The 57,671-nt window shown below is 64.0% G+C and carries 49 protein-coding genes and 1 pseudogene (2 of these 50 only partly in view); 26 read left to right on the top strand and 24 right to left on the bottom strand.

What is annotated here, in order from left to right; genetic code table 11:
* Positions 1-1,992, bottom strand: partial view of a TonB-dependent receptor plug domain-containing protein gene (locus tag CR103_RS08760; protein ID WP_180279334.1) — the 5' portion only. 213 nt of this gene lie to the left of the window's left edge; 1,992 of the gene's 2,205 nt are visible here — the first part of the coding sequence; its start codon is at positions 1,990-1,992; the stop codon falls past the left edge of the window.
* Positions 1,993-2,146: 154 nt separating this feature from the next.
* A complete protein-coding gene (locus tag CR103_RS08755; protein ID WP_229442954.1) occupies positions 2,147-2,284 on the bottom strand; it encodes a LytTR family DNA-binding domain-containing protein in 138 nt (45 codons plus the stop codon).
* A gap of 267 nt (positions 2,285-2,551) precedes the next feature.
* On the opposite strand from CR103_RS08755, the gene CR103_RS08750 reads away from it, so the two are divergent.
* Complete coding sequence (locus CR103_RS08750; RefSeq protein ID WP_307719692.1) at positions 2,552-2,731, top strand: hypothetical protein; 180 nt, start codon at positions 2,552-2,554, stop codon at positions 2,729-2,731.
* A 17-nt stretch (positions 2,732-2,748) separates the two neighbouring features.
* Here the strand turns inward: CR103_RS08750 and CR103_RS08745 are convergent, their stop codons facing one another.
* From CR103_RS08745 to CR103_RS08720, 6 genes are all read right to left on the bottom strand, one after another.
* A complete protein-coding gene (locus CR103_RS08745; RefSeq protein ID WP_099915597.1) occupies positions 2,749-3,465 on the bottom strand; it encodes an ABC transporter ATP-binding protein in 717 nt (238 codons plus the stop codon).
* Positions 3,462-4,202 (bottom strand): ABC transporter ATP-binding protein, encoded by a 741-nt coding sequence (locus CR103_RS08740; protein ID WP_099915596.1) that lies wholly within the window; start codon positions 4,200-4,202, stop codon positions 3,462-3,464. The genes CR103_RS08745 and CR103_RS08740 overlap by 4 nt, the downstream gene beginning before the upstream one ends.
* Positions 4,199-5,512, bottom strand: coding sequence for a branched-chain amino acid ABC transporter permease (locus CR103_RS08735; RefSeq protein ID WP_099915595.1), 1,314 nt, complete (start codon positions 5,510-5,512; stop codon positions 4,199-4,201). The genes CR103_RS08740 and CR103_RS08735 overlap by 4 nt, the downstream gene beginning before the upstream one ends.
* Positions 5,509-6,453, bottom strand: coding sequence for a branched-chain amino acid ABC transporter permease (locus CR103_RS08730; protein WP_099915594.1), 945 nt, complete (start codon positions 6,451-6,453; stop codon positions 5,509-5,511). Before CR103_RS08730 ends, CR103_RS08735 begins: the two co-directional genes overlap by 4 nt.
* Positions 6,454-6,614: 161 nt before the next feature.
* On the bottom strand, positions 6,615-7,859 hold the full coding sequence (locus CR103_RS08725) for a branched-chain amino acid ABC transporter substrate-binding protein (protein WP_180279333.1): 1,245 nt from the start codon (positions 7,857-7,859) through the stop codon (positions 6,615-6,617).
* A 55-nt stretch (positions 7,860-7,914) separates the two neighbouring features.
* Entirely contained in the window at positions 7,915-9,567 is a 1,653-nt protein-coding gene (locus tag CR103_RS08720; protein WP_099915593.1) for a 3-(methylthio)propionyl-CoA ligase, read from the bottom strand.
* Positions 9,568-9,750: 183 nt separating this feature from the next.
* On the opposite strand from CR103_RS08720, the gene CR103_RS08715 reads away from it, so the two are divergent.
* The 6 genes from CR103_RS08715 to CR103_RS08690 all read left to right on the top strand — a co-directional run bounded on the left by CR103_RS08715 (position 9,751) and on the right by CR103_RS08690 (position 14,377).
* On the top strand, positions 9,751-11,244 hold the full coding sequence (locus CR103_RS08715) for a protein adenylyltransferase SelO (protein ID WP_099915592.1): 1,494 nt from the start codon (positions 9,751-9,753) through the stop codon (positions 11,242-11,244).
* Positions 11,245-11,256: 12 nt separating this feature from the next.
* The gene (msrB, locus tag CR103_RS08710) at positions 11,257-11,652 is read left to right on the top strand and encodes a peptide-methionine (R)-S-oxide reductase MsrB (protein WP_099915591.1); all 396 of its coding nucleotides are present in this window, start codon (positions 11,257-11,259) and stop codon (positions 11,650-11,652) included.
* A 19-nt stretch (positions 11,653-11,671) separates the two neighbouring features.
* Positions 11,672-12,304, top strand: a complete 633-nt coding sequence (locus CR103_RS08705; RefSeq protein ID WP_099915590.1) for a septation protein A — start codon at positions 11,672-11,674, stop codon at positions 12,302-12,304.
* The gene (locus tag CR103_RS08700) at positions 12,301-12,585 is read left to right on the top strand and encodes a BolA family protein (RefSeq protein WP_099915589.1); all 285 of its coding nucleotides are present in this window, start codon (positions 12,301-12,303) and stop codon (positions 12,583-12,585) included. The genes CR103_RS08705 and CR103_RS08700 overlap by 4 nt, the downstream gene beginning before the upstream one ends.
* Positions 12,586-12,712: 127 nt before the next feature.
* A complete protein-coding gene (locus CR103_RS08695; RefSeq protein WP_099915588.1) occupies positions 12,713-13,492 on the top strand; it encodes a peptidylprolyl isomerase in 780 nt (259 codons plus the stop codon).
* A 108-nt stretch (positions 13,493-13,600) separates the two neighbouring features.
* Positions 13,601-14,377 carry a peptidylprolyl isomerase gene (locus CR103_RS08690; RefSeq protein ID WP_099915587.1) on the top strand — a complete coding sequence of 259 codons (777 nt, stop codon included), beginning with the start codon at positions 13,601-13,603 and terminating at the stop codon, positions 14,375-14,377.
* On the opposite strand, the gene CR103_RS22015 is transcribed toward CR103_RS08690, so the two are convergent.
* Positions 14,357-14,620, bottom strand: coding sequence for a hypothetical protein (locus CR103_RS22015; protein WP_143752556.1), 264 nt, complete (start codon positions 14,618-14,620; stop codon positions 14,357-14,359). The two genes, CR103_RS08690 and CR103_RS22015, sit on opposite strands and share 21 nt — an antisense overlap.
* 173 nt (positions 14,621-14,793) lie before the next feature.
* Here CR103_RS22015 and katG point away from each other — a divergent pair, with 173 nt between their 5' ends.
* Positions 14,794-17,061 carry a catalase/peroxidase HPI gene (gene katG / locus CR103_RS08685; RefSeq protein WP_099915586.1) on the top strand — a complete coding sequence of 756 codons (2,268 nt, stop codon included), beginning with the start codon at positions 14,794-14,796 and terminating at the stop codon, positions 17,059-17,061.
* A gap of 107 nt (positions 17,062-17,168) precedes the next feature.
* Here the strand turns inward: katG and purL are convergent, their stop codons facing one another.
* Positions 17,169-21,230, bottom strand: coding sequence for a phosphoribosylformylglycinamidine synthase (purL, locus tag CR103_RS08680; RefSeq protein WP_099915585.1), 4,062 nt, complete (start codon positions 21,228-21,230; stop codon positions 17,169-17,171).
* 283 nt (positions 21,231-21,513) lie between these two features.
* Here purL and CR103_RS08675 point away from each other — a divergent pair, with 283 nt between their 5' ends.
* Positions 21,514-23,133, top strand: a complete 1,620-nt coding sequence (locus CR103_RS08675) for a response regulator (protein ID WP_099915632.1) — start codon at positions 21,514-21,516, stop codon at positions 23,131-23,133.
* A gap of 3 nt (positions 23,134-23,136) precedes the next feature.
* Here the strand turns inward: CR103_RS08675 and CR103_RS08670 are convergent, their stop codons facing one another.
* Positions 23,137-26,730 (bottom strand): hydantoinase B/oxoprolinase family protein, encoded by a 3,594-nt coding sequence (locus CR103_RS08670; protein WP_099915584.1) that lies wholly within the window; start codon positions 26,728-26,730, stop codon positions 23,137-23,139.
* Between the two features lie 113 nt (positions 26,731-26,843).
* Between CR103_RS08670 and CR103_RS08665 the strand changes: the two genes are divergently transcribed.
* The 3 genes from CR103_RS08665 to CR103_RS23835 all read left to right on the top strand — a co-directional run bounded on the left by CR103_RS08665 (position 26,844) and on the right by CR103_RS23835 (position 29,201).
* Complete coding sequence (locus CR103_RS08665; RefSeq protein ID WP_099915583.1) at positions 26,844-28,346, top strand: NAD(P)H-hydrate dehydratase; 1,503 nt, start codon at positions 26,844-26,846, stop codon at positions 28,344-28,346.
* Between the two features lie 122 nt (positions 28,347-28,468).
* Positions 28,469-28,957, top strand: a complete 489-nt coding sequence (locus tag CR103_RS08660) for a DUF1579 domain-containing protein (RefSeq protein WP_099915582.1) — start codon at positions 28,469-28,471, stop codon at positions 28,955-28,957.
* Positions 28,958-29,075: 118 nt separating this feature from the next.
* Entirely contained in the window at positions 29,076-29,201 is a 126-nt protein-coding gene (locus CR103_RS23835) for a hypothetical protein (protein WP_267873984.1), read from the top strand.
* 9 nt (positions 29,202-29,210) lie between these two features.
* Here the strand turns inward: CR103_RS23835 and CR103_RS08655 are convergent, their stop codons facing one another.
* Entirely contained in the window at positions 29,211-29,960 is a 750-nt protein-coding gene (locus CR103_RS08655) for an ABC transporter ATP-binding protein (RefSeq protein ID WP_229442944.1), read from the bottom strand.
* On the opposite strand from CR103_RS08655, the gene CR103_RS08650 reads away from it, so the two are divergent.
* The 5 genes from CR103_RS08650 to CR103_RS08630 all read left to right on the top strand — a co-directional run bounded on the left by CR103_RS08650 (position 29,959) and on the right by CR103_RS08630 (position 36,502).
* Positions 29,959-30,597 (top strand): arylesterase, encoded by a 639-nt coding sequence (locus CR103_RS08650; protein WP_099915581.1) that lies wholly within the window; start codon positions 29,959-29,961, stop codon positions 30,595-30,597. The genes CR103_RS08655 and CR103_RS08650 overlap by 2 nt on opposite strands.
* Positions 30,594-31,649 (top strand): tRNA 2-selenouridine(34) synthase MnmH, encoded by a 1,056-nt coding sequence (gene mnmH / locus CR103_RS08645; protein ID WP_099915580.1) that lies wholly within the window; start codon positions 30,594-30,596, stop codon positions 31,647-31,649. Before CR103_RS08650 ends, mnmH begins: the two co-directional genes overlap by 4 nt.
* Before the next feature lie 226 nt (positions 31,650-31,875).
* Positions 31,876-33,840, top strand: a complete 1,965-nt coding sequence (locus tag CR103_RS08640; RefSeq protein ID WP_229442943.1) for a serine protein kinase — start codon at positions 31,876-31,878, stop codon at positions 33,838-33,840.
* Between the two features lie 38 nt (positions 33,841-33,878).
* Positions 33,879-35,075 (top strand): DUF444 family protein, encoded by a 1,197-nt coding sequence (locus CR103_RS08635; protein WP_229442941.1) that lies wholly within the window; start codon positions 33,879-33,881, stop codon positions 35,073-35,075.
* A complete protein-coding gene (locus CR103_RS08630; protein ID WP_099915577.1) occupies positions 35,072-36,502 on the top strand; it encodes a SpoVR family protein in 1,431 nt (476 codons plus the stop codon). Before CR103_RS08635 ends, CR103_RS08630 begins: the two co-directional genes overlap by 4 nt.
* Before the next feature lie 41 nt (positions 36,503-36,543).
* Here the strand turns inward: CR103_RS08630 and CR103_RS08625 are convergent, their stop codons facing one another.
* Together CR103_RS08625 and CR103_RS08620 are read right to left on the bottom strand one after the other, a co-directional pair.
* The gene (locus CR103_RS08625; RefSeq protein WP_099915576.1) at positions 36,544-38,253 is read right to left on the bottom strand and encodes an FAD-binding oxidoreductase; all 1,710 of its coding nucleotides are present in this window, start codon (positions 38,251-38,253) and stop codon (positions 36,544-36,546) included.
* A gap of 11 nt (positions 38,254-38,264) precedes the next feature.
* Positions 38,265-39,044, bottom strand: a complete 780-nt coding sequence (locus CR103_RS08620; RefSeq protein ID WP_099915575.1) for an N-acyl amino acid synthase FeeM domain-containing protein — start codon at positions 39,042-39,044, stop codon at positions 38,265-38,267.
* Positions 39,045-39,484: 440 nt separating this feature from the next.
* On the opposite strand from CR103_RS08620, the gene CR103_RS08615 reads away from it, so the two are divergent.
* Positions 39,485-39,928 carry a hypothetical protein gene (locus tag CR103_RS08615; RefSeq protein ID WP_143752555.1) on the top strand — a complete coding sequence of 148 codons (444 nt, stop codon included), beginning with the start codon at positions 39,485-39,487 and terminating at the stop codon, positions 39,926-39,928.
* On the opposite strand, the gene CR103_RS08610 is transcribed toward CR103_RS08615, so the two are convergent.
* Entirely contained in the window at positions 39,894-40,994 is a 1,101-nt protein-coding gene (locus CR103_RS08610) for a glycosyltransferase family 4 protein (RefSeq protein ID WP_099915573.1), read from the bottom strand. The two genes, CR103_RS08615 and CR103_RS08610, sit on opposite strands and share 35 nt — an antisense overlap.
* 543 nt (positions 40,995-41,537) lie before the next feature.
* Between CR103_RS08610 and CR103_RS08600 the strand changes: the two genes are divergently transcribed.
* From CR103_RS08600 to CR103_RS08575, 6 genes are all read left to right on the top strand, one after another.
* Positions 41,538-41,735 (top strand): hypothetical protein, encoded by a 198-nt coding sequence (locus tag CR103_RS08600; RefSeq protein WP_099915571.1) that lies wholly within the window; start codon positions 41,538-41,540, stop codon positions 41,733-41,735.
* Positions 41,732-42,583, top strand: a complete 852-nt coding sequence (locus tag CR103_RS08595; protein WP_099915570.1) for a hydrolase 2, exosortase A system-associated — start codon at positions 41,732-41,734, stop codon at positions 42,581-42,583. Before CR103_RS08600 ends, CR103_RS08595 begins: the two co-directional genes overlap by 4 nt.
* The gene (locus CR103_RS08590; RefSeq protein ID WP_099915569.1) at positions 42,580-43,290 is read left to right on the top strand and encodes a hydrolase 1, exosortase A system-associated; all 711 of its coding nucleotides are present in this window, start codon (positions 42,580-42,582) and stop codon (positions 43,288-43,290) included. Before CR103_RS08595 ends, CR103_RS08590 begins: the two co-directional genes overlap by 4 nt.
* A 127-nt stretch (positions 43,291-43,417) precedes the next feature.
* Positions 43,418-45,037 (top strand): L-aspartate oxidase, encoded by a 1,620-nt coding sequence (gene nadB, locus CR103_RS08585; RefSeq protein ID WP_099915568.1) that lies wholly within the window; start codon positions 43,418-43,420, stop codon positions 45,035-45,037.
* Between the two features lie 59 nt (positions 45,038-45,096).
* Positions 45,097-46,008, top strand: coding sequence for a DMT family transporter (locus CR103_RS08580; protein WP_099915567.1), 912 nt, complete (start codon positions 45,097-45,099; stop codon positions 46,006-46,008).
* A 333-nt stretch (positions 46,009-46,341) separates the two neighbouring features.
* Entirely contained in the window at positions 46,342-47,202 is an 861-nt protein-coding gene (locus CR103_RS08575) for an NAD-dependent protein deacetylase (protein ID WP_180279337.1), read from the top strand.
* Positions 47,203-47,319: 117 nt separating this feature from the next.
* On the opposite strand, the gene nadC is transcribed toward CR103_RS08575, so the two are convergent.
* The 9 genes and pseudogenes from nadC to queE form a co-directional block, all read right to left on the bottom strand.
* Entirely contained in the window at positions 47,320-48,189 is an 870-nt protein-coding gene (nadC, locus tag CR103_RS08570; protein WP_099915630.1) for a carboxylating nicotinate-nucleotide diphosphorylase, read from the bottom strand.
* A 14-nt stretch (positions 48,190-48,203) separates the two neighbouring features.
* Entirely contained in the window at positions 48,204-49,337 is a 1,134-nt protein-coding gene (gene nadA, locus CR103_RS08565) for a quinolinate synthase NadA (protein WP_099915565.1), read from the bottom strand.
* Between the two features lie 23 nt (positions 49,338-49,360).
* Positions 49,361-50,959, bottom strand: a complete 1,599-nt coding sequence (locus CR103_RS08560; RefSeq protein ID WP_099915564.1) for an ABC-F family ATPase — start codon at positions 50,957-50,959, stop codon at positions 49,361-49,363.
* A 103-nt stretch (positions 50,960-51,062) separates the two neighbouring features.
* Positions 51,063-52,345, bottom strand: a pseudogene (locus tag CR103_RS08555) (NAD(P)/FAD-dependent oxidoreductase).
* Positions 52,338-53,264, bottom strand: coding sequence for an LD-carboxypeptidase (locus tag CR103_RS08550; protein ID WP_180279331.1), 927 nt, complete (start codon positions 53,262-53,264; stop codon positions 52,338-52,340). The pseudogene CR103_RS08555 and the gene CR103_RS08550 overlap by 8 nt, the downstream one beginning before the upstream one ends.
* The gene (locus tag CR103_RS08545) at positions 53,264-54,190 is read right to left on the bottom strand and encodes an alpha/beta fold hydrolase (RefSeq protein WP_099915562.1); all 927 of its coding nucleotides are present in this window, start codon (positions 54,188-54,190) and stop codon (positions 53,264-53,266) included. The genes CR103_RS08550 and CR103_RS08545 overlap by 1 nt, the downstream gene beginning before the upstream one ends.
* A 144-nt stretch (positions 54,191-54,334) precedes the next feature.
* A complete protein-coding gene (tadA, locus tag CR103_RS08540; RefSeq protein WP_099915561.1) occupies positions 54,335-54,838 on the bottom strand; it encodes a tRNA adenosine(34) deaminase TadA in 504 nt (167 codons plus the stop codon).
* On the bottom strand, positions 54,831-55,277 hold the full coding sequence (gene queD, locus CR103_RS08535; protein ID WP_099915560.1) for a 6-carboxytetrahydropterin synthase QueD: 447 nt from the start codon (positions 55,275-55,277) through the stop codon (positions 54,831-54,833). Before queD ends, tadA begins: the two co-directional genes overlap by 8 nt.
* Positions 55,278-55,284: 7 nt before the next feature.
* Positions 55,285-55,920: a 7-carboxy-7-deazaguanine synthase gene (gene queE / locus CR103_RS08530; RefSeq protein ID WP_099915559.1), complete on the bottom strand. Its 636-nt coding sequence runs from the start codon at positions 55,918-55,920 to the stop codon at positions 55,285-55,287.
* A gap of 165 nt (positions 55,921-56,085) precedes the next feature.
* Between queE and CR103_RS08525 the strand changes: the two genes are divergently transcribed.
* Positions 56,086-57,042 (top strand): sensor histidine kinase, encoded by a 957-nt coding sequence (locus CR103_RS08525; RefSeq protein ID WP_099915558.1) that lies wholly within the window; start codon positions 56,086-56,088, stop codon positions 57,040-57,042.
* Positions 57,043-57,154: 112 nt separating this feature from the next.
* Positions 57,155-57,671: the 5' portion of a sensor domain-containing diguanylate cyclase gene (locus CR103_RS08520; protein ID WP_229442940.1), read on the top strand. 476 nt of this gene lie beyond the right edge of the window; 517 of the gene's 993 nt are visible here — the first part of the coding sequence; it begins with the start codon at positions 57,155-57,157; the stop codon falls past the right edge of the window.

Raw genomic sequence — 57,671 nt, 5'->3', positions numbered from 1 at the left:
CTGGTCGGCCGACACGCGCACTTCCCCGCCGTTCTTGAAGACGAAGCTGCCGCCGGTGGTGAATGCAGCGAGCTTGTAGTCGGCGCTCAGCGTGGCCGACAGCGGGGTCTGGTTCTGCAGGCGATTGTTCGGTCCAGGGATCGAGTCGACGCTCGACCAGTTGCGCGACAGGCTAGCACGCAGATCGAGCGCGGTGGTGGTGTCGATCACGGCCTTCAGCGGGAACTTGGTCTCGAGCTCGAGCCCGCGCGCGCGCGCGCGGCCAGTGTTCATGGGCAGCGAGACCCAGCGGCTGCCGTCGAACACGGTCTGGTTGCGCGTGCTGTTGTCGATGTTGCGGGCCGACGCGCTCACCGATACCAGCGCGCCCTCGCTCCAGTAATGCTCCCAGCCTGCGTCGACGCCAAGCGCCAGTTCCGGCTTCAGGTTCGGGTTGCCGATCGCATCGGGATCGGTCTGGTTGTTGTTGGCCGAGTTGAAGCGGTGCGGGATCAGGCTTTGCACGACGGGCGCGCGGTAGGTGCGGGTGAGCGCGAAGCGCAGCTGGTCGCCCTTCGTATTGGGGAGCTTGTACAGGGTCTGGAACAACGGACTGAACACGGTCGAGCGGTTTTGCGCGGCCGCGAACGTATTGCCTTCGACCCGGGTCTGGATGCCTTCCCAGCGCGCGCCCAGGTACACCGACCACTGCGGCGTGACGTTCCATTCGTCCTGGCTGTACACCGCCATGCGCGCGACATTGGCGGTGTAGAACTCGTCGCCGCCCGGTGGCGACACATCGGGCTGATAGGAGTCGCGGACACGGCGCGCGTCATGCGAGACCAGGTAGCCGCCGTCCCAACCGAAGGCGAGCGCGTGGCCTTCCCAGCTGGCGTTGGTGATCTTGCCCACCGTGTTCACACCGCGCACGTTATTGTCCGACTGGACCAGCTCATGCAGCGCGCCCACGCCCGGGCTGCCGGCGCCGGCGCGGTACATCGCGTTGGAGGCGGCGCCGGCGGTCGCGCTCAGTTTGGCGTCGAGCTTGGCGCCGGAGGCATACTTGCGCGTCCAGTTGACTTCCTGGCGCAGGAGCCAACTATCATTGCTCATGGTCTGGTCGAGGTTCGGATAGGCCGGCGGCGGGCCCAGCCCCGTATAGACCAGCGTGTGGACGTGGTTCTGGAAGTGGTTGTCGTTGACGAAGGTCTGGAAGATCAGCGTGTCGCCGTTCTCGAGGTTCCAGATCAGGCGCGGGCTCAGGCTGAGCCGCGTGACGTGCCCGTCCTGGGGCAGGTTGCCCAAGCGCAGGCCGTTTTGGATGCCGGCCGGATCGACGTGTTCCTCGACGTTGTACACCTTGCGCGAGAAGTGCTCGCGCATGACATTGGCCGCGACCGACCAAGCCAGGCGGCCCGCCTTGTCGCCGAGTTGCAGGTTGACGTTCGGCCCTTTGGTGTCGTGGGAGTGCGAATAGCCGACCTTCACTTCACGCTGCCCGGCCTTGACCGTCTTCTTCAGCACGATGTTGATGCTGCCGGCAATCGACTGGGTCGAGAACTCGGCGCTGGCGGCGCGCAGTACCTCGATGCGTTCGATCAGGTCCGGGGCCAGCGAATCGAGGGTGAAGCTGGGCGGGACTTTTTCACCGTTGAGCAAGATCTGCGTGTAGCCGGCGCCCAGGCCGCGCATGCGCACCTCGCTGCCGCGCCCGCCGTTGCCACTCACCGTCACGCCAGGCACGCGCTTGAGCACATCGAGCACATTGGAATCGCCATACTTAACGATCTCGTCGCGGTTGACCACGATCTTGCTGGCGGTGTCGTCGCGGCGCGGATCGTAGGCGTCGATCGCGCCGTGCACCTCGACCTGCTGCATTTTGTTGTCTTTCGCGTCCTTGCCGTCCTTGGCCGCGCCATCGCTCTTGGTGATCGCGGATTGCTGGGCATGCGCTGGTGCGGCGGCCAGCGTCATGGACAAGGTGGCCGCGACGGCTGCGGCAAGTACGTTCATATGCATGGATGAATTAGAAAACAGGTGTTTCAAAGCAGCCCCTGGCAAACCTGCGTGGAAATTATCTAAATATAAACATTGCTACAATGTTAGCATTAAAAATTGCTTCTGAGAAGAAGTTATTGCGTGCGCGCTTGCCCGGCCCATTCCTGCATCATTCGGGGTTCTTGTTGAGGTGTTGTAGTGCCTCCGCCAGAGCGGGCATATAGGAGCGGCTGGCGCGCAGCACACTGCCGTCGCGCAGGCGCAGCATGGCGTCCCGGTTTGTGAGCGAGCACAGCTCGGCGATCATGTCCAGCCGCACTCTTCTTCTTGTATGGTTTTCAACTGGGACAGTTTGTCTCAATGTATGGAAATTGTTTTAAAGTAGTATGCTTCGGAAGTCGCAGCAACACCATCCTTGCATGGCAGTCGCTGACGTTTTCTCCTCTCTCATCTGCATTCGGCAAGTCACTCCGCTGGATGCCATTGTCATTTCATAGCCTGGAAATACTCAAAAATTATGGACTGGGTCCCTATAGTCTTAGCTACGTTCAAGGTTCTCGTGTTAGGCACGGGCATGTTCTTCGCCATCAAGTGGCATTACGATCAAGGCAAGAAGGTGGAGGAGAAGGAGAAGCGCGCGGTGCTACGCGCGGTCGGCAAGGTGGCCGCCGTCTTCGTGCTATCGCTCTTGGGCCTGTTGCTCTTCACCTTCTTCCTTAGCAGGAAGCTCGGTTTGGACTTGACCTTCCCATGATGGCAAAGTGAGCAAGCCTATACCTCCAGCCACTCCTTGCGCACGCCCGCATCGGCGCGCAGCGCCGCCGGCGTGCCTTCGAACACGATGGCGCCATGGCCCATCACATACACGCGCGCCGAGATGTCGAGGGCGATTGCCAGTTTCTGCTCGACCAGCAGCACCGACACCCCCTTTTCCTTCAGCGCCAGCAGGTATTGCGCTACCAGCGCGACGATTTTCGGCGCCAGCCCTTCGGTCGGCTCGTCGATCATGATCAGGTCAGGGTCGCCCATCAGACTGCGGCACAGGGTCAGCATCTGCTGCTCGCCGCCCGACAGCACGCCGGCCGGCGCCGATCGCCTTTCCTCGAGTCGCGGAAACATGCCATACATGTCGGCCAGCGTCCACCGCCCGCCCCCGCCCGCGCGCTTTTGGCCGAGCACCAGGTTCTGCTCGACCGTCAGGGTCGGGAAGATATCGCGGTTCTCCGGCACGTAGGCGACGCCCTTGTGGGCGATCTGGAACGCCTTCAGTCCCAGCAGCTGGCCGCCCTTGAAGCACACCGAGCCGGTGGCGCTGACCTGGCCCATCACCGCTTTTACCAGCGTCGAGCGGCCGACGCCGTTGCGCCCCAGCAGGCTGACGATTTCGCCCTGGCCGACCCGCAGGTCGACCCCGTGCAGGATGTGGCTCTTGCCATACCAGGCGTTCAGTTGCTTTATTTCCAACAACGGTTCCAGCAGCGCGCTCATGGCTCCCCCAGGTAGGCGGCCTGCACCGCGCTGTTGGCGCGGATGTTGGCCGGCGTATCGCAGGCGATCACCTCGCCATAGACGAGTACCGCGATCCGGTCGGCCAGGCCGAACACGACGCTCATGTCGTGCTCGACCATGATGAGGGTCTTGCCGACCGTGACTTTGCGGATCAGTTCGACGGCGGCGTCCGATTCCGAGCGGCTCATGCCGGCAGTCGGTTCGTCGAGCAGGATCACGCTGGCGCCGCCGGCAATCGTGATACCGATTTCCAGCGCGCGCTGCTCGGCGTACGTCAATACCCCGGCCGGCACGTCGCGCTGGCGCTGCAGGCCGATTTCCTCGAGCACCTGCAAAGCGCGCTCGTGGGCGTCGCGCAAGCCGCCCAGGCGCTGCCAGAACGAATACTTGTAGCCGAGCGAGTACAGCACCGCGCAGCGCAGGTTTTCGATCACGCTCAGTTTCTCGAACAGGTTACTGATCTGAAAACTGCGCGCCAGCCCGAGCCGGTTGATCTCGAACGGCCGCAGGCCGGCCACGCTGCGCCCGTTCAGGCAGATGTCGCCGCCAGTCGCGGGAAAGCGGCCCGACACCAGGTTGAACAGGGTTGACTTGCCGGCCCCGTTCGGCCCGATGATGGCGCAGCGCTCGCCCTTTGCCACTGCCAGGCTGGCGCCACGGATGATCTCGGACTTGCCGAAGCTCTTGCGCACGTCCTTAAGTTCGAGCGCGTTCATGCGGTGCCTCTTTTCAAATGTGCAACGATTTCGGCATTGACTTCGTCCCATTCGGCCATGTAGACGGGTTGGGTTCGACGGTAGCTCGCATACGCGGCCAGCATCACCACCGTCGCCGCCAGCCACGGCGTCACCGTGTGGGTGTCGAACTGCATGCCGAACACGCGCGTGACGCTGCCGTTGGCCGATTCCAGCGTCAGGTGGTAGAGCAGCTCGGTGCCGAACACCAGGCCGAGCACGCCGAACACGGCCGGAATCGCGACCGCCAGCAGCGGCTTCCACAGGCGGGAAAACTTGCCGAACTTGGCCACCCGCAGCAACAGCATCAGCAAGCTCGACAGCCCGCCCGGCGCAAAGCGCACCACCGCGATGAAGAACAGGCCCAGGTACAGCTGCCAGGCGGCAGTGTATTCCGACAGCATCACCGTGAAAAAGACGCCCACCACCGCGCCCACCAACGGACCGAAGAAGAAGCCGATGCCGCCGATGAAGACGAACAGCAGGATGGCGCCGGAGCGGATCGCGCTGACGTTCTCGGCGCTGACGATCTCGAAATTGATCGCCCCCAGCGCGCCGGAAACGCCGGCAAAGAAGGCCGACAGGATCAAGGTCAGGTAACGCACCCACTGTGTGTCGTAGCCGATGAACTCGACGCGCTCCGGGTTGTCGCGCACGGCGTTGAGGATGCGCCCCAGTGGCGTTTGGGTAAATGCGAACATGGCGACGGTGCTGGCAAACAACCAGGCCGCAATCAGGTAGTACACCTCGATCTGCGGCCCGAACGTGATGCCCAGAAAAGGCTGGCCGATCACCCGGTTGGTCGTCACGCCGCCCTCGCCGCCGAAAAAGCCCGGGAACATCAACGAGGCGGCAAACACCAGTTCGACCAGGCCCAGCGTGATCATGGCGAAGGTGGTGCCGGATTTTTTCGTGGTGACGTAACCGAACAGCACGCCGAAGAACATGCCGGCAACGCCACCCACCAGCGGGATCAGGCTGGTCGGCACGTGGATGCCGGTGCCAACCTGGTTCATCGTGTGGATGGCGAAAAATGCGCCCAGCCCGGAATACACGGCGTGGCCAAACGACAGCATGCCGCCCTGCCCCAGCAGCATGTTGTAGGACAGGCCGAGGATCGTCACGGTGCCGACCACGCACAGGATCGACAGCGCCGCGCCCTTGGAAAAAACCAGCGGCGCGGCAAGCAGCACCAGGGCGAAGCAGGTCCAGACCAGATAGCGCGACAGATTCAGGGGGGCGTAAGTCAGCGTGCGGTGGCGCCTTGGATTGGCTATGTGAGTCGGTTTCATTCGCGCGTTCCCATCAAGCCCTTGGGGCGGAAAATCAGGATTAGCACCAGCAGCAAGAAGGGCAGGATCGCCGCACTCTGCGCGATCGTCACCGTCAACAGGCTGTAGCCCGGGGTAGCGGCGGTAATGCCGGCGCCGGCCCAGTTCAGCAAGCTCATGATCGAGTAATCGAGGGCTACCGCGAACGTCTGCAGCACGCCGATCAGGATCGAGGCGACAAAGGCGCCAGCCAGCGAGCCCATGCCGCCGACGACGACCACCACAAAAATGATGGTGCCGACGGTGGCGGCCATGCCCGGCTCGGTGACAAAAGCATTGCCGCCGATGACGCCGGCCAGGCCCGCCAGCGCGCAACCGCCGCCGAACACCCACATGAAGATGCGCGGCACGTTATGGCCGAGCGCCTCGGCCGCCTCGGGATGCGTCAGCGCAGCCTGGATCACCAGGCCAATGCGGGTACGCTGAAGCACCAGCCAGATTGCCGCCAGCATCGACAGCGCGACCAGCATCATGAAGCCGCGGTACATCGGAAAACTGGTGGCGAACAGCGTAAACAGCGGCCGGTCCAGTTCTTTCGGGATCGGATACGCCACCGCCGCGCGGCCCCAGACCAGCTGCACCAGTTCGACCATCAGGTAAGACAGGCCGAAGGTGAACAGCAATTCGGGGATGTGGCCGAATCTATGCAGCGGCCGCAAGCCGTAGCGCTCGACCAGCGCGCCGGCCAGGCCGACCACCAGGGGCGCGAGCACCAGCGCCGGCCAGAAGCCGAGCTTGGCACTGATGGTATAGGCGATGTAGGCGCCCAGCATGTAAAACGAAGCGTGCGCAAAATTGAGCACGCCCATCATGCTGAAAATGAGCGTCAGCCCGGACGAGAGCATGAACAGCAGCAATCCGTAACTGACGCCGTTCAGCAGTGTGAATAGCGTGAATTCCATGTGTGATCAGCTCATGCCCGTCATGCCCGCGAAGACGGCAATCTCATTGCGCCGATGAGCGACGAAAATTCGATCTCCGCAGTCGCGAGGATGACGGTCTTTAGGTAGTGGAAAGAATCGGGGCTGAAATGCCCCGCGCAAACTCGCCCGGCGTGGCCGGCCTAGACCCCCGGCCGTTTCATCTGGCACGACGTCGGCTGCCCGGCCATATACGCGTCGATCTTTTTCTCCATCTTCCAGCCGTAGCCGGTGTTTTCCTGGTCGTATTTGACGTCCTTGCCATTGACCTTGCTCCAGGTGCCGATGTACAGCGCCTGCTGCAACTGGTGGTCGACCTTCTGCATCGTCACTTCGCCGTTCAGGCTGGTGAACTTGGCGCCTTCCATCGCGAACGCGACCTTGACCGGATCGGTCGACTTGCTCGCCTTGATCGCCTGCGCCAGCATGCCGATGCTGCTGTGGGTCTGGGCGGTGTAGTAGTCGTCGTTGTATTTCTTCTTGTAGCCTTCGACGATTTCCTTGCCCTTGAAGGCGTCGGTATTGATCAGCCAGTTGCCGACTACCTTGACGCGATCGACACCGGACGCGCCCATCGCCGTCGGCACCCCGGTCGTCACCGCATAGTACGTGTAGAAATTGGCCTTCAGGTCGGCGTCCTTGGCGGCGCGGATCAACAGCGCCAGGTCGGCGCCCCAGTTGCCGGTGATGACAGTGTCGGCCCCCGACGCCTTGATCTTGGCGATGTAGGGCGAGAAATCCTTCACTTGCGCGATCGGGTGCAGGTCGTCGCCGGCGATCTTGATATCGGGCCGCTTGCGTTTCAGGTACTCCTTCGCGGCCCGGCTCACCGCCTGGCCGAAGGCATAATTCTGGCCGATGATGTAGACGCTCTTGATGTCCTGGTTGGGCGCCATGTAGCTCGTCAGCGCTTCCATTTTCATGTCGGAATTGGCGTCGAAGCGGAAATGCCAGAAGCTGCACTTGCTGTTCGTCATGTCCGGATCGATGGCGGCGTAGTTCAGAAACACTACCTCCTTGCCCGGATTGCGCTCGTTGTGCTTGTTGACCGCGTCGAGCAGGGCTAGGCCGACGCCCGAGCCGTTGCCCTGCGTAATGTAGCGGTAACCTTGGTCGATGACGGCCTTTAACTGGGTCAGCGACTCCTGAGGACTAGCCTTGTTATCGAAACCGACCACCTCGATCTTGTGCTCGCCCGCCCACTTCTGCTGCGTCGCCAGGTCGGCAATGGTCTGGAAACTGCGCAACTGGTTTTGCCCCACCGGTGCAAACGGACCCGACAGCGGGTCGATGAAAGCGATCTTTACCGTCTCGGCCCGGGCCGCAAATGGCGCGGCGAACAAAGCAAGCGATACTGCAGCGGCCAGTGGGCGAATGTGCATCTTCATGTGTCTCCATCCTTCGTTGTAGTTTTGGTGGGTACGGCGGGTACGGCTGAAAAGCTTATGCGGTCGGCAGCTTGTACTCCTTGAACTGCTCGCGCAGCTTGTTCTTCTGGATCTTGCCGGTGGCGCCGGTCGGCAAGGCCTCGATGAAGGCGACGTCGTCCGGCATCCAGAATTTGGCGATTTTGCCTTCAAAAAACTTTAGCAAGTCTTCGCGGTTCACTTCCTGGCCCGGACGCCTGACCACCAGCAGCAACGGCCGCTCATCCCACCTTGGATGAGCGATGCCGATGCAGGCCGCCTGCAGCACCGCCGGGTGCGACATCGCGATGTTTTCCAGGTCGATGGTGCCGATCCATTCGCCGCCCGACTTGATCACATCCTTGCTGCGGTCGGTGATCTGCATGGTGCCGTCCGAATCGATGGTGGCGACGTCGCCGGTCGGGAACCAGCCGTCCTGCAGCACGTCGCCGCCCTCGTTCTTGAAGTAGCGCGCGATGATCCACGGGCCCTTGACCAGCAAGTGACCGTAAGTTGCTCCGTCCCACGGCAGTTCGACGCCGGCGTCGTCGACGATCTTCATGTCGACACCGTAAATGGCGTGGCCCTGCTTTTGCAGGATCTTGCGCTGTTCGTCCTTCGGCAGCGCAAGATGCTTCGCCTGCAAGCCGCCGGTGGTGCCGAGCGGCGACATTTCAGTCATGCCCCAGCCATGGATGACCTGCACATCGAGCTTGTCGATCAGCGTATCCATCATCGCCGGCGGGCAGGCCGAGCCGCCGATGACGGTGCGGCGAAAGGTGGAAAATGTCAGGCCGTTCTGCAGCACGTAGTTGATCAGGCCGAGCCAGACCGTCGGCACGCCGGCCGAGAAGGTGACTTTTTCGGTTTCGAACAACTCGTAGAGCGACTTGCCGTCGAGCGCTGCGCCGGGAAACACCATCTTGGCGCCCGACAGCAGGACCGAATATGGCAAGCCCCACGCGTTGACGTGGAACATCGGCACCACCGGCAGCACGGTGTCGATCGAGGCCACGTTGAGCGCATTGGGCATCGCCGAACCATACGAGTGCAGCACGGTGGACCGGTGCGAGTACAGCGCGCCTTTCGGATTGCCGGTAGTGCCGGAGGTATAGCACAGCGAGGCGGCTGAGTTCTCGTCGAACAGCGGCCATTCGTAATCGTCCGAGCTGCCGGCGAGCAGCTCTTCGTAGCACAACAGGTTGGGGATTACGCTCTCTTGCGGCATGCGCTCGCGCTCGGCCAGCAGCACGAACGCCTTGACCGTCTTGCAATGCGCGGCGACCGCCTCGATCAGGGGCAGGAAGGTCAAATCGAAAAACAGCACCTGGTCTTCGGCGTGGTTGACGATGTAGGCGATCTGTTCCGGATGCAGGCGCGGATTGATCGTGTGCAGCACCGCGCCCGAGCCGGACACGGCGTAATACAGTTCCAAGTGGCGGTAGCCGTTCCACGCCAGGGTGGCGACGCGATCGCCCATCTGCACGCCCAGGCCTGCCAAGGCATTGGCGGCGCGGCGCGCGCGCGCGTGGCAATCGGCATAGGTGTAGCGGTGCGTGTCGCCCTCGACGCGGCGCGAGACGATCTCGACTTGGCCGTAATGGCGGGCGGCGAATTGAATGATGCTGGAAATGAGCAGGGGCTGGTCCATCATTTGCCCTCTTACTGGACTCATTGGGTAAGACGTCATCGGCTCTCCTGTTTTGTTTCAAGTTTGTTTCGTCAGTATTTCAAGGCAACTTAAACCTGAGTTTCGTACGACCGTTCTATTTCCGTCAATGCATTTCGATGCTGCGGCGCACCAACCGGCGACAGGCGCGCGCCCCCAACATCGCCGGTCACGGTAAAATACTGAAATTTACTACAACACACTTTGACTGGAACCATCATCAATATCGACGACCTGCGGTTGGGCAACTCCTTCGCCGCGCTGCCGCCCGTCTTCTATACCAGGCTGATGCCGACGCCCCTGCCGGCGCCGTATTTCGTTGCCGCCAGCGCCAAGGCCGCGGCCCTGGTCGGGCTCGACGCCGCGCAGCTGGCCAGCGCTGACTTCGTCGAATTCTTGAGCGGCAATCGCGTGCCGGCGCTTTCCCAGCCGCTGTCGGCGGTGTATTCCGGCCACCAGTTCGGCGCCTGGGCCGGCCAGCTTGGCGACGGCCGCGCCATCCTGATGGGCGAACTGAACGGCCCGGCTGGCCCGATGGAGCTTCAGCTCAAGGGCGCCGGCCTGACGCCCTACTCGCGCATGGGCGACGGCCGCGCGGTGCTGCGCTCGTCGATTCGCGAATTTTTGTGCTCCGAAGCGATGCACGCGCTGCGCATCCCGACCACCCGCGCGTTGAGCGTGACCGGCTCCGACCAGCGCATCATGCGCGAAACGCCCGAGTCCGCCGCCGTGGTGGCCCGCATGGCGCCCAGTTTCGTACGCTTCGGCTCATTCGAACACTGGTTTTACCGCGATAAACCGGAACAATTGCGCACGCTGGCCGACTACGTCATCTCCACCTTCTACCCCGAACTGACGGCCGAAGCGAACCCGTACAAGGCGCTGCTGGCCGAGGTGACGCGGCGCACCGCCCGCATGGTCGCGCACTGGCAGGCGGTCGGCTTCATGCATGGCGTGATGAACACCGACAATATGTCGATTCTCGGCCTGACCATCGATTACGGCCCGTTCGGTTTCATGGAAGCGTTCGACGCCGGCCATATCTGCAACCACACCGACCAGGCCGGCCGCTATTCGTACGCCAACCAGCCGCAGGTCGGTCACTGGAACTGCTACGCGCTGGGCCAGGCCTTGCTGCCGCTGATCGGCGACGTCGACGCCGCGCAGGAAGCGCTCGGCGTCTACCAGCCGGAGTTCGAGCGGACCCAGGACGGCCTGCTGCATGCCAAGCTTGGCCTGTCCACTGCGCAGGACGACGACCGCCTGCTGTTCGACGCCATGTTCAAGCTGATGCAGGCCGGCCACGTCGACTTCACCAATTTCTTCCGGGCGCTGGGCAATTTTACGATCGAGGCCGACACCGCGCGCACGCCCCATCCGGACCGCGCGCTGCGCGACATGTTCATCGAGCGCGAAGCCTTCGACGCCTGGGCGCTGCAATACCGCCAGCGGCTGCGGCGTGAAAACAGCGTTGACGCCACCCGCAAGGCAGAGATGGACCGCGCCAACCCCAAATACATCCTGCGCAATTACCTGGCCCAGGTCGCGATCGACAAGGCCGACAAGAAGGATTTTTCCGAAATCGCCAAGCTGCTCGCCATCCTCGAGCATCCGTTCGACGAACAGACCGAGCACGAAGCCTACGCCGCGCTGCCGCCCGATTGGGCCAGCGAACTTGAAGTCAGCTGTTCTTCCTGAAAGCCTCATACCATGACCGACAAAGTAAGCAAGACCGACGAGCAATGGCGCGCCATGCTCGATCCAATGGAGTTTCAGGTAGCGCGTCAGGCTGCCACCGAGCGCGCCTTTACCGGCAAATTCTGGGACCACCACGAGCATGGCATCTACACCTGCGTGTGCTGCAACACGCCGTTGTTCGCCTCCGACGCCAAGTTCGATTCCGGCTGCGGCTGGCCGAGCTATTTTACGGCGCTCGACCCGGCCAATGTGATCGAAAAGGCCGACCGCACCCATGGTATGCTGCGCACCGAGATCATTTGCGCAGTGTGCGACGCCCACCTCGGACACGTGTTCCCGGATGGCCCGCCGCCGACCGGCCTGCGTTATTGCATCAATTCGGCGTCGTTGCGCTTCGATCCACAATAGCCTTAACCTACGACAGACCATGAAATTCTTGTTCGACTTGTTTCCCGTTATCCTGTTTTTTGCCGTCTTCAAATGGGGCGAAGGCCACCAGGACGCCGCCCACGGGGTGGTGTCGCAGTATTTCAGCGGCCTTATTTCGGGCGGCGCGGTGACGGCGGCGCAGGCCCCGATCATCCTGGCAACCGTGGTCGGCATCGTTGCCACGGTGCTGCAGATCGGCTACCTGCTGGTGCGCGGCCGCAAGGTCGACGGCTTGCTGTGGATGTCGCTCGGCGTCATCGGCATCATGGGCGGCGCCACCGTTTACTTCCACGACGACAATTTCATCAAGTGGAAGCCGACCATCTTGTACTGGGTGTTCGCCCTCGTGCTGCTGGGCGGCCAGGTGTTCATGAAGAAGAACCTGATGCGCTCTGCAATGGAAAAAACCATGAAGCTGCCCGACCCGGTCTGGCCGCGCCTGAACTACGCATGGATGTGCTTCTTCTTCTTGATGGGCCTGCTGAACCTGTTCGTCGCCTTCGTCATCTTCAAGGGCAACACCAGCGCCTGGGTCAGCTTCAAGCTGTTTGGCTTCACCGGCATCTTTTTCGCCTTTATCGTCGGCCAGACCGTGATGCTGTCGAAGCACATCATCGAGGAGGAGGCATGAGCGCGCCCGCCGCATCCTCACGCGCTGCCCGCATCCGCGACCTGTTGAACGCAGCGCTGGCGCCCGGCGTGCTCGAGCTGACGGACGAGTCGGCGTTGCATGCCGGCCATGCCGGCGCCGCTTCCGGCGGTAGTCATTTCCGCGTGAAAATTGTCTCGTCCCGCTTCGAAGGCCTCAGGCTCGTCATGCGCCATCGACTCGTGTATGATTCCGTGCACGATATGATGCACACTGAAATTCATGCCCTTGCCATCACCGCTTTGGCGCCGTCGGAACTGTAAAGTCGGCTGTGACTTCAGGCGCATCTTTCAGGGATTCTTAAGAAATCTGCTTGACAATCGTACTGCACAGTAAAAGTAAAAAAACGAACCTTATCTTGTCCAAGCAACTTTTCCAGGAAGTTTAATAATGACCTTAAAGCCAGCCCGCTTGCTGTTAGCACTCCTTGCCATCACCGCCATGCCGGCATTCGCGCAAAACCTCGCCGTAGTCAATGGCAAAGCCATCCCGTCGTCGCGTGCCGATGCAGTCGTCAAGCAAGTCGTCGCCCAGGGCCAGCAGCCGGATTCGCCGCAGTTGCGCGAAGCCATCAAAAAAGACCTGATCGCCCGCGAAGTGATGATGCAGGAAGCGGTCAAGCAAGGGTACGAGAAAGACGCCACCGTCAAGTCGCAGATGGACACTGCCCGCCAGACCATCATCATCAACGCGCTGGTACGTGACTACATGGCCAAGAACCCGGTCAAGGAAGCCGACATCAAAGCCGAGTACGACATTTACAAGGCCCAGGCCGGCGACAAGGAATACCATGTCCGCCACATCCTGGCCGGCACCGAAGCCGAAGCGAAGGCCATCATCGCCAAGCTGAAGGGCGGCGCCAAGTTCGAAGAACTGGCCAAGACGTCGAAAGACACCGGCACCGCGAACACCGGAGGCGACCTCGACTGGGCAGCGCCGTCGTCGTTCCCGAAAGTATTCAGCGACGCCTTTGTCGGCCTGCAAAAAGGCGCTGTGACCGAGAACCCGGTGCAGACCCCGAACGGCTTCCACGTCGTCAAGCTCGACGACACCCGCCCGACCAAGATGCCGGCGCTCGAAGAAGTCAAGGGCCAGATCGAAGAAGCGCTGCAGCAGAAGAAGCTGCAAGCGTACCAAGATGCCATGGTCACCAAAGCCAAGGTGCAGTAAGCATTTAAGGAAGCAAGGAAGTAGGCAGGACCGGCCGGCGCCAGCTTGGCGCTGGCGCGCCCCGTCGCGAGACGTGACCTCATTTTGAGTTTTTATAGGAATCGAACAATGACTTTAAAGCCAGCCAGCCTGTTGTTAGCCCTGACCGCCCTGGTCGCCGCCCCGGTATTCGCGCAAAACGTCGCGACCGTCAACGGCAAGCCAATCCCGTCGACAAAAGTCGACCAGATCGTCAAGCAAGTGGTTGCACAAGGCAAACAAACCGATTCCCCGCAATTGCGCGAAGCAATCAAGAAGGACTTGATCGGCCGTGAAGTGCTGATCCAGGAAGCCGACAAGCAAGGCTTCGGCACCCGTCCTGAAGTCAAGACGGCGATCGACAACGCGCGCCAGGCCATCATCGTCAACGCGATGCTGGCCGATTACGTCAAGAAGAATCCGGTCAAGGATGCCGAGATCAAGGCCGAGTACGACAGGTACAAATCCCAGGTCGGCGACAAGGAATACCATGCGCGCCACATCCTGGTCGCCACGGAAGACGAAGCGAAGGCCATCATCGTCAAGTTGAAGGCGGGCGGCAAGTTCGAAGAACTGGCAAAGGGCTCGAAAGACGGTTCGGCAGCCAACGGCGGCGACCTTGATTGGGCTAGCGCGGCGTCCTACGTCCCCGAGTTCTCGCAAGCGATGGTCAAGCTGAACAAGGGCCAGGTCACCGATACCCCGGTCAAGACCCAGTTCGGCTTCCACGTGATCAAGCTGGAAGACACCCGCGCGGCAAAAATTCCGGCGTTCGACGAAGTCAAGGCCCAAGTGGCCGAGTCGCTGCAGCAAAAAAAGCTGCAAGCGTTCCGCGAGCAGCTGCTGTTAAAAGCCAAAGTCCAGTAAGCTCGGTCCTGGCGACAGGCAGGGGTTACTAAAAAACGTTATACAAAAGGCGCTTCGTTCGGAGCGCCTTTTTTTTGCGCGCTTTTTCACGGCACGAGAGCGGCTGAACACGATGTCCGGCTTACCTGTATCGTTGCCTGGTTTGTTACTGCACCGCCGCGAAGACAAAACAGGCAGCAGCAGGATAAAAGGCGCAGGCGTTGCCTCTTGCCCCCGCAGATAGAAGTTGTTGATCGAATTCATTTAGACAATCAATCTTACAAACAACCAGGAATGTCTATACTGAGTTATCCGCGCAGACGGCGGCAACGTTGTCTAGAGGACGGGCGCTGTGTATGGCGGGAGAAGCATACGCTGCCGTCCGGATGATTTGACAACTTTTTCTTTTACCATTTTTATTAAAACAGGGGTTTCACGTGAGTATCGAAAAAACTGAAGCGAAGTGCCCGTTTAATGCAGCCGCGGGGCAAGGAACATCCACGCGTGACTGGTGGCCGCAACAATTGCGCCTGGATTTGCTGCACCAGCATTCATCCAAGTCCGACCCTATGGGCCAGGAGTTCGACTACGCCCAGGCGTTTGAAAGCCTCGACCTGCCTGCGGTGAAAAAAGACCTTACCGATTTGATGACGGACTCCCAGGATTGGTGGCCGGCGGACTTCGGCCACTACGGCCCGTTGTTCGTCCGCATGGCATGGCATAGCGCCGGCACTTACCGCATTGGAGACGGGCGCGGCGGTCCTGGCCGCGGCCAGCAGCGCTTTGCTCCCTTGAACAGCTGGCCGGACAACGTCAGCCTGGACAAGGCGCGCCGCCTGTTGTGGCCGATCAAGCAGAAATACGGTGCAAAGATTTCATGGGCCGACCTGATCGTCCTCACCGGCAACGTGGCCCTGGAAAGCATGGGCTTTAAAACCTTTGGCTTTGCCGGTGGCCGCCAGGACGTGTGGGAACCGGATCATGACGTGTACTGGGGCCGCGAAACGAAATGGCTCGGCGGCGACATCCGCTACTCGCAGGGCTCGCCCGGTGTCGACGGCCATGGCGTGCTCGTAAAAGATGACGATAGTGAAGTGGTGCACACGCGCGACCTCGAGAACCCGCTTGCCGCCGTGCAGATGGGCTTGATCTACGTAAATCCTGAAGGCCCGGACGGCAAACCCGATCCGCTCGCCGCGGCAACCGACATCCGCACCACCTTCGCCCGCATGGCGATGGACGACGAAGAGACGGTCGCGCTCATCGCCGGCGGTCACAGCTTTGGCAAGTGCCATGGCGCAGCGCCGACGGAGCACGTCGCGGATGAGCCCGAATCGGCCGGCATCGAAGCCCAAGGCTTCGGCTGGAAGAACAGCTTCGGCAGCGGCAGGGGTGGCGACACGATCACCAGCGGACTAGAGGTCACCTGGACCACCACGCCGACACAGTGGAGCAACAACTACTTCGAAAATCTGTTCGGTTTTGAGTGGGAGCTGACGAAGAGCCCTGCCGGGGCGTACCAGTGGGTCGCCAGCGACGGCGCCGGCGCCGACACCATCCCGCACGCGCACGACAGCGACAAGCGCCTCGCGCCGACCATGCTGACGACCGATCTGTCGATGCGGGTGGACCCTGCCTACGAAAAAATCTCGCGCCGCTTTCTCGCCCATCCCGACCAGTTCGCCGATGTGTTCGCGCGGGCCTGGTTCAAGCTGACCCACCGCGACATGGGACCGCGCAGCCGCTATCTCGGACCCGATGTGCCGACCGAAGAGCTGATCTGGCAGGACCCGATCCCCGCGCTCGATCACGCGCTGGTCGACCTGCACGATGTCGCTTCCCTCAAGCAGAAAGTGCTGGCGTCGGGGTTGTCCGTTGCCGAGCTGGTTGCGACGGCCTGGGCGTCCGCGTCCACCTTCCGCGGCTCCGACAAACGGGGCGGCGCCAACGGTGCGCGGGTTCGCTTGTCGCCGCAGAAGGACTGGGCCGTCAATCAGCCGGAGCAGCTTTCCAGGGTGCTCCAGGTGCTGGAGGGAATCCAAAAGGACTTCAATGCTGCACAGTCGAAGTCGCAGTCAGGTGCAAGAAAACTGTCCCTGGCCGACTTGATCGTACTCGCCGGTGGTGCAGGCGTGGAGCAGGCAGCCAAGCATGGCGGTCACGAGATCGATGTTGCCTTCGTTCCAGGGCGCATGGATGCGTCGCAAGAGCAGACTGACGTGCAATCGTTCACGCCGATCGAGCCGATCGCCGACGGCTTCCGGAATTATCAGAAGACCCGTTACAGCGTTCCGGCAGAGGCCTTGCTGATCGACCGCGCGCAATTGCTGACGTTGACGGCGCCGGAAATGACCGTGCTCGTCGGTGGCCTTCGGGTGCTCGGTGCGAATGTTGGCCAGACACGGGAAGGCGTCTTCACCAGCAAGCCGGGTACATTGAGCAACGACTTCTTCGTCAACCTGCTCGACATGAACACGCAATGGCACCCGGTCCCGGCGACGCCGGACCAGTTCGAAGGGCGCGACCGCACGACCGGGGAAGCGCGCTGGACTGGCACGCGGATTGACTTGATTTTTGGGTCGAATGCGCAGTTGCGTGCTATCGCCGAAGTGTATGCCGCGCGCGATGCCGAGAAAAAGTTCATCGACGATTTCGCGGCCGCATGGACCAAGGTGATGAATCTCGACCGTTTCGATCTCGCGTAAGAGGCGCCGAACCTTAAACGACGCCGGCAACTAAAAAAAAGCGCTTCAATTGAAGCGCTTTTTTTCGGACCTCTATTTTCGGACCTCTATTTTATATGCTGCCGCCCTTACCCGACGAAGGTGCGGGCGTTGCGGAACATCCGCATCCACGGCGAATCATCGCCCCACGATGGCGGATACCACGACTGCTGCACCGTGCGGAACACGCGCTCGGCGTGCGGCATCAAGACACTGAAGCGGCCGTCCGCCGTCGTCACCGCCGTCAGGCCTTGCGGCGAGCCGTTCGGATTGAACGGATACGCTTCGGTCGGCACACCGCGGTTGTCGACGAAACGCATCGCGCGGATCACCTCGTCGATGTTGCCGGTCTGCGAGAAGTCGGCATAGCCTTCGCCGTGGGCGATCGCAATCGGCGTGATGGTGCCGGCCATGCCACCAAAGAAAATCGACGGCGAATCGAGCACCTCGACCATGCCGAAGCGCGCTTCGAACTGCTCCGACTTGTTGCGCGTGAATTTCGGCCATGCATGGGCGCCGGGAATGATGGATTTGAGATTGCTCATCATCTGGCAGCCGTTGCACACGCCCAGGCCGAAGGTGTCGGCGCGCGAGAAAAAGCGCGCGAACTGGTCGGCCAGCAGGTTGTTGAACAAGATCGTCTTGGCCCAGCCTTCGCCGGCGCCCAGCACGTCGCCGTACGAAAAGCCGCCCACCGCGATCACGCCCTGGAAGTCGTCCAGCCTGGCGCGGCCGGCAATCAGGTCGCTCATGTGGACGTCGACCGCGGCAAACCCGGCCTGGTGCATCACGTATGCCGTCTCGACGTGCGAGTTGACGCCCTGCTCGCGCAGGATCGCCACGCGCGGACGCGCACCGCCGGCGATATAGGGCGCCGCCACGTTGTCGTTCGGGTCGAACGTCAGTACCGGCGACATGCCCGGATCGAGTTCGTCGAGCAGGCGGTCGTATTCGGCGTCGGCGCAGGCCGGATTGTCGCGCAGGCGCGCGATGCGCCAGCTCGTTTCGCTCCACAGCCGGTGCAGGCTGGCGCGCTTCTCGCTGTAGATGATCTTGGCGTCGCGGGTGAACTCGATCACGCCGCGCTCGTTCGGTTTGCCGATGATGTGGCTGCACGCGCCCAACTGGTAGTGGCGCAGCACGTTCATCGCCGCCGTCTTGTCTGCCGCCCGCACCTGGATCACCGCGCCCAGTTCCTCGGCGAACAGCGCGCGCAAGGTCAGCTCGTTGCGCCGCTCCGCCACCTGGCCGGCCCAGTTCTTGGCGTCACCCCAGTCGGCGGCGTGTTCGCTCTCCATCGCCAGGATGTCGAGATTGACCGACAGGCCGCAGCGGCCGGCAAACGCCATTTCGCACAGCGTCGCATACAGCCCGCCGTCGGAGCGGTCATGGTAAGCCAGCACCATCGCTTGTTTGTTTAATTGCTGGATCGCCGCGAAAAACGCCTTCAGGTCGTCGGCGCTGTCGACGTCCGGCGTGTCGTTGCCCAGCTGCTGGGTCACCTGCGCCAGTGCCGAGGCGCCGAGGCGGTTCTTGCCGCGTCCGAGGTCGACCAAAATCAGCACGGTGTCGCCCGCGTCGGTCCGCAACTGCGGCGTAAGCGTGCGGCGCACGTCGACGACTGGCGCAAACGCCGAGACGATCAGCGACACCGGCGACATCACAGCCTTTGCAGCGTCGCCGTCGTTCCAGGTAGTGCGCATCGACAGCGAGTCCTTGCCGACCGGGATGCTGATGCCGAGTGCCGGGCACAGCTCCATGCCGACCGCCTTGACGGTGTCGAACAGCGCCGCGTCCTGGCCCGGCTGGCCGCAGGCGGCCATCCAGTTGGCCGACAGCTTGATGTCGGAAATATCGGCAATCGGCGCCGCCGCGATGTTGGTGATCGCCTCGCCCACCGCCATGCGGCCCGAGGCTTTAGCGTTGATCACCGCCAGCGGGGTGCGCTCGCCCATCGCCATCGCTTCGCCGAGGAAGCCCTCGAAGCTCATTGCGGTCACCGCGCAGTCGGCCACCGGCACCTGCCACGGGCCGACCATCTGGTCGCGCATGGTCATGCCGCCGACGCTGCGGTCGCCAATCGTGATCAGGAACGACTTGTCGGCCACCGCCGGCAACTGCAGCACCTTGTGCGCGACGCCGGCCAGCTCGAAGCCGGTCAGCTCGACCGCGGGAAAGCTGTTTTCGACGTGCTGGACGTCGCGCAGCATCTTGGGCGGCTTGCCGAGCAAAACGTCCATCGGCATGTCGACCGGGTCGTTGCCGTTCAGGGGATCGACCAGCTTGAGCTGACGCTCCTCCGTGGCGACGCCGACCGCGGCGAACGGGCAGCGCTCACGCTCGCACAGGGCGGCAAACAGCGGCAGGTCGCCGGGGGCGATCGCCAGCACGTAGCGTTCCTGCGACTCGTTGCTCCAGATTTCTTTCGGCGCCATGCCGGTTTCTTCCAGCGGCACGCGGCGTAAATCGAAGATCGCGCCGCGCTTGGCGTCGTTGGTAATTTCCGGGAAAGCGTTCGACAGGCCGCCGGCGCCGACGTCGTGGATCGAGATGACCGGGTTGTCAAGCCCCATCTGCCAGCAGGCGTTGATCACTTCCTGGGCGCGCCGTTCCATCTCGGGATTGCCGCGCTGGACCGAGTCGAAGTCGAGGTCGGCCGTATTGGCGCCGGTCGCCATCGACGAGGCGGCGCTGCCGCCCATGCCGATGCGCATGCCGGGACCGCCCAGCTGGACCAGCAGGCTGCCCACCGGGATGTCGTTCTTGTGGGTGTGGCTATCAGAGATGCTGCCAATGCCGCCGGCGATCATGATCGGCTTGTGGTAGCCGAACACCGTTTCAAGGGTGTCCGAACCGCCGGCCGCGAGGGCGCCGACGTTTTGTTCATAGGTGCGAAAAAAACCGCCCAGCACGGGGCGGCCGAATTCATTCGAGAACGCGGCGCCGCCAAGCGGGCCGTCGATCATGATTTGCAGTGGCGAGGCAATGCGCGCCGGCTTGCCGTAGGCGGTGGCCGCGACAGCGGCGCGCCCGGTGAGCGGCGCCGTCACGCTGGCGGCGTTTTCCCAGTCGTGCACGAAGCCGGGGATCGACAGGTTCGACACGGTAAAACCGGTCAGGCCGGCCTTTGGCTTGGCGCCGCGGCCGGTCGCGCCTTCGTCGCGGATTTCGCCGCCGGCGCCGGTCGAGGCGCCCTGGTACGGCGAGATCGCGGTCGGGTGGTTGTGGGTTTCGACCTTCATCAGGGTGTGCGTCAGTTCGGACGAGCCGCCATATTCGTGGCTTGGGCCGCGCGGATAGAAACGCGAGACGACGGCGCCTTGCATGATCGACGAGTTGTCGCTGTAGGCAACGATGGTGCCCTTGGGCTGCAGCTGGTGGGTGTTCTTGATCATGGCGAACAGCGACATGGCCTGGGCTTCGCCGTCGATCACCCAGTCGGCGTTGAAGATCTTGTGGCGGCAGTGCTCGCTGTTCGCCTGCGCGAACATCATCAGTTCGACGTCGGTCGGATTGCGCTGCGCGCGCGTGAACGCCTCGACCAGGTAGTCGATCTCGTCGCTCGACAAGGCCAGGCCAAGGTCGATGTTGGCAGAGGCCAGCGCCGCCCTGCCCGAGCCGAGCAGGTCGATCGATTCGAGCGCTTTGGCGTCGAGTTCGCGAAACAGCAGCGCGGCCTGGTCGGCGCTGCGCAGCACCGACTCGGTCATGCGGTCGTGCAGCAGGGCCGCCACGGCGTCCACCTCGAGCTCAGGCAGTTTCTTCGCCGCGCCGATGCTGGTCCCCAGCAATCCGGTCTTGAGCGTCAACGTAAAAGCGATGCCGCGCTCGATCCGGTGGATGTGCGCCATGCCGCAGTTGCGGGCGATGTCGGTGGCCTTTGAGGCCCACGGCGAGATCGTGCCGAAACGCGGAATGACGAAAAATTGCTCGGTCGCGCCGCTGCTCGCCTGGCCGTGGGCCGGTTCGCCGTAGGTCAGCATTGCCTCGAGACGGGCGCTGTCGTCAGGTGTCAATGGCGCGCTGGCGTCGATGAAATGGACAAAACGCGCCTGCACCGCGGCGACGTTGGGAACGGCCGCTTGAAGTTGGTCCAGGAGGCGTTGGCTACGAAATGCGGACAGGGCATTGGAACCCGGCAGAATCAACATGGTTGTGAGGGTGGTTGATGCAGCGTGGCTGCGGGTTAAATAGAGGGTGCGAATCGAGGTGGTGCTGGTGATCGGTGAAGCAATGTCGCTCGGACCGACATTATACCGCGTCGCACCATCGGCGGCCCGGCCCTGTCGTTGGCGCGCTGCCAGCGGCCGGGGCTATTGCGTAACATATTGGTAATAGCGTATCGTCCAGCTTCAAGACTTGCCCGCGCCGGCCGATATGGAAACAAACCGCTGGCGTGGCACCGCGGCAAACCCGACCCGAGAACAGAAACCGATGCAAGAAAATGCCAACCTGACAGTGCTGGTGATCGACCCGAATCCGGTCATGCGCGCCAGCCTGCACAACATGCTGACGCTCGCAAGCATCAGCAAGATCGACTTCGCCGTCAGTTCCGGTACCGCCATCAAGCAGCTGGCCAAGCGATCTTACGACATCATCCTGTGCGAATACGACCTTGGCAGCGGTCTTGACGACGGCCAGGACGGCCAGCAACTGCTGGAAGACCTGCGCCACCACAAGCTGATCGGCCTGTTGACCATCTTCATCATGATCACTTCCGAAGGCGTCTACAGCAAGGTCGTCAGCGCCGCCGAACTGACGCCCACCGATTACATCCTCAAGCCGTTCACGGTCGATGCCCTGGCCGGGCGGATTGCCCGCGCGCTCGAACGGCGCAGCGTCTTCCTCCCGGCGTTCCAGCTGATCGGCCAGGACAACGCCCGCGAAGCGATCGCCTCTTGCGTGCGAGGCGAAGCATCGCATCCGCGCTACGCGCCCGAATTCGTGCGCCTGCGCGCCGAACTGCACGCCAGCCTGAACGAGCAGGCCGAAGCCGAAGTGCTGTATGGCGCCGTGCTCGCCGCAAAGCCGGCGGGCTGGGCCAGGCTTGGCCTGGCGCGCACCCTGGCCGCGCAGCAGCGATTCGACGAAGCCGAAGCGCTGCTGGCCGCCCTGGTGGCCGACCATCCGAAACTGATGGCTGCCTACGACCTGCGCTCGCGCTGCCTGGAAATGACCGGCGCTCCGAAGCTGGCCCAGAGCGCGCTGGAGGACGCGGTGGCGATCTCGCCGCACATGGTGCGCCGGCTGCGCAAACTGGGCGAGGTCGCGCTTGAAGCCGGCGACCTGGCAGTGGCCGAGAAATCGTTCAGGCAGGTCGTCGCCAAGGCCAGGTATTCCGAGTTCCGCGATCCGGAAGACCACGTCAACCTGATCAAGGCCCTGATCCGTAAAGGCGACGCGGCGCAGGCCGGCGCAATCATTCGCGACCTGGAAAAATCCTTGCGCGGCAATCCGAATACCGAAGCATGCAAGGCCTTTTCAAAGGCAATGCTGGCTGAGGCGACCGGCAACGCCGACGCCGTGCACGAAGAATTGCATGCGGCGGTGCGCGCCGGCGCCGGCTTGTCGGGCAAGCTCAAGCTCGCGCTGGCGCGCAGCTGCCTGGCCAGTCAACTCGACACGCGAGCGTCGGAAGTGGTGCTGTCGGTAATCAACGACGCCGGCAGCGGCGTCACGGTGCAGCAGGCAACCAGCGTCTTCGTCAAGGCCGGCCGGCCCGACCTGGCCGATTCGGTCAAGCTGCAGCTCAAGGCGCAGGCCCAGCAGCGGCTCGAAGTGGCGCTCGAAAAAACCGGCGCCGGCGACTTCAAGGGCGCGGTACAAACCCTGCTCGAAGCGCGCCACTTGTCCCCTGGCAACCTGCCGGTGATGATCGCCGCCGCCGGCGCCATCTTGCGCCAGATCGACGCGATGGGCTGGGCTCCCAAGCTCGCCGAACACTGCGCCGGCATGCTCGACACCATCCGCAAACTCGATTCGGCGCACCCGGAACTGGCGCGGCTGAACAACGCTTACACGGCGGCGAAGCGCAAGTACGGCATGTCGGCTTAGCGGCTATCCGTAGCCACCGCCGCCCGGGGTTTCGATGACGAACACGTCGCCTACTGCCATTTCGACCTTGCCGATATGCGCCAGCGGCTCCACGCTGCCGTCGGCGCGCTCGACCCAATTGCGCCCGAGCGCGCCGGCGCTGCCGCCGGCCATGCCGAACGGCGGATAAATCCGGTTGTTCGACAGGATCGCCGCCGTCATCGGTTCGAGAAAGCGCACCTTGCGAACGGCGCCATTGCCGCCGTGCCAGCGCCCCGCCCCGCCCGACCCATGCCGGATCGCGTACGATTCCAGGCGCACCGGAAAACGCAACTCGAGGATCTCCGGATCGGTCAGCCGTGAATTGGTCATGTTGGTCTGCACCACGTCGGTACCAATAAACCCTTCCCCCGCGCCCGACCCGCCCGATATCGTCTCGTAATACTGGTAGCGCGCGTTACCGAACGTAAAATTGTTCATGGTTCCCTGGGCCGCCGCCATCACCCCCAGCGCGCCATACAAGGCATTGGTGATGCAGGTCGAGGTCTCGACATTGCCCGACACGACCGACGCCGGATAGCGCGGCCTGAGCATCGAGCCCTCGGGGATGATCACCCGCAAAGGTTTCAGACAGCCGGCGTTGAGCGGGATGTCATCCTTCACCAGCGTGCGGAACACGTACAGCACGGCGGCCATGCACACCGCCGACGGCGCGTTGAAATTGTTGGCCTGCTGCGTTGACGTGCCGGTAAAGTCAATTTCCGCGCTGCGCGTGGCCTGGTCGACCCGGATCGCCACCACGATGCGCGCGCCGTTGTCGAGTTCCAGGCAGAACTGGCCGTCATTTAATGCCGTAATGACGCGCCGCACCGCTTCTTCGGCGTTGTCCTGCACGTGGCCCATGTAGGCGCGCACGACGTCCAGGCCGAAGTGCGCGACCATCTTGCGCAGTTCGTCGACGCCCTTCTGGTTGGCCGCCACCTGGGCGCGCAAATCGGCCATGTTCTGGTCGGGATTGCGCGCCGGGTAGCGGGCGCCCGTCAGCAAGGCGCGCGCTTCGACGTCGCGCAGCAGGCCGGTGGCGCCATCGACGAGCTTGAAGTTGTCGATCAAGACCCCCTCCTCTTCGATCGAGCTCGAGTCCGGCGGCATCGAGCCGGGCGTGGTGCCGCCGATGTCGGCATGGTGGCCGCGCGAGCCGACGTAGAACAGGATGGTGGCGCCCAAATCGTCGAACACCGGCGAGATCACCGTCACGTCGGGCAGGTGGGTGCCGCCGTGATACGGGTCGTTGAGCATGTAGACGTCGCCCGGGCGCATGATCCCGGCATTGCGCTGCATGACTGTCTTGATGCTCTCGCCCATCGAGCCTAAGTGGACCGGCATGTGCGGCGCGTTGGCGATCAGGTTGCCGTCGGCGTCGAACAGGGCGCAGCTGAAGTCGAGCCGCTCCTTGATGTTGACCGAATGGGCGGTGTTCTGCAGCCGCAGCCCCATCTGCTCGGCGATCGACATGAACAGGTTGTTGAAGATTTCGAGCATTACCGGGTCGGCATTGGTGCCGATCGCGCGCCGCGCCGGCAGTGCCTCGACGCGCTGAATGACGATGTGCCGATACGGCGTGACGCTCGCCTGCCAGCCCGGCTCGATGACGGTGGTGGCGTTGTCTTCGGCGATGATGGCCGGGCCCGGGATGCAATCGCCGACGCGCAGGTCGGCGCGCTGGTACAGGGCTGTGTCAATCCATGTCTCGCCGCCGAACATGCGCACCGATGCACAGGGTATCGGAGAACTATCGCCCGCAGCCTCCTGCGCGGCTGATTCGGGCGGCGCGTTCGACGCGCCGATGGCCTCGACCGACACCGCTTCGACCACCAGCTTTCTTGCCGCCATCAGGAACGAGAAGCGCTTTTTGTAGGCGCAATCGAACTGCCGCTTCATGCCCGCCGGCGCGTCGAACAGCACGATGATGGCCGAGTCGGTGCCTTCGTAGCGCAGGTGGACGCGGCGCACCAGCGTGATGCGCTCGGCGCCGACGCCTTGTGCCAGCAGTGCCTGGCGCGCCGCGTCGCCAAGCGCGTCCAGCCGCTGCGCCAGCGCCATCTCGGCGATGTCGTCCAGCCGCAGTTCAACCGCCGCCTCGCGCATCGCCACCTGGTCGGCCAGGCCCATGCCGTAGGCTGACATCACGCCGCAGAGCGTGTGGACGAACACGGTCGTCATGCCGAGCGCGTCGGCCACCAGGCAGGCATGCTGGCCGCCGGCGCCGCCGAAACTGGTGAGCGCGTATTGGGTGACGTCGTGGCCGCGCTGCACCGAAATCTGCTTGATCGCATTGGCCATGTTGCCGACCGCGATGCGGATGAAGCCGTCGGCGACCTGCTCGGCGGTGGGCGTATTGCCGGTGGCGGAGCCGATCGCGCGCGCCATGCTTGAAAACTGGGCAAGCACCGTCGCCCGGTCGAGCGCCTGGCGGCCGTCAACGCCGAACAGGCGCGGGAAATACGCTGGCTGGATTTTACCGAGCATGACGTTGCAGTCGGTGACGGTGAGCGGGCCGCCGCGCCGGTAACTGGCCGGGCCCGGGTTGGCGCCGGCGCTGTCGGGCCCTACCCGGTAACGGCTGCCGTCGAAATGCAGGATCGAGCCGCCGCCGGCGGCCACCGTGTGAATGCTCATCATCGGCGCGCGCACCCGCACGCCCGCCACCTGGGTGTCGAACACGCGCTCGAACTCGCCCGAAAAATGCGACACGTCAGTCGAGGTGCCGCCCATGTCGAAACCGATTACCCGCTCGAACCCGGCCAGCCGGCTCGCTTTCACCATACCGACGATGCCGCCGGCCGGGCCCGACAGGATGCTGTCCTTGCCCTGGAAACTGCGGGCGTCGGTCAAGCCGCCGTTCGATTGCATGAACTGCAGCTGCACGCCAGGCAGATCGGCCGCGACCTGGTCGACGTAGCGGCGCAGGATCGGCGACAGGTAGGCGTCGACGACCGTGGTGTCGCCGCGCGCGACCAGTTTCGTCAAGGCACTGACCTGGTGCGAGCTTGACACCTGGGTAAAGCCGATGGCGCGGGCGATGCGCGCGCAGGCCGCCTCGTGTTCGGTATACCGGTAACCGTGCATGAAGACGATCGCCAGCGAGCGCAGGCCGCTGTCGTACTGCGTTTGCAGTGCTGAACGGACAGCCGCCTGGTCGAGCGCGCGCAGGACTTCGCCGTCGGCGCCGACCCGCTCGTCGATTTCGATGACGGCCGCATACAGCAGTTCGGGCAGCACGATGTGGCGGTCGAACAGGCGCGGGCGGTTCTGGTAGGCGATTCTCAAGGCGTCACCGAAGCCGCGCGTGATGGCGAGCGCGGTCGGTTCGCCGCGGCGCTCGAGCAGCGCGTTGGTTGCAACGGTGGTGCCCATTTTTACCGCCTCGATGCGCGCGACGGCGATCGCTTCGTCGCTGCTTAGCCCCAGCAGGTGGCGGATGCCGGCCACCGCAGCGTCGCGATAGCGCCCGGGGTTTTCGGACAGCAACTTGCAAGTCGCTAGCGTGCCGTCGGGCCGGCGCGCGACAATGTCGGTGAATGTGCCGCCGCGGTCAATCCAGAACTGCCAATCCATGCCGTCTCCCGTCCAGGTTTTTCTGTTTTGGCTATTCTATTCGTCATAAGACAAAATTTTAGCGAAAATGCGTAATCTCACGCAAACGCCCACCCTCACTTCCCCAGGACACCATGAAACCTCTGTATAGCGTTGCACAAATCCGGGCGGTTGAACAATTGGTAGCCGCCACACTTGAACCGGGCGCACTGATGCAGCGCGCCGGCCAGGCCGCGGCCAACGGCGTTCTGGCGCTGCTGGCCGGCCAGGCCAACCGCAGCGTGCTGCTGCTGGCTGGTCCCGGCAACAATGGCGGCGACGCCCTCGAAGCGGCGGCCAACCTGGCCGGCGCCGGCGCCGGCATCGACGTCGCGGTGATTTACCTGGCGGGCAGCGCCCTGGCGTCGGCCGAGACCGCGCAGGCCTTGGGCCGTGCCCACGACGCCCAGGTGCGCTTTCTCGACGCCCTGCCCGACAGCGCGCCGGCACTGGTGGTCGACGGCCTGTTCGGCATTGGCCTGGCGCGGGCGCTGGACGGCGCCGCGCGCGTGATGGTGGAAGCGCTCAACGCGCTGGGCTGGCCGGTGCTGGCGCTGGACGTGCCGAGCGGGCTGGACGCCGACACCGGCGCCATCGTCGGCCCGGACGGCGTCGCGCTGCGCGCCGGCCGCACGCTCGCCTTTATCGGCAACAAGATCGGCCTGCATACCTTCGAAGGGCGCGACGTGGCAGGCGAGGTGGAGGTCGCGTCGCTTGCCATCGATGCGCACTATTTTCCGCCCGCAAGCGCCGAATTGAACCAGGCGGCGCTGTTTGCGAACCAATTGAAACCGCGCGCCAACAATTCCCATAAAGGCAGCTTCGGCGATGTCGCCATTGTCGGCGGCGCCCGCGGCATGGCGGGCGCGGCGATGCTGACGGCGCGCGCGGCCCTCTACAGCGGCGCCGGCCGGGTGCTGGTCGCCGCGCTCGACCCTGGCCCCGCGTTCGACAGCGTGCAGCCTGAAATCATGTTCCGCGACGGCGCCACCTATCCGCTGGGCGTCGGCACGCTGGTGATGGGGCCCGGGATGGGAGGCTCCGCACTGGCGATGGACATGTTGGCGCGCGCGCTGCCTGGCGCCGCGGCGCTGGTGCTCGACGCCGACGCGCTGAACCTGATCGGCGCCAGCGTTGATTTGCAGAAACGGCTTGGCGCGCGCACGGCGCCGACAATATTGACGCCGCATCCGCTGGAAGCGGCGCGCCTGCTGGGCATCAGCAGCCTGGAGGTGCAGCGTGACCGGCTGGCCGCCGCGCGCGCGATTGCCAATCGTTTCAACGCCATCGTCGTGCTCAAGGGTTCGGGCAGCGTGATTGCCGCTCCCGGCGGCGCGGCGGTCATCAATACCAGCGGCAACCCGGGCTTGGCCAGCGCCGGGACCGGCGACGTCCTGGCCGGCATCTGCGGCAGCCTGCTGGCGCAGGGATGGCCGGCGCGCGAGGCGGCGCTGGGCGCGGTGTGGATTCACGGCACTGCCGCCGACCGACTGGTATCACAAGGCATCGGCCCGATCGGCTTGTGCGCCAGCGAATTGCCGCAGGCGGTGCGCGCTGTGCTCAATGAACTGGTCTACGGTACGGCGAAGAACGGCTAACGAAATCTTGGCTTGCTATTATGGCAATATTCGCCGTACACTGGGCATTGACGGAGGACTGCTTTCGGCCCGAAGCGAACGAATAGCATGGCGAGATTCCACTTACGTATTCAAGGAATAGCATGGCACTGGAACTGATGATTTCTGCACCAACAGACTTCGACTTTGTTATTGGGGACTGGTTTGTCACACATCGGCGGCTTAAGGAACGCCTAGCAAGTTGCAATGAATGGGTTGAGTTTGATGGAAAGATGTCCACCAAAAAAATCCTAGGCGGGTTTGGCAACATCGAAGACAACCTCTTGCAACTACCTGGCGAGGACGTCCGCGCCATAGCGTTACGCTCCTACGATCAAAACACGAGGAAATGGTCGATTTGGTGGCTTGACGGACGTTTTCCGGGTCAGATCGACGTTCCAGTAATAGGTAGTTTCGTTGATGGCGTTGGTACCTTCTTCGCCAACGATAGGTTCCAAGAAATCCCGATTACCGTCAGATTCGTTTGGCGCCAAATTGGTGAGGACCTGCTACATTGGGACCAAGCTTTTTCTGTCGATGCAGGAGAATCATGGGAAACCAACTGGACGATGGCATTTCGCCGTCAAAGTTAGACGTGTTGACAGCGAATGTCCGGTGTGGGTCGGGTGCTGCCGTCCGTCACTCCAAAAAATCGTGAAGTTCGGAAGCATGAGCACGCCAGAATGAGGTTCGATCCTAAAGGAGGACCTCATGAAACCGAATACACAAACGCCGGCTCTTCAAGTCGCCTGGAACAAGGGGAAATTGCTTGGCCAGAAATCGCCGTTGAAGCTGAAGGAGATTTGGAGCCGCCTTCCGGTACACCAACCGTCTTAAGAGGTTTTGTCAGGCGTTCTGGACCAGGCGCCCTGCCGCAATCGTGATGGTGCGGTCGCAGCGCGCCGCGATCGAGGTGTCGTGGGTGACCAGCACCAGGGTCGAGCCGCGCTCGCGGTTCAGTTCGAACATCAACTGGATTACCGCTTCGCCGGTGGCAGCGTCGAGGCTGCCGGTCGGCTCGTCGGCGAACAGCAGCGGCGGCTCGGTGACGAAAGCACGCGCCAAAGCGACACGCTGCTGCTCGCCGCCCGACAAAAATTTCGGATAATGCTTGAGCCGGCTCGACAGCCCGACCCGTCCCAGCATCTCGGTGGCCCTGCCGCGCGCGCCGGCGTCGCCGCGCAATTCGAGCGGCAGCATGACGTTTTCGAGCGCCGTCAGGTGGGCCAGCAACTGGAACGACTGGAACACGAAGCCCAGCTTGGCCATCCGCAGGCGGGCGCGGCCGTCCTCGTCGAGCGCGAAGATGTCGACGCCATCGAGGATCACGGTGCCGTTCGACGGGCTGTCGAGCCCGGCCAGCAACCCCAGCAGCGTCGACTTGCCTGAACCGGAGGCGCCGACGATTGCAAGCGTCTCGGCCGGTTGCACTGTAAAATTCACATTGTGCAGGATGGTAAGTTCGCCGCTGGCGTCGGCAACGCGTTTCGACAGCTGGCGCACTTCGATCGCGGCCGGCGCTGGCGCAACGTCGATCGCAACTGTTTTTAAATCTTTCGAATTTAAATTTTTAAAGTCTTCCGGGATGTCACGCATGCTTGCTTTTCTCACCAGGTATCTAGGCTCAACAATATTTGGCGCGGTGCTGATGCTGGCCGCGACGATCGTCCATTCTGCACCAAAAACGGTGCTTGTGCTTGGCGACAGCCTGTCAGCCGAGTATGGGCTGACGCGCGGCAGCGGCTGGGTCGCGCTGCTGGACCAGAAACTGAAGACCGAAAAAATCAATGCCGCCATCGTCAACGCCAGCATCAGCGGCGAGACCACCAGCGGTGGCCGTTCACGCCTGCCGGCCCTGATACAGCAGCATCGCCCGGCGCTGGTGGTCATCGAACTGGGCGCCAACGACGGTTTACGCGGCTTGCCGGTGGCGGCCGCCGAAGCGAACCTGCGGGCGATGGTCGAGCTGGCGCAAAAAAACGATGCCGAGGTGCTGCTGGTCGGCATGCGCATGCCGCCCAATTACGGCCGCGCCTACACCGAACAGTTTTTTTCGATGTACAAGACGCTGTCGGCGCAACTGAAAGCACCGCTGGTGCCGTTCATGCTCGAAGGCGTGGCGGAAAAGCCCGCGCTGTTCCAGGCCGACCGCCTGCATCCGACGGCCCAGGCCCATCCGATCATTCTTGCCAATATCTGGCCAAAGTTCCTCCCACTTGTCAAGGCACGATGAAATATCCGGCACTACTCCCTTTCACCGACGTATTGCCTGTGCTTGGCCAGTTCGATGCGATCATCGACGTGCGCAGCGAATCCGAGTTTGCCCTCGATCACATTCCGGGCGCCATCAATTGTCCGGTGCTGGATGACGACGAGCGCATCCGCGTCGGCACCACGTACAAGCAGGTCAACGCCTTCGAGGCAAAGAAGGTCGGCGCCGCGCTGGTGTCGCGCAACATCGCCCGTCATATCGAGCAATCGTGGATCGACAAGCCGCGCGACTGGAAGCCGCTGGTGTATTGCTGGCGCGGCGGCAACCGCAGCGGCGCGATGGCCCACGTGCTGGCCAAGATCGGCTGGCCGGCGATCCAGCTCGACGGCGGCTACAAGGCTTACCGCGCCCACGTCAGCACCGAGCTGACGCAGCCGCCGCGGCTTGACTTCAGGGTAATCTGCGGCACCACCGGCAGCGGCAAGAGCCGGCTGCTCGAAGTGCTCGACGCGATCGGCGCCCAGGTGCTCGACCTGGAACAGCTGGCTGCCCACCGCGGCTCGGTGCTGGGCAATTTGCCGGGCGAACCGCAGCCTTCGCAAAAGAGGTTCGAGACGCGCGTGTGGGACAAGCTGCGCCATGTCGATCCCGCGCGCCCCGTGTTCGTCGAGTCCGAAAGCAAGAAGGTCGGCAACCTGCGCGTACCGGACGCGGTGATGGAGCAGATGCGGGCCTCGCCCTGCATCGCATTGACCTTGTCGCGGCCGAACCGGGTGCGGCTGTTGATGGAGGACTACCATCATTTCTGCTTTGATCCGGCGACGCTGAACACCCAGCTTGACTGCCTGGTGCAGCTGCACGGGCGCGACAAAATCGACCGCTGGCACGCGATGGCCAACGGCGGCCGGATGCCGCAACTGGTCGACGAGCTGCTGGTCGACCATTACGACCCGGCCTACGTGCGCTCGATCGACCGCAATTTCGCGCAGTATGGCGCGGCCGAAGCGCTCGAACTGGCCGACATCGGCGCCGCCGATTTTCTGGCCGCGGCCAGGTTCCTGCACCCGGCTTAGGCCTCACTGACATGTTGCCGCCTTCACCGCGCAGGACCGGGTCCTTCGCGGTGACCTCTTTCATCGATGCGTTTTCTCGACATTAGGCTGCCAAACCGCCAACAGGTTCGGCCCGGCTTGTTGACGCTCCTCACCGGCCCAAACGCGGCTGCGTTGATACTTGTGACGGGCGATGAGTGACCGCGGCCGCGGTCTGTCGTCACTTTCATTCGATACTGGAGGAACCGTGACGTCGTCAAGCGAGGATCTTCAATCTTGTCCATCGGACCGGCAAGACAGCTTTATCGAAAGCCTCGGCCTGCATGCCAGGCAGCACCGGGCTCGTCACTGGTCGGGGCAGTTTTCAGCCTTCATGCAGGAAATCCTGGCCAAGGCGCCCGAGCGCGTCGCGCGCAGCTCGCACCAGTACATCTGGGACATGATTCGCGCTACCTTTATCCAAGACAATGACGGTCACTACCACTGCAAGCTGTTCGAGGACGAGCTGTTCGGCATCGACGAGGCCATCGACCGGGTCATCGATTATTTCAAGGCCGCCAGCGCCGGTTCCGAAGTGGGCAGGCGCCTGTTGCTGCTGCTCGGGCCGCCGTCGGGCGGCAAGTCGACCCTGGTGATCCTGCTCAAGCGCGGGCTCGAAGATTACAGCTACACCGACGACGGCGCGCAGTACGCCATCGCCGGCTGCCCGGTGCACGAATCGCCCTTGCACCTGGTGCCGCACAGCATGCGCGCCAGTTGCCGCGGCACCTACGGCATCGACATCGCCGGCCAATTATGCCCGCACTGCCGGGTCCGCCTCGAAGACGATTTCGGCGGCGACTTCATGCAGATGCCGGTCGAACGCCTGTTCATCTCGGAGGCCGGGCGCAGCGGCATCGGCACCTATGCGCCGCACGACCCCACCACCGCCGACCTGGCCGACCTGGTCGGCTCGGTCGACCTGTCGAAGGTGGCCGAATACGGCGACGAGGGCGACCCGCGCGCCTGGTCGTGGTCGGGCGCGGTGTACGCGGCAAGCCGCGGCGTGCTCGAAATGATCGAGATCCTCAAGGTCAAGCGCGAATTTCTTTACCTTCTGCTGACGTTGACGCAGGAGAAAAACGTCAAGGTGTCGCGCTTCCCGCTGATCTACCTCGACGAAACCATCGTCGCCCACACCAACCTGGCCGAGTTCCGCAAGTTCCTGCAGGAGAGCGAAAACGAAGCCCTGCTCGACCGCATGGTCATCATCCAGGTGCCGTACACCCTCGACTACAAGCAGGAAGCGCGCATTTACCACAAACTCATCGCGTCGGCGGCGCCGGCGTTCCGCGATGTCCACCTCGATCCCCACGTGCTGCACGCGGCGGCGGTGTTCGCCATCCTCAGCCGCATCCAGGACAGCGACGACAAGGAAATCGAACAGGTGCGCAAGGTGCGCACCCACGCCGGCGAAGAAGTCGAAGGCATGACGCGCGCCGACGCGCGCCGCCTCAAGCAAAGGGAAAAGGCGCCCGACGAGGGCCTGGCCGGGGTGTCGCCGCGCTTCGTCATCAACGCCTTGTCGAACGCGATCATCCAGTCGGACCAGAAAAGCCTGTCGACGATGGACGTGCTGCTCGCGCTCAAGGACGGCATCGAGAACGACGCCCGGATCGACCCGAAGAAAAAGCGCAAGTGGGTCGATTACCTGATCGTCACGCGCAAGGATTTCTACAACCGTTGGGTCAAGGAAGACGTCCACAAGGCGCTGTTCGTGTCGTTCGAACAGGAAGCGCAAGACTTGCTCGACAAATACCTCGACGAGGTCGAGGCGACGCTCGACAACCGCCAGGTCACGGACCCGATCACCAACGAGGAGCGGCGCCCTGACGAGCGCTTCCTGCGCGCGGTCGAAGAAAAAATCCATGTCTCTGAATCGGGCAAGCACTCGTTCCGCCAGGAAGTCGTGCGCAAGGCAATGGGCGCCTACAAGCGCGGACTCAAATTCGGCCTCGACAGCCATTTGCAGCTCAACGATGCGGTGCAGCATTACCTGTTCGAACAGCGCCGCGACGTGTTGCGGCTGGTCAGTTCCGCCAGGCGCCCCGACGATGACGTGCGTACCAAGGTGTCGGCGGTGGAAAAACGGCTGGTCGACGAATACGGTTACGACAGCCACAGCGCGCGCGAAGCGCTGAACTACGTGACGACCTTGCTGGCGCAAGAGTAACAGGGTTACTGGTTTTACTGTCCTGTATGGAGGAGCGGGTGACGGCAACGATCGACACGGCCTGGTACGACCTGTTCTCGCGCGGAGCGCGCGACTTGCTGCGCCACAATAGCAAGGTGCGCGAGGCGGTGCACGACCACCTGCCCGAGCTGATCGCCGGCCCGGACCTGATTACCGGCTCGGCCACGCGCACCGTGCAGGTGCCGCTGCGCATGCTCGAGCACGCGCGTTTCCGACTGGCCGACAGCCGTGCCAGGGCCGGCGTCGGCCAAGGCCGGGGCCAGCCCGGCGACGTCCTGCAGACCCTTGACCCGGCGCGCGCCGGCGCGGCCGAACCGGGCAAGGGGGGCGATGGCGGCAAGGGTGGCAGTGCGGACGGCGAAGTGAGCCTGCTGCTTGAATTCTCGGTCGACGAAGTGATGGACTGGATCTGGGAGGAACTCAAGCTCCCTGACCTGAAACCGAAGCCCAACACCCGCGTCGATACCCCGGAACTGGTGCGCGAAGGCTTGGACAAGCACGGCGCGCCGTCGCGCCTGGACCGGCGCCGCACCGCCAAGGAGGCGATCAAGCGACGTGCCGCGCAAGAGAACCCGGTGCCGTATGTCAACGGGGACCTGCGGTTTCGCCAGGTCGTCGCGCGATCGCGCCCCAGCACTTCGGCGGTAGTGTTTTTCGTCATCGACGTTTCGGCCAGCATGACCGAGCTCGAGCGCAAACTGGCGAAGTCCTTCTTTTTTTTCGCGCTCCATGGCCTGCGCCGCAAGTATGCCAAGGTGGCGACCCGCTTCATCGCCCACACCACGCGGGCGTGGGAATTTACCGAAGCCGAATTTTTCCAGGTGTCCGGCAGCGGCGGCACCATCGCCTCGAGCGCGATGCGGCTCACGCTGGAACTGGTGCGCGCCGAACTCGACGCGGCAATTGATAACGTCTACCTGTTCTACGCTTCCGACGGCGAGAACTTTACCGAAGACCGCGGCCCCGCCAGCGCCGCGTTGACCGAACTGGGCGGCATGCTGAACTACATCGGCTACATCGAAACCCTGCCCGGCATGCCGCGTACTGTCGACACCGAGATGCGGCGGCTGTGCGGCGAACTGCAGCGGCGCGGCCTGCCGATTGCCAGCAGCGTGCTGGCCAATCCTGACGATGTCTGGCGCGCGCTGCGCAAGTTTTTTGTGCAGGAAGCGGGCGCCGTTGCCGTCGATGCGCCGGGGGGGCCAGCCCGATGAGCGCCTGCCGCGGCGGCAACGGCGAGCTGGCGGACTACACCGCCCGGCTGGAGGCGCTGGCAATCGAACTCGGCATGGATTTTTACCCAGTCCATTTCGACCTGGTGCCGGCCAGTTTCATGCTCGAGATCGCCGTGTACGGACTGCCGGTTCGCATGCGCCACTGGTCGTTCGGGGTGAGCTACCTTCACCATCTAGTGCGTCAGCACATGGGCCACTCGAAAATTTTCGAAGTCATGTTCCCGGGCGACCCTTGCCGCGCCTTCATGCTCGAACAAAATTCACTGGCCGAAAACACGCTGGTCACCGCCCACGTGCTCGGTCACGCCGACTTTGCCAAGAACAACGCCCTGTTCACCCGTTTCATCGCGATGGCTGGCAGCAACATCCTCGAACAAAGCGCGGCACGCTCCAATCGGCTCGAGCGCGCGCTGGCCGCCCACGGGCAGCAACGGGTCGAAGCGGTGCTCGACGCGGCGTTGGCGCTGGAAACCCACATCGACGTCGACCAGCCGCTGCACCGCGACCGCTACGCCGAATTCGTCGGGTTGAAATCGGCAGCGCCAGCGGACCGGTTCGGCGATCGCTACGCGCGCCTGGCGGGTGAAGCCGACGTGCCGGCCAACCACCCGGCAGCTCAGTGCGCATCCCCGCACGCAGCCCAGGGCGCTGCGCAGCGTATGCCTTTGCCGCCGCGGCCGGAACCCGACCTGCTGTGGTTCCTGGCCCAGTACGCTCCTGAGATGGCAGACTGGGAGCGCGACATCTTGCTGGCGGTGCGCGAGGAAGCCTTCTATTTTCAGCCGATCCACGCCTGCCAGATCATGAACGAAGGCTGGGCTTCGTACTGGCATGCGCGCCTGCTGCGCGAAGCGCACTTCCTGCCGCCGGACCTGTACCTGTCGGCCATCAAGGCCCACTCCGACGTGGTGCGCCCGTTCGCCAGCGGCCAGCAGCTGGCGCTGTCGCTAAATCCGTATCACCTGGGCTTTTCGATGTGGGAACACATCATCGAGCGCCACGGCATCGAAAAAGCGCGCCAGATTTGCCGCGAGGAAGACGATTGCGGGTTCATCCGCAACTACCTCGACAGCGAGCTGGCCGAGCAACTCGACCTGTTTGTCTACCAAGCCCGCAAGGATGGCGACACGAGCATCGTCAGCCGCGACCTGCACGCGATCCGTGAAGCAATCCTGGCGCCAAAGTTCAACTTTGGCGCGCCCTGCGTTACCGTGTCCAGCGTCGGTGCCGACGGCTGCCTCGAGCTGCGCCACGATCACCTGCGCGACGGCCGCGGGCTCGACCTGGCGCAGGCCGAGCGGGTAGTCGAGTATGTCGCCCGCATCTGGCGCCGCCCGGTGTCGCTGCACACGGTGGATTTTCGCGGCGTGATACGGGTGTTGCCGACACGGCGTAATCCGCCCTAAGCCCTCAGCCCGGCACCCGGCGCGCGGCGCGTGCCGGCGGCTTATGCACGCGGCGCCGGCCCTCTTCCTTGTTGGGGAAATTGACATACCCGCGCCCCGGCCCGCGCCGGCTCGTAGCGCCCCGGCGCGATGATGCCGTCCGGGTCCAGGGCCGCCTTGATGCGGCTGACGACGCGCCAGAATACGTCGCCGTGCGGGTCGAGCCCTGCCATCGACTGGATGCCGACCCGGTAGGGAATGTAGCCCGCTGTCATCACGGCATCGAACAGCGCGCGGTAGCACCCCTTGGCGCGCTCGGTCTCGGCCGGGTCTTCCTTGTCGTACGCCACCGTCAGCACGCCGCCCAGCGCGCGCTCGTTGATCATGCTGAACGTGACAAACAGGTCGAAGCCGTAGTTGGCGAAGATCGGCGCCGCCAGCGCATGCAGGGCCAGCACGTCGGCGCCGCGCATCGGCAGGATCGGCGACACCCACAGCAGGCCGCAGTTATCGACAGCGGGGTTGGCCTGTTGCGGGAAACCGGCCGGCAGGCCGCCGCGCCGGCGCCAGTAAGCCCCGGCCAGGAAGCGCCCGTTCGGCTCGCCGCGGTTGATGGCAAACAGCGCTTCGCCCAGCCCCACCTTGGCGCGCAGGGGGGCGCCCAAGCCGACAATGCCGAGCAACCGTCCCAACAGCGCGCCGCGGCTCAGTGTTTGCGGCGTAAGAAATGTCGACCTTGCCTTTGTGGGGCGCAGCGCCCGGCGCAGCGCGGCGCGCGCCGCCGCCACTTGCAGTTTGCTGCCGTACAAGGCACCCGACACGGTCCATGCACCGGCGCCCGCCCTGGCCCGCAGCTGCAGGCGCAGGTCCTCCGGCAGCGCCGCCTGGCCGGCGGCCTGGTCGCGCGGAAAGGTGATGCCGCCCGAGATGACCCGCAAGTCGTTGCCGATATGGACAATACTGCGCAAGGTTCCGTCCAGCCGCAGCGGGCGCAGCGCATCGACGACGGGGCCGATGTCGGCATGCGCCGGCACCATGCATAAAAAATGGTTGACGCATTCCGCCTTGGGCATCAGCCAGATGCCCAGCTGGGTCACGACGCCGAAGTTGGACTGGCTGAACAAGCCGTCGAGGAAAGGCCCGACGCCGTACGGGAACAGGTGGGTGGTGCGCGCGTTGGGATAATGGCCGAAGCCGGTGTCGAGTACCTCGCCGCTGGCGAGCACCACCTGCATCCCGGCGATATACTGCAGCCGGTTGCCGTACGGCGAATGGCCGAAGCCGCGCTCGAGAATATTGCCGATGAAGCTGGTGTCGGGGCCGGCGCCGGTGCAGTCGATCTGCAGCGCAATGCCGCGCGCGTGCAGGTAGTCGGCCAGCTGTTGCTGGGTGACGCCGGGCTCGATTACCGCGTACGCCAGCTCGGGATCGACCAAGATGATGCGGTTCATGCGCGACAGATCGAGCACCACCTGGCCATCGGTAACTGCGCAGGCGTCGCCGTAGCCCCAGTTCTTGCCGGTGCTGACCGGATAGACGGCAGTGTGGTGGGTGCGCGCCAGCGCCACCAGCGCGATGACGTCGGCGCGCGAGCCGGGGCTGACCACCGCCAGCGCCAGCGTGCTGCGCGAGGCAGTGCTGCGCGCATAGCGGTTCAAGGTGGCGGCATCGCTCCGCACGTAGGCGGCGCCGACTGCCGCGCGCATCGCCCGCAGCAGCGCCGCGCCGCGGCCGCCGTCGTCAGCGTCCTTTTCAACGTCCTGTTCAGCCATCGCGCCCTCCTTCAATTGAGGCCGGCACGCAGCCGCCCGGTGAGGCCCGGCTCGTCGCTGGCCGGGAAAAAATAGGAGTAGAACGAACGGTCCTCGCCTTGCTGCTCCATGCGCCCGCCCCACGTGCGGATCTGGTCGCCCATCCGCGCCAAAGGCAGGCGCAGCAGCACTGCCGGCGCACCAACCCGGGTGCAGGGGCGCTCGGTGCCAACGCCTTCGAAGCCGAGCATGCGCTGATAAAACATCACGTGGCGCGGATTGACCTCGATCACGTAGTCCGAGCAGCAATGGACGACTCGGGCATACAGGTAGGAAATATGGATCAGCGCGGCAAACACGCGTTTCGTCACGCCCTTGTCGATCGCCAGCCGCGACGGCTCGCACAGGCGCCGGCCCTCGGCGCGCAAATGGTCGAGCACGTCGCGGAAGTTGTCGTCGGCCGGCAGCAGGATCGGGCTGTCCAGCCACAGGCTCATGGTGGCCACGACCGCGCCGCCGGTCTCGGCGTACAGCGTGATCTTGCTCGGTTCCTTGAGCAGCGACGGCTCGAAAGCGTAACCGCGCCAATCGTACATCTTGCGGATCAGCACACTGGCCTCCTCGCGCCGACCCGTCGAATTAGCCATCCGGATATGGAAAACCTGCATGTCGGGCCGTCGTTCCAGTTCAGCGTCGAGTCCGGTTCCCGGCGCGGTCGCGGGCGCGGCACCACTGGCGCGCTGGCCCGTACACAATTTGCGCACGCAGGCGGGCGCCGCGAACGTTGCAATCGGCAATTCTTCTTGCATCATGTTGTCGTCCTCCGGTTGTCGACCCGCGCCGATATCGGGCGCACGTACGTTGTGAGGGTGAGACAGAGTCATGCGTAGTCGAGTTCGCGCGACGACAACATTGTTTGCCTTTAGACAAATCGCGGCCAACACCGGGAATAAGTTCGCGGCCAGGCCGGTGCCGACGCAACGGTTCGACAAGAAATTCTTGATGCCAATCAACGGCGCCGCAGTTAAGCAAGTCCGAAAGCTTGCCGGTTTTATCATCAGTCTGTGGCGCAGCCGAGGTCATTGCGGGTTTTGCCGCCCAACACAGAGAACTTCTCCGATACCCCAAGCATGCTCAAGCCGTTCCTCTGCGCGGGCTGGCGCATGGTCATTATCGATTCGCCGCGGCGGCTGCCGCCGCTGACCCGCCTTCGGTTCCTTGCGAAGTACAACCTTCAACTGCGGAGTAGATCATGGCAGCGACAGCAGGACAATCCAGGCTGGTAGTGCATCTGGTCCACCAGCTCGAAGCAGGCGCGCTGGAACACGGCCTGTTCAACCTGATCCGGCACATGCCGCCAGAGCGCTACCGCCATGCCATCGTCTGCCTGAGGGGCAGCAGCGAGCAGCACGCCCAGATCAGGGCGCATGGCCGCGACATGCCGGACCATTCGCCACCGCGCAACAGCGCCTACGCGCGGCGCACCATGGCGATCCTGCGCCAGCAGCGCGCAATGGGCTGGCGCACTACCCAACTGACCGGCCCGCACCCGGGCCTGGTCGAGCCCGACCGCAACCGCGGCGGCCGGCGTCATCGTGCAGCGCCTGCTCGGGGCGATGGCGCGTGGCTGCCCGATGGTCAGTGTGGGACGCTATGGGCCGCTATACCGGCGCCTGCTGGGGCAAACCCGCACTGAGTCGACAGTGAGCGCGCTGCGCCAGCGCATCGGCGTAGCAATCGGCCAGCTGCAGGGCCACGCTGTCCCAGGTATGCGAGCGCACCAGCGTGCGCACCCGCTCGCGCTGCGGCGGCGCGTCGAGCAGGTCGAGCAGCGCGCTTTTCTGGGCCCGGCTGTCGTCCCAACGCACCATGCGCAGCGCGAATTCGCTGTGCGGCAGCGCGATCCCGCTTTCCTCCGTCATCATGACCGGGGTGCCGGCTGCCAGCGCTTCGAGCACCGCCTGAGGCTGCGGCTCGCCCTGGCTGGGCAGCACGAACACGGTGGCCGCGGCGTAGGCGCTGGCCAGCATGCGCTGCTGCTGGCGCAGCGCGCCCATGCAAATCACGCCGGGCACAGCGCGCAACTGGCGCAGGTAGTCGGTATCGCGCTCGAGCGCTTCACCGATGACGACGAACGGCAGTGCCATCTCGGACAACACCTGGGCGATGCCAAGCTGGTTTTTGTAGGGAGAGACCGGGCCAACCATCAGCGCGAAGCGGCCATGAATCGCGGTGCGCGAACGGAACAGCGCGGGCTCGGCGTCGAAAAAGTGGGGACTGACCCCGTTCGGCAGCACGCGCACCTTGGCCGGATTGATCAGGAAAGCGGTGCGGATCGCCTGCCGTTCCGGCTCGCCCTGCGCCACCACCAGGCTGGCCAAATGCAATGCATGGCGGATCTGCGAATAGCTGGTCTGCACATCCGCGCCGATCAGGTTGCCGAGCAGCCGGTCGGCGATCCGCGCGCGGGTGCCGTCGGACCGGCTCCAGCCGGGCGCCACCAGCGCCGACAGCACCACCGGCACCTGCAACCGGGCCGCTTCCTCGACGATGCGGTGGTTGCCGTTGACCGCGGCGAACACGTGCACGACGTCGTAGTCGTCGAGACGCGAACGGAACGGGTCGACCAGTTCGGCCTCGATCCGCGCGCCGGTCGGTAGCGGCGGCAGCCGGTTGAGCGCGGCCACGGTCGCGCGCACCTGTACCTGCAGGTTGCCGTCGCGCTGGAACAGCATCGGGTATGACAATATGCCTACACGCATCGGCTTCTTTCGTTCAGTGCGACAGGGCCGCGGCCAGCTTGCGGCGCGCGAGTTCAGTTCGTCAATCCAGCACGCTGGCGCTGCTCGCTGCTCGCCGTCCACCGCCCACGGCGCCCCGACCTAACCGATCGCAAGCAAAAATAGCGTGACATGCTGGACATGCTATAGATGACGGACGGGAAACACGTGATGCGGATCAAGGGCGCCGCCGCATCCCATTACTCGCCATACAGCAGGCGCCGGCAGATCTTCGCGCTTGCGTCCCTTGTAGATCGCGGACGGCGCCGGCACCGGGTGCAGGTACCGGTGCTTATAGAGTGCCTACGAGTCAATTTTGCAGCCGGTGCCGAGCATGGCTTGCTTGAAAATGCCTTGCGTAAAGAATCCATGATTGAGAACAAGCCCCGCTCGCTGATCGACACTGACCCATCAATACCGCTGAGTCGCTTGCTTGTGCGCTATCAAGAACGGCGCAATTTGAGGGGTGTCTAATTCATATTATAGATAGACAAAAATCATCAAACCTTTGCGAAAAGGAAGCGTATGAAACACCTTGACACCGTCAAGCTGATCCTCGGCGACCCGCTCGGGGTTGCCACTGCCCCCTCGGGCGCCGATTTTTTGCCGCCCGGTAGTGTGCCGCCCGGTAGTGTGCCGAAAACCGGTTCGACGGCCGTGATCGGTGTCATCGTCACGGTCGGCAGCCTGGCCACAATCGTCTTGGAGATGCGTCAGTCATGAATGCCCCACTTCCCGCCACGCCGCACGCCTTGCCGTTTTTCTTCAACGTCGATCCGGGCACGCGCTTCTGCCTGTATTACCCGCCCAATCCGGGCCTGCCGGCGCGCGGCGCCATCCTGTACGTGCACCCGTTTGCCGAAGAAATGAACAGGAGCCGTCGCATGGCCGCGCAGCAGTCGCGCGCGTTTGCCGCGATGGGTTATGCGGTGCTGCAGATGGATTTGTTCGGCTGCGGCGACAGTTGCGGCGAATTTTCTTCCGGCCGCTGGGAGCAATGGAAGCGCGACCTCACGGTGGCGGCCGAATGGCTGGCCGAACGCACCAGCGGACAGCCGCTGCACTTGTGGGGCGTGCGCCTGGGCGGCTTGCTGGCGCTCGATTTCGCCGCCACCCGCAAGGTCGAATCCATCATCCTGTGGCAGCCGTTCATGAACGGACGCACTTGCATCAACCAGTTCCTGCGGCTGCGGCTGGCCGCCGGCACCGACCACGGCGCCCCCCTGGCGCCGCGCAGCACTTCCGCCTTGCGCGCGGAACTGGTCATACGCGGGCGGCTCGAAGTGGCCGGCTACGAACTCGACAGCACGATGGTCAAGGGGATCGATGCCTGCGACGCGGTCAACATCAGGCCGCTGCCTTGCGATGTGCATTGGTTTGCCAGCGGGGCGCGGGCCGCGCGCAAACTGGCGGCCGGCACCGCGCGGCTGGCCCGACACTGGACCCCGCTCGGCGTGACGCTGCACTTCCACGCGATCGACGGCGCGCCGTTCTGGGCCATCAACGACGTTGCCGAATGCCCGGCCCTGCTGGCCGCCACCTCCAGCGTGTTCGCCCCCGCCCCATCATGAATGCCGAGGGACGCGCGCTCAGGTTCAACTGCAATGGCAGCGGCCTGGTCGGCATTGTCGAGGTGCCCGAACGCCCGCTGCCGCGCGGCGTGCTGGTCGTCACCGGCGGGCCGCAGTACCGGGTCGGCAGCCATCGCCAGTTCACCATGCTGGCGCGCGGCCTGTCGCAGCGGGGCCTGCCCGTGATGCGCTTCGATCGCCGCGGCATGGGCGACAGCGAAGGCGAGCCGCGCGGCTTCGAACGGATCGACGACGACATCCGCGCTGCCATGAAAGAATTTTTCATGCAGATGCCGGAATTGCGGGAGGTGGTGATCTGGGGCCTGTGCGATGCCGCCGCCGCCGCCGCTCTCTACGTAGCCACCGACGAGCGCGTGTGCGGCCTGGTGCTGCTCAATCCGTGGGTCCGCACGCAGCTGGACGACGTGGCGGTCTGGAACAAGGTCCCGGACGGCAAGCGCAATGTGTTCGCCGGCGCCGCGCCGCTGCCGCAGCGAGTGGCCGACAGCCTGGCCAGGTACGCGGGCCAGGTGCTGGTGATCCTTTCCGGCGACGACCTGATGGCGGCCGAATTTGCCCGCGTGATGGCACGCCACGAGGTGCGCGCCAGGCGGATCGACGTCAGCGGCGCCAGCCACACCTTCGCCAGCCACAAGTGGCGCGCCCAGGTCGCCGAAGCGAGCGCCAACTGGATCATGTCCTGGTAAGCCCGAGTTCCGGAGCATGCGCGGTCAAGCGCCCTGCCCGGGCTCGACCCACGAGCTCCATGCGGGTCGGCGGCGCCCGGGCAAATAGATTATAGTGGTGCTTTTGTGCACCCCAGCGTGAGCAACCATGAAATTTGACGTCGCAATTGTCGGCAGCGGACTGGCCGGCCTGTCGGTCGCCCTGCACCTGGCGCAGACCCGTACAGTCGCCATCATTTCCAAGCGCGCCCTGTTAGATGGCGCCAGCAACTGGGCCCAGGGCGGCATCGCCGCCGTGCTCGATTCGGGCGACAGCTTCCAGGAACACATCGACGACACCCTGGTCGCCGGCGCCGGCCTGTGCGACGAGGCGGCCACCCGCTACATCGTCGAGCATGGCCGCGAAGCGATCGAATGGCTGATCGAGCAAGGCGTGCCGTTCACCCGCGACGCCAACGCGGAGATGGGCTTCCACCTGACGCGAGAAGGCGGCCACAGCCAGCGCCGCATCATCCACGCCGCCGACGCCACCGGCCACGCGGTGCAGCTCACGCTCGAGCAAAAGGTGCGCGCCCATCCGAATATCTCGCTGTTCGAGCAGCACTGCGCGATCGACGTCATCAGCTCCGACAAGCTGGTCGCCAAACACCCGCAAGCCGGCCATCCGGTGGCGCCGCGCTGCCTCGGCCTGTACGTGCAGGATGAAAAAACCGGCGCGGTGCTCACGTTCGAAGCCGAGCACACCGTGCTGTGCACCGGCGGCGCCGGCAAGACCTACCTGTACACCACCAATCCCGACACCGCCACCGGCGACGGCATTGCGATGGCCTGGCGCGCCGGCTGCCGCGTGTCGAACATGGAATTCATCCAGTTCCACCCGACCTGCCTGTACCATCCGTTCGCCAAGTCGTTCCTGATCACGGAGGCGATCCGCGGCGAAGGCGGGCGGCTGCTGCTGCCGCCCGAAGCGGGCGCCGCCGCCGGCACCCGCTTCATGCCGATGCATGACGAGCGCGGCGAACTGGCGCCGCGCGACGTCGTCGCCCGCGCCATCGACTTCGAGATGAAAAAGCGCGGCGTCGACTACGTCAACCTCGACATCAGCCACCTGCCGGCCGATTTCCTCATCGAACACTTCCCGACCATTTACGCGCGCTGCCTCGAACTCGGGATCGACATCACGAAGCAGCCGATCCCGGTGGTGCCGGCGGTGCACTTCACCTGCGGCGGCGTGGTCACCGATCTTTCCGGGCGCACCGACCTCGAAGGCTTGTACGCGGTCGGAGAAACCGCCTGCACCGGCCTGCACGGCGCCAACCGGCTGGCCAGCAACTCGCTGCTCGAATGCCTGGTGGTCGGCCGCGCCTGCGCCCAGTTCGTCGCCGCCCAGCCGAAATTCACGCTGCCCGCGTTGCCGCTGTGGGACGAAAGCCGGGTCACCAATGCCGACGAAGAAGTGGTCATCTCGCACAACTGGGACGAACTGCGCCGCTTTATGTGGAATTACGTCGGCATCGTGCGCACCACCAAGCGGCTCGAACGCGCCCAGCACCGCATCGCGCTGCTGAAGGAAGAAATCGACGAGTATTATCACCACTTCCGCATCTCGCACGACTTGCTCGAACTGCGCAACCTGGTCGAGGTGGCCTCGCTGATCGTCAACAGCGCGCTGTCGCGCCACGAAAGCCGCGGCCTGCATTTCAGTCGCGATTATCCGGCCACCTTGCCGAAGGCGCTGCCCAGCGTGCTGACGCCGCCGCGGCGCTGAACGACTTCGCTACCGAGACCCAACCCGCTGACCGGCGGGTTTTTTAATTTCGAGAATGCATGAACCGCACATTGACCGCTTCCACCGCGTTGCTGCTGACCGTTCCACCGCTGCTGTGGGCCGGTAACGCCATCGTCGGGCGGCTGGTGCGCGATGCGGTGCCGCCGATGACGCTGAACCTGCTGCGCTGGTCGATCGCGCTGCTGATCCTGCTGCCGCTCGGGCGCGCCATGCTGCGGCCCGGCAGCGGGCTGTGGCAACACTGGCGCCGCTACAGCCTGCTCGGCCTGCTCGGCGTTGGCCTCTACAACTCGTTGCAATACCTGGCACTGCAAACCTCGACGCCGATCAACGTCACCCTGGTGGCGGCCGGCATGCCGGTGTGGATGCTGCTGGTCGGCGGGCTGTTTTTCGGCATGCCGGCGCGGCCCCGCCAGCTGGTCGGCGCCGCGCTGTCGATTGCCGGCGTGCTGCTGGTGCTCTCGCGCGGCGAATGGCGCCAGCTGGCGGCGCTGCGGCTCGTCGCCGGCGACGGCTACATGATCCTGGCGACGATCTGCTGGTCGTTCTACAGCTGGTTGCTGCTTCAATCTGGCAAGCTGCATTCCAGGGACCGGCCGGGCGTGCGCGCCGACTGGGCCGCCTTCCTGTTGGCGCAAGTGATCTACGGCGTGCTCTGGTCCGGCGCGCTGGCCGGGATCGAATGGTCGGTGCGGGACGTTCACATAGACTGGAGCTGGCAGGTGGTGGCGGCGCTGCTGTTCGTCGCCATCGGCCCGGCGGTGATCGCAATGCGCTGTTGGGGCGCCGGCGTGCAGCGTGCCGGACCCACCGTCGGCGCCTTCTTCACCAACCTGACGCCGCTGTTCGCGGCGCTAATGTCGTCGGCTTTCCTGGGTGAACTGCCGCAGCTGTACCACATTGCCGCTTTTGCCCTGATCGTCGGCGGCATTGCATGGGCTTCACGTTAGGCTGCCGCGAGTTTTTCATTTTTGACCGCAAGAACCGCCCTGCCGTGCCAATCAAACGCACGCTGCCGCAATTGCCCGGAGCCTATAGTTCGCCGACCGCGTCAACGATGTCGAAGGATTTGCCCAGGGCCTCGGCCGCATCACGCTGGCGATTTTCCATTTGTCGTCGGCGACCTTGATCATCTGCCACACCTCGACGCCGTAATTTTGCGCCTTGCCGTCGATATGGAACCAAGGATCGAGGCCAGGACGAAGCAGCGCATGTTGAAGCTTTCTGTTAAATTGGAAAGATCCGATCCTAGGTTAAATTTGACTAATATGCAATATATGCACATGCGCCCGACCGGCCCGGATGAACAAGGCCAGGTCGATCAATTGACCCGCTTCCTGGCGCCGCTGCGCCGCGTGCTGGTGCTGACCGGCGCCGGCATCAGCACCGCGTCGGGCATTCCCGATTACCGCGGCCCCGACGGTATCCGGCGCGGCAAGGCGCCGATACAAGGGCCGGAGTTCCGCAAGTTCGAGGCGGTGCGCAAGCGCTACTGGGCGCGCAGCATGGTCGGCTACCCTGCCCTCGCGCGCGCGGCGCCGAACCCGGCCCACCAGGCGATTGCCGAGCTGCAGGCCGACGCCAGGCTCGGCGGCTTGATCACGCAAAACGTCGACGGCCTGCACCAGCGTGCAGGCAGCCATGACGTCATCGAATTGCACGGCAATATCCACGGCGTCGTCTGCCTCGACTGCCACGCCGGCTTTTCGCGCCGGTTCGTGCAAGATTTGCTGGAAGAACTCAACCCGGGGATACCAGCCTCTGGCGCCGACATTGGCGCCGCGCCGGACGGCGACGCCCACTTCGAGCCCGATGCGCTGGCCCGATTCCACGTTCCCGACTGCGTCCATTGCGGCGGCACGCTGAAACCAAACGTCGTGTTCTTCGGCGACGGCGTCGCCCCCGCCTGCACCACGCAGGCCCTGGCGGCGATGGAAGCGGCCGACGCGCTGCTGGTGGTCGGTTCGTCGCTGATGGTGTTCTCAGGCTTCCGCTTTTGCCGGATGGCGGCGGCAATGAATAAACCGATCGCCGCGATCAACCTCGGCATCACCCGCGCCGACGATTTGTTCAGCCTGAAGATCGACGGCTCGGCCGAACGGCTGCTGCCGGCGCTGCGCGCTGGGCAGCGGCGAGCGTGGTGAGGTCGGGGGGTGAGGGTGATAGCGTGGTGCGGTCGGTGCAGAGTGGCAATCTTCCGGTTGAGCTGACACTGATCCTGCCATGATCGTTTTTTAATACAACCTCTGCAGTGTTGCCTCTTAATCGACGATCCGCAGCGAGTAGTCGGTCGCCTTGACGTCCTTGGTCAGGCTGCCGACCGATATGCGGTCGACGCCGGTCTCGGCGATTGCCCGCACGCTGTCCAAGCTGACGCCGCCGGAAGCTTCCAGCAGCGCGCGCCCGGCATTTAGCGCCACCGCCTGGCGCATCGCGTCGAGCTCGAAATTATCCAGCAGCACCGAGGTGGCGCCGGCCGCCAGCGCGTCCGACAATTGCGCCAGCGTCTCGACTTCGATCTGCACCGGTTTGCCGGAGTTCAACGCGGCAGCTGCCGCCAGTGCGCGGCCAACGCCGCCGGCCGCGGCGATATGGTTTTCCTTGATCAGGATGCCATCGAACAAGGCCATGCGCTGGTTCTTGCCGCCACCGACCCGCACCGCGTACTTTTGCGCCTGGCGCAGGCCCGGCAGCGTCTTGCGGGTGTCGAGGATCGCCGCCTTGGTACCGGCCACGGCGTCGACGTAACGGCGGGTCGCGCTCGCCACGCCCGACATCAGTTGGAGGAAATTGAGCGCGGCCCGTTCGGCCGTCAGCAGCGAGCGCGGCGCCGCGTCGATGCTGCACACGACGCTACCGGCAAGCATCAGGTCGCCTTCAGCATAATTCCATTCGACTTGCGTATTGTCGTCCAGCGCCTGCATCACGCCGTCGAACCACGGCGCGCCGCACAGCACCGCGTCCTCGCGCACGATCACGCGCGCGCGCGCGCGGGTGTCGCTTGGTACCAGCAGGCCGGTCACGTCGCCGCTACCGATGTCTTCCAGTAATGCTGCCAGCAGGTTCGATTCGAACGCCGACTGCAGCGCCGCGTCGAATGCATTGTAGGGATTACGTAAATTGCTGCTCATATTGTTAAAGTAGTTCATGCGGGACCGACTCCTGAAAACAATACGGCTTCTTTCGCCAGTTCGCCGCTTGGCAAGGCACGGGCTTTTTTCGCCGCCGCGAAATCGAGCATGCGGTCGATCGAACGCACCGCCTGCTTGCCGATATTGGGCTCGACGAACACTTCGTTGTTCATGTTTTCCAGCACGTCGGCCAGGTTGCGCAGGCCGTTCATCGCCATCCACGGGCAATGCGCGCAGCTCTTGCAGGTGGCGCTGTTGCCGGCGGTCGGCGCCTCGATGAAGTGCTTGCCGGGCGCGGCGAGGCGCATCTTGTGCAGGATGCCGTTGTCGGTGGCGACAATAAAAGTGGTCGCATCCATGCTGCGGGCGGCGTCGATCAACTGGGTAGTCGAGCCGACCACGTCGGCCAGCGCCACCACGTTGGCCGGCGACTCCGGGTGCACCAGCACTTTTGCGGCCGGGTAGTCAGCTTTCAGCAAATCGAGTTCAATGCCCTTGAATTCGTCGTGCACCAGGCAGGAACCCTGCCACAGCAGCATGTCGGCCCCGGTCTTCTTCTGGATGTAGGAACCGAGGTGGCGGTCCGGCGCCCACAGGATCTTCTTGCCCTGCGCGTGCAGGTGGGCGACGATGTCCAGGCCGATCGACGACGTCACCATCCAGTCGGCGCGCGCTTTCACGGCCGCGCTGGTGTTGGCGTACACCACCACCGTGCGGTCCGGATGCTGGTCGCAAAATTGCGCGAATTCGTCAGCCGGGCAGCCCAGGTCGAGCGAACAGGTGGCGTCGAGATCTGGCATCAGGATGCGCTTTTCGGGGCTCAATATTTTGGCCGTCTCGCCCATGAAACGCACGCCGGCCACGACCAGGGTTTTGGCCGGATGGTCGCGCCCGAAACGCGCCATTTCCAACGAGTCGGAGACGCAGCCGCCGGTTTCTTCGGCCAGGTCCTGCAGGTCGGCGTCGACATAATAATGGGCCACCAGCACCGCCTCGCGTTGCTTGAGCAGGCGCCGGATTTTGTCCTTCAGCATGCTGCGCTCGTCGGCGGATGGCGTCTCCGGCGCGCGCGCCCAGGCCTGCGCGGTACAGCTCTGGCCTGCCTGCGGATGGTCGTATTCGAACTTCGTTATCGGCATGATGTTCATTGCTGATTGGCTCTCCGCCTCGGTTAGTCGATGCCCTGGCTTTTCAGGTAATCTTCGTAGTTGCCCAGGTAATCCGTGATGCCGTCTTCCTTGATCTCGAGGATGCGGGTCGCCAGCGACGACACGAACTCGCGGTCGTGCGAGACGAAGATCAGGGTGCCGGTGTACTTTTCCAGCGCGATGTTGAGCGACTCGATCGACTCCATGTCCATGTGATTGGTCGGCTCGTCGAGCAGCATCACGTTGTGGCGGCCAAGCATCAGCTTGCCGTACATCATGCGGCCCTTTTCGCCGCCGGACAGCACCTTCACCGATTTCTTGACGTCGTCGCCGCCGAACAGCAGACGGCCCAGGATCGAACGCACGGCCTGGTCGTCGTCGCCCTCTTTCGTCCACTGGCCGATCCAGTCGGTCAGCACGGCGTCGGTCGGGAATTCTTCCGTCGGATCCTGCGGCATGTAGCCGACGTTGGCGTTTTCCGCCCACTTGACGCGGCCGGTATCGGGCTTCAGGCCGCTCACGTCGCCGCCGATGGTGCGCAGCAGCGTCGTTTTGCCGGCGCCGTTGGCGCCGATGATGGCGATGCGCTCGCCCGCCTCGACCATGATGGAAAAATTCTTGAACAGCTGGTGCTCGTATTTTTTCGAGATGCCTTCCACTTCGACCGCCAGGCGGTGCAGCTTCTTTTCGGCCTCGAAACGCACGAACGGGTAGGCGCGCGACGACGGCTTGAGATCCTCGACCTTGATTTTCTCGATCTGCTTGGCGCGCGACGTTGCCTGGCGCGCCTTCGACTTGTTGGCGGCGAAGCGGCGCACGAACTCCTGCAGTTCGGCGACCTTGTCTTTCGCTTTCGCGTTGTTCGACAGCAGCTGGTTGCGCGCCTGGGTCGAGGCAAACATGTATTCGTCGTAATTGCCCGGGTAGACCTTCAGCGTGCCGTAGTCCATGTCGGCGACGTGGGTGCAGACCTGGTTGAGGAAGTGACGATCGTGCGAGATGATGATCATCGTCGAGTTACGGTCGTTGAGCACGTCTTCCAGCCAGCGGATGGTGTTGATGTCGAGGTTGTTGGTCGGCTCGTCGAGCAGCAGGATGTCCGGGTTCGAGAACAGCGCCTGCGCCAGCAGCACGCGCAGCTTCCAGCCTGGCGCAACCGCGCTCATCGGGCCCTGGTGCTGCTCGATCGAGACGCCGGCGCCGAGCAGCAGTTCGCCCGCGCGCGCTTCGGCCGAATAGCCATCGTACTCGGCCACTTTCGATTCCAGTTCGGCCGCGTGCATGTAATCGTCGTCGGTCGCCTCGAGGTTGGCGTAGATGGCGTCGCGTTCGGAGATCGCGTTCCACAGTTCCGTGTGGCCCATCATGACGACGTCGAGCACGCGCATCTCTTCGAACGCGAACTGGTCCTGGCGCAATTTACCGAGGCGTTCGTTCGGATCGAGCATGACGGTGCCGCCCGACGCTTCGAGGTCGTTGCCGAGGATTTTCATGAACGTCGACTTGCCGCAGCCGTTGGCGCCGATCAAGCCATAACGGTTGCCGTCGCCGAACTTGACGGAGATGTTTTCGAACAGCGGCTTGGCGCCGAACTGCATGGTGATATTCGCGGTAGAGAGCACGGATGAAGCCTTTAATGAAGATTTCTATTAACCGGTGATTTTACCATTGCGCGATGCATATCGGGTGGGCGGTCCCAAACGAAGCAACCACGCTCCTTCTGGCTTACTCGCGCAGGCGGTCGCGCAGGGCGTAATACCAGTACGTCAGCTGGGCGGCGAACAAGCCGGCCGGGCCGCCCGTCGACGGCAGTTGCCAGGGCGCGAAGCGGGCAAGAGCGGTGTCGTTGCCGCACAGGGCTTGCGCCAGCACTTCGCCGCCGAGCGTGGTGGGGCCGATGCCGTGGCCGCCGAAGCCCATTGCATACCATTGACCATCCGGCAAGCGCCCGAGTTGCGGCATCTTGTGGCGTCCGTAACTCATCTTGCCGCTCCAGGCATAGTCGACTTTCACGCCGGCCAGTTGCGGATAAACCCGCAGCATGTCGCGATACAGCAGCCGCGCGACGTCGCCGGCGCCGCGTTCGCGCACGGCGATGCGCCCGCCCCACAGCAGCCGGGTGTCCGCCAGCGGCCGGTAGTAATCGAAGGCGAAACGGGTGTCGTAGACGGCCGCGCCGGCGCGCATCGCGCTGTCCATCCGCGCGCCGAGCGGCGCGGTCGCCATCACATAAGTGGCAATCGGCAGCATGGCGCCGGCCAGCCGGGGCATCAGCCGCTCGAGATAGCCGCCGCAGCACACGACGACGTCGCGCGCGCGCACTTCGCCCTGCGCCGTCGTCACCCGCCAACCCTTGCCCTCAGGCGCGATCCGGATCGCCCGGCTCTGCTCGTGCACCTTGATGCCGCCGTCGGTGAGCGCGCGCGCCAGGCCCCGCGCGTACTTAAGTGGATGAAAATGGAAGGCGCCCGGCTCGAACAGGGCGCCGGAGTAGCGTTTCGTCAGCAGACGGCCGGCCAGTTCCGCGCGGCCGATCCTGTGCCATTGGACGCCTAAACTGTCCGCCATGAAGCGCTGCTGGCGATCGAGGATGCGCTCGTCGCCGAACCAGTTGGCCGGTAGACGCCCTCCTCGCGCGCTTCGCATTCGATGCCGTAGCGTTCGACCCGGCGCCGAATCAGGTCCACGGCGTCGAGCGTGAGGCGGTACAGCTTGCGCGCGCTATCCAGACCGACCGCGTCGACCAGGCTGCGCTCGCCGAGCGAAAAGCCGCCGAAGACGAAGCCGCCGTTGCGCCCCGAGGCGCCAAAGCCGACGGCCTCGGCTTCGAGCACGATGACGTCGCCGTCGCACCGGCCGCGCTCCATCAGCGACATTGCGGTGCCGAGCCCGGCAAAGCCGGCGCCGATGATGCAGACCGCGCATTCGGTGGCGCCGCTCAATGGCGGATAGGTGTCGGCTACCGAAGTGGCCCGGTAATAATGTTCGCCGGGCAGCGGTTCAGGCATCGCCCTGGATGGCGCCAATGGTTGGATAGTCGCTCATGGTCAACTGAAACCGCTCGCCATCCGACACCAGGTTGGCCTGGGCGCCGAAGGGAATCGTCACGCGGCTCGCGATATGGCCGAACTGCAAGCCGGTCAGCACCGGCAACGGCAGCGTGCTGCGCAGGTAGGCCAGCATGACGTCGATATCGTAGCCGTGGTCGGACGGGGTCAGGCGGTAGCCCGAAATATCGCCGATCACCAGTGCTTTTTGCCTGGCCAGCACGCCGGCCTGCATCAATTGCAACAGCATCCGTTCGATGCGGTAGGGATGCTCGTTGATGTCCTCGATAAACAGGATGCCGTCCTCGACCAGCGGAAAATACTCGGTGCCGAGCAGCGACACCAGCATCGCCAGGTTGCCGCCCCAGATCGTGCCGGACAGATTGACGCTGGGATTGCCCGCCGCCAATTGCGTAATGACGTGGGTGGGTCCGGCCAGGCATTGCCAGAAATTGTCGAGCGTGAAGTCGACCGCCTGTTCGACGGCGAAGTCGCCGGCGAACATCGGCCCGCAATAACTTTTCGCACCGGTTTTCGCCATCAGCGCCATGTGGAAAGCGGTCATGTCGCTAAAGCCGACGAAGATCTTGCCGCTCGCCGCGATGGCCTCATAATCGATCTTCGGCAGTAGCCGGGTCAGCCCGTACTGGCCGCGCAGCGCCATCACGACCTGCACTTCGCGGTTGGCTACCGCCGCGCCGAGCTGGGCCAGCCGGCCGCCGTCGGTGCCGCCGAAGCGCTGGAACGATAGCGCCGGGTCGTAGTAATTATGAACGACGCAGCCGCGCTGCTCGAGCCGTAGAATGCCGCGCGCGAGGTCGGCATCGTCGGGCGCGCGCCCTCCCGGCGCGAAAATCGCAATACCTAATGGTGTTGTCATTATTGTTTTTCGAAAAGACGTGGAAAGATGTCCGGCGCCATCTTACCGCGCGTATGAGTGTCGATCAAGGCGAGCAGGCGCTCGATCAGCTGGCCGGGCAGGTCGTGCCCCATGCCTTCGATGACTTCGAGCCGGGCGCCCGGCACCAGCCGTGCCGTGTCGATGCCGGCCGCTACCGGGACGAGAGGGTCGGCGGCGCCGTGGATCACCAGGGTCGGTCGTTCGATGCTGCGCAGCAGCGCGCAACGGTCGCTTGACGCAATGATGGCCACCAGCTGGCGCACCATGCCCGCCGGGCAGCTATTTCTCAGCAGCGCAGCCGCCACCGCGGCGCGCAGCTGCTTTTCCGGTGTCGGATACGCCGGGCTGCCGACCACGCGCAACATGTTGGCCAAGTGGCCGAGCATGCGCTCGGGATCGGCGCCGTGCGGCGGACGGGCCATCAGGGCCGCGCGCGCCTGTCGTGTCGGTCCGGGCAAGCCGCGCCGCCCGCTGCTCGACATCAGCGAGGTCAGGCTGAGGATCCGTTCGGGATGGCGGGCGGTGAGGATCTGGGCGATCATGCCGCCCATCGACAGCCCGGCCACATGGGCCTTGGCCACGCCCAGCGTGTTCAGTACGCCCAGCGCATCGTCCGCCATATCGTCCAGGCGGTAGGCGCTGCGCACCGGCAGGTGCAGCCGGGATTTCAGGAACACCAGCGGCAAACTGGGCGTGCCGGCCTGCTTGAACTTGGTCGACAGCCCGCTGTCGCGGTTGTCGAAGCGGATCACGTAGTAGTCGAGGTCTACCAGGCCGTCGACGAAATCGGCCGGCCACGCGGTCAATTGCATGCCAAGGCCCATGACCAGCAGGACTGGCATGGCTTTCGGGTCGCCGGCGGTTTCGTAGGCGATGCTGATACCATTTGAAATGAGGCTAGGCATGATGGACAGTCACGATAGTCACGATAGTCACGATAGTCACGATGGGCGCAGTCCGGCACCGCGAACAGCGCCGATAAAATCTGTGACCAGCATAGCATCTTGCAGCGCCGCCGTCGTCCCGCGCGCCCGCCTTTGCGTGCGTCCTTAAGGCGGAACCTGGCCGCGAGTGATGAGGCCGCGTGCTGCCAGGCGCCGCTCGGCAAAGAAGCCGCGCAGCATGGCGCTCGCTTCATCGGCCAGCATGCCGCCCAACAACGCCGTGTGGTGGTTCAGTTTCTCCTGCTCGAACAGGTTCAGCACCGAGCCGCAGGCGCCGGTCTTCGGGTCGGCGGCGCCGTACACCACCCGCGCCAGGCGCGCATGCATCATGGCGCCCGAACACATCGCGCACGGCTCGAGGGTGACGAACAGCTCGCAGCCGGGCAGCCGGTAGTTGCCGAGTTTTTCGGCCGCCGCGCGCAAGGCAATGATCTCGGCGTGGGCGGTCGGGTCGTGGCGCCCGATTGGCTGGTTGAAACCAACGGCGACCAGTTCGCCGCCCTTGACGACGACGGCGCCGACCGGCACCTCGCCCAGGCGCCATGCATGCCGCGCCTGGGCCAGCGCCATCTGCATGAAGTCGGCATCGGACTTCGCTGCATCAGCCATCGGTGATCTCGGCCCAGCAGTTCGGCGTTTCGTGCAACACCAGCTTGTGCAGGTGCAGGCCGGTGCCGAAGCGGTCGGTGTAAGCGGCCTTCAAGATGTCGAAAGCCACGCGCGCGAGGTTTTCGACGGTCGGGATGCGGTCGATGACGACCGTCTTGTGGCCAGGCAGCGTAGCGAGAAATTCGCGTACCGCATCGTCTTTCTGGTACACCAAAAAGGCGTGGTCCCAGACGTCGACCAGGTGCTCCTTGGCCAGCGACTTGATATCGGAAAAATCCATGATCATGCCGTTGTCGGAATTGCCTTCGACTTCGATGACCGCGCCGGTCAGCGTGATTTCGAGCGTGTAGCGGTGGCCGTGCAGGTTGCGGCACTGGCTCTTGTGGTCGGGAATCCGGTGACCGGCATCGAATTCGAGCTTGCGTGTAATCGTCAGCATCAGGTAATCAAGGTATCTGTAGGAGTTTATGGGTTTGCAAGCTCAGCTTCCACTGTGGATGCCGCTTGCAGGTGTCGATCGCCAGGCGCGTGTTGTACTCGGCCAGCGGGCCGTCCATCGGCTGCACGAAAAAATGGTCGAACCCGAGCTGTTCGTAGGCGGCCAGGTCCTGGCCGGTTTGCGGGATGACGACCTTGATTTCGTTGCCACGGCCGACCACCAGGGTCGCGCCGATTTTCGGGCTGACGCACACCCAGTCGACCCCGGCCGGCACCGGCAGCGTGCCGTTGGTTTCGATGGCGATCTCGAAGCCGGCCACGTGCATCGCATCGATCAGCGCGCCATCGAGCTGCAGCAGCGGTTCGCCGCCGGTAAACACGACGTACTTGCTGGCCGGGTAGCGCGCCGGCCACAGGGAATTAATCTTGTCGGCCAGGTCACCCGGCCGAGAGAATTTACCCCCTTCTTCGCCATCGGTGCCGACGAAATCGGTGTCGCAAAACGTGCAGACAGCGCTGGCCCGGTCGCTCTCGCGGCCGGTCCACAAGTTGCAGCCGGAAAAACGACAGAAAACGGCGGGCCGCCCCGCGTGGGCGCCTTCTCCCTGCAGGGTATAAAAAATCTCTTTGATGCTGTAAGTCACTGCACACCTCAATCGTCAACCGGCCATTATAGCGCGGCCGAGGGCATCGGTCGCCGCCCCGGACTGATGCCCTGTCGAAATTCTGTTGATGTGAAACAAGACCGCCACCCGTATCGCCATGTAACTTCAGACCACGCGACTTAGATTTTGTAAGAAAAGGATGCCATGAATACCGCACCGCGTCGACTTGCAACAACCGCACTCAGGTTCGCCGCGCTGGCCGCGCTGGCCGCCTTGGCCGCAGTAACCGCATCGGGCGAAGCCGGATTCGGCCATCCGGCCATCGTTCAACCGGTCGCGCTGATCGCGGTGCCGTGGCTGCTGCTGCTGGGCTGGGGCTTCCACGCCTGGCTCACCCGCCACCTGCGCATCAACGACCGGCTGGCGTATTGCGACTCGCAACTCGGCATCGAACGCCACGCGCGCCGGCTCGCCGAGCACGCCCAGCTTGACACCCACACCAGCCTGTGCCGCCTGATCCAGCAACAAGACCATGTCCGCGAGAACGAGCGCAACCGCATTGCGCGCGATATCCATGACGACCTCGGCCAGCACTTGCTGGCGTTTAAGATCGAACTCGCGCTGATCCAGGTCAGCACCCGCGGCGCCCATCCGCAGCTGCACCAGCATGTCGGCCGCCTGTTGCGCAGCGCCGACCTGTCGATCGCCTCGCTGCGCGCGATCATCAACAACCTGCGTCCGTTTGCGCTTGAACAAGGTTTGCAGGCGGCGATCGAAACCCAGCTGGCCGAATTTTCCCGCCTCAACGGCATCCGGCACGAACTCGACGCCAGCCCCGGCGCCTTCGACGGCAACCGCGATGGCGCCGTCGATACGATGCTGTTTCGCGTCCTGCAGGAATCGCTGGCGAACGTCGTGCGCCATGCAGAGGCTAGCGAGGTCAAGGTCGCATTGACCCGCAACGGCGACCAGCTGACCTTGCAGGTACGCGACAACGGCATCGGCATGGCCGGCTTGCCGCAGGCGCGAGGATGCGGCCTGGCCGGTATTGCCGACCGCGTGGCGGCGGCCGGCGGGCAATTCGTCATCGACAGCGAGCCGGGCGCCGGAACCGTGTTATCGCTATCGATTCCAGCGGCGCGACAGGTTTCCGTACATTAAGAGGAAATGTCGTGGGTTCTTGTGAAATATCAAAAATCGAAGGCCACGCCGTAGCAAAATAACTTGTCGGCAGTCAATCATTTGCTCAACGGATAGTTTTACAGGACCGAACATGCAAACCATAACATCACGACCGCGCGCGATGCAGTACCCCGCTCCCGACCATGAGCGGGCGTTCGCCAACAAGCTGATGCAGATGCTGGCAATTCCGGCCTTTGTACTCGACACCAGCTGTAAAGTGATGATCTGGAACCGCGCCTGCGAGCACCTGACCGGGGTGCCAGGTTGCGAAGTGCTGGGAACGTCGGATCAGTGGCGCGGATTTCACGACGAGCCGCGGCCGAGCCTGGCCGACCTGGTGATCCAGAACCGCACCGATGAAATCCACCAGCTGTATCCGCGCCAGGTCAATCCTGGCCGGCCCGCCAGCCACCTGACTGCCGAGAGCTGGTGCGACATGCCGCGGGTCGGGCGCCGCTACCTGGCCGCCGACGCCAGTCCGATCCTGGGCGACGACGGTTCGCTGGTTGCCGTGGTGCAGACGCTGCGCGACCTGACGGACGAAAAAATGGCGCAGATCAAGCTCGAACAACTGGCCACCCGCGACGGCCTGACCGGGCTTGCAAACC

The sequence above is a fragment of the Massilia psychrophila genome (genome assembly GCF_002760665.1).
Lineage (GTDB): Bacteria > Pseudomonadota > Gammaproteobacteria > Burkholderiales > Burkholderiaceae_D > JAFCUW01.
The sequence above is the reverse complement of the archived record's forward strand: the minus strand, read 5'-3'. Positions and strand labels throughout refer to the sequence as shown.

Excerpts from the sequence above, each read along its gene's own strand:
- CR103_RS08735 (WP_099915595.1), bottom strand. The coding sequence starts at position 5,512 with ATGAAACCGACTCACATAGCCAATCCAAGGCGCCACCGCACGCTGACT.
- CR103_RS08695 (WP_099915588.1), top strand. The coding sequence starts at position 12,713 with ATGACCTTAAAGCCAGCCCGCTTGCTGTTAGCACTCCTTGCCATCACC.
- CR103_RS08665 (WP_099915583.1), top strand. The coding sequence starts at position 26,844 with ATGAAACCTCTGTATAGCGTTGCACAAATCCGGGCGGTTGAACAATTG.
- CR103_RS08675 (WP_099915632.1), top strand. The coding sequence starts at position 21,514 with ATGCAAGAAAATGCCAACCTGACAGTGCTGGTGATCGACCCGAATCCG.
- CR103_RS08655 (WP_229442944.1), bottom strand. The coding sequence starts at position 29,960 with ATGCGTGACATCCCGGAAGACTTTAAAAATTTAAATTCGAAAGATTTA.
- CR103_RS08615 (WP_143752555.1), top strand. The coding sequence starts at position 39,485 with ATGGCAGCGACAGCAGGACAATCCAGGCTGGTAGTGCATCTGGTCCAC.
- purL (WP_099915585.1), bottom strand. The coding sequence starts at position 21,230 with ATGTTGATTCTGCCGGGTTCCAATGCCCTGTCCGCATTTCGTAGCCAA.
- CR103_RS22015 (WP_143752556.1), bottom strand. The coding sequence starts at position 14,620 with ATGAATTCGATCAACAACTTCTATCTGCGGGGGCAAGAGGCAACGCCT.
- CR103_RS08650 (WP_099915581.1), top strand. The coding sequence starts at position 29,959 with ATGCTTGCTTTTCTCACCAGGTATCTAGGCTCAACAATATTTGGCGCG.
- CR103_RS08620 (WP_099915575.1), bottom strand. The coding sequence starts at position 39,044 with ATGATGCAAGAAGAATTGCCGATTGCAACGTTCGCGGCGCCCGCCTGC.
- CR103_RS08730 (WP_099915594.1), bottom strand. The coding sequence starts at position 6,453 with ATGGAATTCACGCTATTCACACTGCTGAACGGCGTCAGTTACGGATTG.
- CR103_RS08575 (WP_180279337.1), top strand. The coding sequence starts at position 46,342 with ATGCGCCCGACCGGCCCGGATGAACAAGGCCAGGTCGATCAATTGACC.
- CR103_RS08700 (WP_099915589.1), top strand. The coding sequence starts at position 12,301 with ATGAGCGCGCCCGCCGCATCCTCACGCGCTGCCCGCATCCGCGACCTG.
- CR103_RS08660 (WP_099915582.1), top strand. The coding sequence starts at position 28,469 with ATGGCACTGGAACTGATGATTTCTGCACCAACAGACTTCGACTTTGTT.
- CR103_RS08745 (WP_099915597.1), bottom strand. The coding sequence starts at position 3,465 with ATGAGCGCGCTGCTGGAACCGTTGTTGGAAATAAAGCAACTGAACGCC.
- CR103_RS08600 (WP_099915571.1), top strand. The coding sequence starts at position 41,538 with ATGAAACACCTTGACACCGTCAAGCTGATCCTCGGCGACCCGCTCGGG.
- CR103_RS08670 (WP_099915584.1), bottom strand. The coding sequence starts at position 26,730 with ATGGATTGGCAGTTCTGGATTGACCGCGGCGGCACATTCACCGACATT.
- CR103_RS08550 (WP_180279331.1), bottom strand. The coding sequence starts at position 53,264 with ATGACAACACCATTAGGTATTGCGATTTTCGCGCCGGGAGGGCGCGCG.
- CR103_RS08705 (WP_099915590.1), top strand. The coding sequence starts at position 11,672 with ATGAAATTCTTGTTCGACTTGTTTCCCGTTATCCTGTTTTTTGCCGTC.
- nadB (WP_099915568.1), top strand. The coding sequence starts at position 43,418 with ATGAAATTTGACGTCGCAATTGTCGGCAGCGGACTGGCCGGCCTGTCG.
- CR103_RS08590 (WP_099915569.1), top strand. The coding sequence starts at position 42,580 with ATGAATGCCGAGGGACGCGCGCTCAGGTTCAACTGCAATGGCAGCGGC.
- CR103_RS08690 (WP_099915587.1), top strand. The coding sequence starts at position 13,601 with ATGACTTTAAAGCCAGCCAGCCTGTTGTTAGCCCTGACCGCCCTGGTC.
- CR103_RS08755 (WP_229442954.1), bottom strand. The coding sequence starts at position 2,284 with ATGATCGCCGAGCTGTGCTCGCTCACAAACCGGGACGCCATGCTGCGC.
- msrB (WP_099915591.1), top strand. The coding sequence starts at position 11,257 with ATGACCGACAAAGTAAGCAAGACCGACGAGCAATGGCGCGCCATGCTC.
- CR103_RS08580 (WP_099915567.1), top strand. The coding sequence starts at position 45,097 with ATGAACCGCACATTGACCGCTTCCACCGCGTTGCTGCTGACCGTTCCA.
- nadC (WP_099915630.1), bottom strand. The coding sequence starts at position 48,189 with ATGAGCAGCAATTTACGTAATCCCTACAATGCATTCGACGCGGCGCTG.
- CR103_RS08740 (WP_099915596.1), bottom strand. The coding sequence starts at position 4,202 with ATGAACGCGCTCGAACTTAAGGACGTGCGCAAGAGCTTCGGCAAGTCC.
- mnmH (WP_099915580.1), top strand. The coding sequence starts at position 30,594 with ATGAAATATCCGGCACTACTCCCTTTCACCGACGTATTGCCTGTGCTT.
- CR103_RS08610 (WP_099915573.1), bottom strand. The coding sequence starts at position 40,994 with ATGCGTGTAGGCATATTGTCATACCCGATGCTGTTCCAGCGCGACGGC.
- CR103_RS23835 (WP_267873984.1), top strand. The coding sequence starts at position 29,076 with ATGAAACCGAATACACAAACGCCGGCTCTTCAAGTCGCCTGGAACAAG.
- CR103_RS08725 (WP_180279333.1), bottom strand. The coding sequence starts at position 7,859 with ATGAAGATGCACATTCGCCCACTGGCCGCTGCAGTATCGCTTGCTTTG.
- CR103_RS08595 (WP_099915570.1), top strand. The coding sequence starts at position 41,732 with ATGAATGCCCCACTTCCCGCCACGCCGCACGCCTTGCCGTTTTTCTTC.
- nadA (WP_099915565.1), bottom strand. The coding sequence starts at position 49,337 with ATGAACATCATGCCGATAACGAAGTTCGAATACGACCATCCGCAGGCA.
- queD (WP_099915560.1), bottom strand. The coding sequence starts at position 55,277 with ATGCTGACGATTACACGCAAGCTCGAATTCGATGCCGGTCACCGGATT.
- CR103_RS08720 (WP_099915593.1), bottom strand. The coding sequence starts at position 9,567 with ATGACGTCTTACCCAATGAGTCCAGTAAGAGGGCAAATGATGGACCAG.
- CR103_RS08545 (WP_099915562.1), bottom strand. The coding sequence starts at position 54,190 with ATGCCTAGCCTCATTTCAAATGGTATCAGCATCGCCTACGAAACCGCC.
- CR103_RS08625 (WP_099915576.1), bottom strand. The coding sequence starts at position 38,253 with ATGGCTGAACAGGACGTTGAAAAGGACGCTGACGACGGCGGCCGCGGC.
- CR103_RS08630 (WP_099915577.1), top strand. The coding sequence starts at position 35,072 with ATGAGCGCCTGCCGCGGCGGCAACGGCGAGCTGGCGGACTACACCGCC.
- CR103_RS08750 (WP_307719692.1), top strand. The coding sequence starts at position 2,552 with ATGTTCTTCGCCATCAAGTGGCATTACGATCAAGGCAAGAAGGTGGAG.
- tadA (WP_099915561.1), bottom strand. The coding sequence starts at position 54,838 with ATGGCTGATGCAGCGAAGTCCGATGCCGACTTCATGCAGATGGCGCTG.
- CR103_RS08525 (WP_099915558.1), top strand. The coding sequence starts at position 56,086 with ATGAATACCGCACCGCGTCGACTTGCAACAACCGCACTCAGGTTCGCC.